The organism is Actinoplanes nipponensis (genome assembly GCF_016862275.1).
Classification (GTDB): domain Bacteria; phylum Actinomycetota; class Actinomycetes; order Mycobacteriales; family Micromonosporaceae; genus Actinoplanes; species Actinoplanes nipponensis.
The window spans coordinates 1-56,176 of sequence record NZ_BOMQ01000008.1 but is presented as its reverse complement, the minus strand read 5'-3'; the positions used below and the strand labels follow the sequence as shown (position 1 = coordinate 56,176).

The window sequence follows — 56,176 nt, the reverse complement described above, 5'->3', positions numbered from 1 at the left end:
CGAGTCCGAGGGCTACGACCGCGACCACATGGACCTGCCGGCCCACCAGATCGACCTGCTGCACGCCGTCGCGGACGCCAACCCGCAGGTGGTCGTCGTGCTCTCCAACGGCTCGGTGGTCACCGTCGCGCCCTGGCAGGACCGGGCGCGGGCCGTGCTGGAGGGCTGGCTGCTCGGCCAGGCCGGCGGCGCGGCGACGGCCGATCTGCTGCTCGGCGCGGCCGACCCGGCGGGCCGGCTGGCCGAGACCGTGCCGGTGCGCTTCGCGGACAACCCGGCGGTCGGCAACTTCCCCGGCGAGTTCGGCCACGTCCGGTACGGGGAGGGCCTGCTCATCGGCTACCGCTGGTACGACGCCCACCAGCTGGAGGTGGCGTACCCGTTCGGCCACGGCCTGTCCTACACCACCTTCGACTACACCGACCTGAGCACCGCCGTCCGCGCCGACGGCGACCAGCCGCTGGTCGACGTCACCGTCACCGTGGTGAACACCGGCGCCCGCGCCGGCCGGGAGACCGTCCAGGTCTACGTCACCGACCCGCAGGCCGCCGTCTACCGGCCCGAGCAGGAGCTGCGCGCGTTCACCCAGGTCAGCCTCGAGCCGGGCGAGAGCACCGCGGTCACCCTGACGCTGGCGGCCCGGGCGTTCGCCTACTGGCACCCGGCGATGCGGCGCTGGGTCGTCGAGGGCGGCGCGTTCGGGATCCGGGTCGGCGCCTCGTCCCGCGACATCCGGCTCACCGGCACCGTCGAGCTGGCCGGCCAGGACGTCACCGCCCCGCTGACCACCGACGCGACCGTCGACGCGTGGCTGGCCCACCCGGCCGCCGGCGACTGGCTGCGCGAGCAGCTCGGCGACGGCATGTTCACCGCCATGCTGTCCGACCCCAAGAACGGGCAGATGATGCGGGCCATCCCGCTGGTGCGGCTGTCCCGCTTCCCGGGCTTCCCGGTCACCGAGCCGGACGTCGAGGCGGCCGTGCAGCGCTTCGGCGCTCAGTGACGGCGGTCCTCGGCGCCGGGCCCACCCAGCGGGCCCGGCGCGCCCGGGTCGCCGTCGCGGTGCTGTTCCTGACCAACGGCGCGCTGTTCGCCAACGTGGTGCCCCGCTACCCGGAGATCAAGGAGTCGCTGGAGCTCAGCAACACGCTGCTGGGCACGGCGCTGGCCGCCGGCCCACTGGGCGCGCTGGCCGGCGGGCTGTTCGCCTCGGCCGCGATCAGCCGGTTCCGCTCCTCGCGCACCGGCGCGGCCGGCATCGTGCTCGTCGCCGCCGCGTTCCTGCTGGTCGCGGTGGCGCCGAGCTGGTGGGCGCTGGCCCTGGCGATGGGCGTCGCGGGCGCGGCGGACGCGATCGTCGACGTCGCCCAGAACGCGCACGGGCTGCGGGTGCAGCGGCTGTACGGCCGCTCGATCGTCAACTCGTTCCACGGCGTGTGGAGCGTCGGCGCGGTGCTCGGCGGGCTGATGGGCTCGGCGGCGGCCGGGCTGCGGATACCGCTGGGTGTGCATCTGGCCACGGCGGGCGTGCTGTTCAGCGTGGTCGCGCTGGTCGCGTACCGGTTCATGCTGCCCGGCCCGGAGGACGCCGAGCGGGCGGCGCCCACCGCCACCGCCGCCACGCCGGCCCGGCGCGCCTTCGCCTGGGCCACGGTACGGATGCTCGCCGCGCTCGGCGCCCTGGCGGCCTTCGGATCGCTCGTGGAGGACGCCGGCTCATCCTGGGGCGCGCTGTTCCTCACCGACTACCTGAGCGCCGGCGCGGCCACCGCCGGCCTGGCCTTCGTCGCCCTGCAGGTGGCGATGACGATCGGCCGGCTGCTCGGCGACCGGGCCGTCGACCGCTTCGGCCAGCGCACGGTGACCCGGGCCGGCGGGGCGCTGGCCGCGGCCGGCATGGGCTTCGCACTCACCTGGCCGTCCGTGGGCTCGGCGCTGGCCGGCTTCGCGCTGGCCGGGCTGGGCACGGCGACGCTGGTCCCGGCGGCGATGCACACCGCCGACGAGCTGCCGGGACTGCCGCACGGCGCCGGGCTGACCATCGTGAGCTGGCTGCTGCGGGTCGGCTTCCTGCTGTCGCCGCCGCTGGTCGGGCTGGTCGCCGACCTGACCAGCCTGCGGGTCGGGCTGCTCAGCGTGGTGGTGGCGGGGGTGGGGACGCTGGCGCTGGGCCGGGTGCTGCTCAACCGCGCCTGACCGGCGCAAGCCCTATTTTCCGCTCAGCCCCTCGAGCAATCGCACGATGTGCGCCAACCCGGCCTTGATCTCCGCCGCTTCGGCTTTGATCTCCGCCGCGTCCGCCTTGTGCTCGGCGTAGTGCGACACCTGGGTCTCCCGCAACGCGTTAAGCATCCGGGTGTGGGCCCGCAACTCGGATCGGTACTCGGCGACATCCCGGTCCGCGGCGAGACGCTGCTCCAGATCATCGGGACCGCTCATGGCCGCCACTTTACCGGGTTCCGCGCACGGTCCGGGCCCGTGCTGAGCGGGCTGTGGACAACGGAACGGGCGGCGCCTCTCCCCCGTGGAAAGGCGCCGCCCGGCACGTGGTGCGACGTTACTTGGTGGCGCCCGCGGTCAGACCCGACTGGATCTGCCGCTGGAAGAACGCGTACACGATGATCATGGGCAGGATCGAGAGGGTGAGCGCCGCGAACAGCGCCGCCCAGTTGGCCTGGTAGCCGGCCGACACCGAGATGTTGGCGATGCCCTGGGTGAGCACCCACTTCTGCTCCGCGCCCGCGCCCTGCATGATGGCCACCGGCAGCAGGTACTGGTTCCACTGGCCGACGATGTTGAAGATCGTGATGCTGACCAGCCCGGACCGGGCCATCGGCAGCATGACCTGGAAGAACAGCCTGGTGTGGGAGGCGCCGTCGACGATCGCGGCCTCGGCGATCTGGTTCGGCAGCGTCTTGAAGAACGCCGTCATGAAGAAGACCGTGAACGGCAGCGAGTAGGCGATGTAGACCAGGATCAGGCCGGTGTAGGTGTTGAGCAGGCCGAGGTTTTGCAGGATCAGGAACAGCGGCACCAGCGCCAGGAACACCGGGAAGGCCAGCCCGGAGACGAACAGGTAGTAGATGAAGCGGTTGCCGAAGAACCGGTAGCGGGCCAGCACGTAGGCCGCCATCGAGCCGAACAGCATGGTGCCGGCCGTGCTGATGGCCACCACGAAGACGCTGTTGAGGAAGTAGCGCCCGACGTGCGCCTCGGTCCAGGCCGTCCGGTAGGTCTCGAAGGAGATCTTGCTGGGCAGGCTGAACGGCGCGTGCGTGAAGATCTCGGTGTTGCTCTTGAACGAGGCGAGGATGACCCAGATCAGCGGCGCGATGACCAGCAGGCCCCAGACCGCCAGGGCGACGTGGGCGAAGCTGCTGAAGAGCTTGAGCTCCTTCTTGTCCCGCTGCGCGGTGGTCGTGGCGTGCCGCGACCCGGTGTACGAGGCCGCCGGCCCGTTCGTCTTGGTGTAAGTCACTGGATGCTCCCGGCTCACAGCTCGATCGCGTCGCGCCGGGTGACCCGCAGGGTCAGCGCCGCGAACGTGATGGTGAGGAAGAACAGCACGACACCCATCGCCGAGGCGTAGCCGAACTGTGCGTAGTCGAAGGCGTTGCGGTAGATCTCCAGGCCCAGCACCGTGGTGGCCCCGTCCGGCCCGCCGCGGTCCACGGACATGACGTTGACCAGGGCGAACGCGTCGAAGGCGGCGATGCCCAGATAGACCCAGGCGACCTGCAGCGTGTTCCACAGCAGCGGCAGGGTCACCTTGAAGAACAGGGTGCCGCGGGTGGCGCCGTCCAGCGCCGCGGCCTCGTAGATCTCCGTCGGGATGGAGCCCATCCCGGCGGAGAACAGCACCACGTAGAAGCCCACGGCCTGCCAGACGAGCACGGCCAGGATCGACCAGAGGGCCAGGTTCTTGTCGGCCAGGAACAGCACCGGCCCGGCTCCCACCTGGTTGAGCAGGCCGTTGATCAGGCCGCTGTCGTCGGAGGAGTAGACCCGGGAGAAGATGACCGCGACCAGGGCCAGGGCCAGCAGCTGGGGGAAGAAGAACACCACCCGGTAGAACTTCGAACCCCAGACCCCCCGGGTACGGCCGCCCTTCGAGCCGCCGCCCACGTTGAGCAGGAACGCGAAGAACAGCGCCAGCACGATGGTGAGCAGCGGCAGGAAGATCAGCAGCAGGATGTGGTGCTGGATCGCCTTCCAGAACGTGTTGTCGTGGAAGAGCTTGACGAAGTTGTCGAAGCCGATGTAGCTGACGTCCGGCGAGAAGCCGCGCCAGTTGGTGAACGACAACTGGAACGCCTGGACGTACGCCGCGATCACGAACGTGCCGTAGATGGCCACCGGCACGATCAGGAAGCCAATGATGAACGGGTACCTGCCGTGCTTCATGGTTCTCGAGCTCCGTTCGTGATCGCGGGTACGTCCTCAGCGGACCTTCCTGGGTTTTCCGCTGCGGGTTGGCTCAGATCTGGATCAGCGGGAGAACTTCTGGATCGAGGAGTCCTTCTTGACCGCGTCGGCGGCCTTCTGCATCCGCGTGACGAACTTGTCCGCGGTGCCGCCCTGGTACATCAGCTCGTTCGTGGCGGCGCGCAGCTCGTCGTCCAGCTTCTTGTACCAGGTGTCGAAGCGGAAGCTGAAGGTGTCCGCGCCCGCCGCGCCGAGGGCCTTGTTGCCGGAGGTCAGGCCCGCGCTGATCTCCATGCCGTCGGTCGCGCCGGCGACCACGGTCAGCGTCTTGGTGAGCTGGGTGAAGCCCACGGCGCCGGCCTTGCTCAGCATGTGCCGCAGGAACTCCATGCCGCCGCGCGGGTTCTTGCCCTTGCTGGCGACGAAGTACTGCTCGCCGGCCGCGGCGTACAGCGCGGTGACCGGCAGCTTGTCGGCCGACGTGACGCTCGGCACCGGCATGAGCTGGTAGTCGAAGCCCTCCGGGGTGTCCTTGGCCTGCTCGTTCTCCAGCCAGGAGCCGGACGGGTAGAGGCCCACCTTGTACTGGTCCTGCTGGAGCTGGACCTCGGTGTGCTTGAGCCCGAGGAACGCCTTGTTGGAGTACTTGGCGCCGATCTCGGCCCAGGCGGTGGCGGCCTGCTTGACGGCGTCGTTGGTCCAGGCGCCGTCCTCGAGGTTGTCGATGTTCTTCAGGATGTCGGCGCCACCGATCTTGGCGGCGCTGGTCAGCAGCAGCGTGTACATGTAGTACGGCGCGTTCGCCCCCGCGTAGCCGAACGGCGTGATGCCCTTGGCCTTCATCTTGTCCAGCAGCGCGGTGAAGTCCGCCCAGGTGGTCGGGGCGGTCCAGCCGTTGTCCTTGAACAGCTTGCCGGAGTACCAGAGGCCGAAGACGGTGAACGCGTAGTTCAGCACGTACGGCTTGCCGTTGAACGTGCCCTGCTCGATGGTGCCCGGGATCAGGGTGTCCTTGACGGTCTTGCCGGCGATGTCCACCGACGGGGCCGCGAACAGCTCGGTCAGGTCCTGCACCTGGCCGGCCTGGACGAGGGCGCCCTGGTCCATCAGCTTCGAGCCCGAGTTGTTGATCATGTCCGGCGGGTTGCCCGCGGTGAACCGCGGCTGCACCACGGTCGAGATCTCCTCGGCCTGGTTGAACGTGACCTTGGACTTCGGGAAGAGCTTGTTGTACGACGGGATGTCCACGTCGGTGGCGTACTTGGTGCCGAGGCCGCCGTTGAAGATGATGATCTCCAGCGGCTCGTCCTCCTTGATGCCCAGCGGGTTGGTCGCGGAGACCGTGCCGGCGGGCTTGTCCGCGCTGTCGTCCTTGTCGTCGCTGCCGCCGCCGACGCAGGCGCTCAGCATGGTGACGGCGGGGGTGGCCAGCAGGCCCACGGCGGCGGCGCGGCGCAGCAGCGTCCGGCGGTCGACCTCGGGCTTCAAGATGTCAGTCATGCGCTTTCTCCTCAGATGGTGATGCGGTGCCGGGTCAGCCCTTGACGGCGCCAGCCGTCAGGCCGGTTGCGATGTTGCGCTGCACGATCAGGAAGAAGATGACCACCGGGAGGGCGGTCAGGATCGACCCTGCCATCAGCGGACCCCAGAAGGTGCCGCGGCTCGTCTGGTTCTGCAGCAACCAGGCCATCAGGTTCTGGTGCGCCTGGTCGTTCAGCGTGTTGATGATGATGAATTCGTTCCAGGCCTGGATGAATCCGTAGACCGAGGTGGCGACCAGGCCGGGCCCGGTCAGCGGCAGGATGATCTTCCAGAAGACCTGGAACCGGCTGGCCCCGTCGATCAGCGCGGCCTCGTCGAGCTCGCGCGGGATCGCCTGGATGAAGCCGCGCAGGGTCCAGACCGTGTACGGCAGGATCAACACGATGTAGACCAGCGTGATACCCAGCAGGCTGTTGGTGAGATCCGCCTTCTGGAGCATGAGGAACAGCGGGATCAGGATCGCGACGAACGGCACCATCTGCACCGACAGGACGACGAGGATGATCGCCTTGCGGCCGTAGAACCGGAACCGGGCGATGGCCAGCGCGGCCAGGAAGCCCACCAGCAGCGCCCCGAGCACCGCGCCCGAGGTCACCAGCACGCCGTTGAGCAGGTCCTGCTGGAAGAACGGCGCGTTGAACGCCGACTTGAAGTTGTCCAGCGTGAACGTGTGCGGGAAGAACGTCGGCTCGAACTGCAGGATCTCCGGCGCCGGCTTGAAGGCCGTGTTGATGACCCAGTAGACCGGGAAGAACATCACGATCGCGAACAGCACGCCGACGGTGTTGGCCAGGACGGTTCCGCCCCGGCTGCGGCCCACGGTCGGGGTGTCGGACTCGCGGGCCGGGCGGCGCCGCCGCTTGCGTACGGCGGTCTGCGGTGCGGTGGCGACCATCAGTCCACGTCTCCGATCTTGAACATCTGGCGCATGTAGAAGGCCATCACGCCGAGCAGCAGCAGCACAGTGACGACCGCGATGGCCGAACCCAGCCCGTAGTTGTTGTTCTTGAACGCCGTGCTGTACGCCCACGTGGCCAGCACCTGGTACTCGTCCTCGGGCCGGCCGTTGCGCACCACGTAGACCTGGGTGAAGAGGCCGAAGTTCCAGATCACCGACAGCGTGGTGACGATGACCAGCAGCGGCTTGAGGATCGGCAGGGTGACCGAGCGCAGCACCTGCCAGGCCGACGCGCCGTCGACCACGGCCGCCTCGAGCAGCTCCTTGGGCACCTGGGTCAGGCCGGCGTTCAGGGTGATCGCGATGAACGGGATGCCGGCCCAGACCACGATGGTGGTGATCACCGCCCAGCCCTGGATCGGGTCGGCGAACCAGCTGTGGTTGGCGAAGTCGACGCCGGGCAGCCGGTCGATGAGGTAGTTCAGCACGCCGAAGTCGGAGTCGACCAGCCAGCGGAAGGTCTGGGTGGCGACCAGCTGGGGCACGGCCCAGACGAACATCATCGCGATGATCATGGCGATCCGCACGCTCGGCGCGACCCGGCGCATCAGCAGCGCGACCCCCAGCCCGAGGACCAGGGTGAGCAGGACCGACACCACGGTGAAGGCCACCGTGCGGGCCACGACCTCGTAGAAGGTGGAGTTCGTGAAAATCTTGGCGTAGTTGGCGAACCCGACGTTGTCCGGCGCCAGGTCGGCGAACAGCTGGCGCAGCCCGAGGCTCTGGAACGACAGCACGATCATCCGGATCAGCGGATAGCCGAGCAGACCGGCCAGCAGCAGCAGGGCGGGCAGGGTGAGCGCGAGGGGTGCGAAGCCGCCGCTCGTGGCCGAACGACGCTTGCTCCCGGTGCGGCCGGCCGGCGCCGGGGCCGGCGGCTGCGGGGCCGGCGGGGCGGACGGGGTGTCGACGACGGACATCGGACCACCTCTCTACAACAGGAGTGCGGAGCCGGGTGGTGCCGCCCGCCCGCGCGGGCGGGCGGGCGGCACCCGGCGATCAGCTGGCGTTGAGGATCTCGTTGATCTTCGCGTCGGCGGCCTTGGCCGCGTCCGGCACGGTGGCCTTGCCGGTGGCGATGCTGACCAGCATGTTCTGCAGCACGTTGGCCGACTCGACGTCCGACCACTTCGGCGCCATCGGCACGAACCAGGTCTCCTTGGCGGCCTGCGCGGTCGCCTCGTTGCCCTTGACCGCGGCGGCCTTGTCCAGCAGGGAGGTCGCGTTGGGCAGCACGCCCTTGGCGATCAGGCCCTCCTGCGACTTGGCGTCGGTGAAGATCTGCGCCCACTTGGCGGCCAGGTCGGCGTTCTTGCTCTTGGCCGTCACCGCGACGTCGGAACCGCCCAGGAAGGACGGGATGCCCGGCAGCGGCGCCGTGGCGACCTTGCCGTTCACCTTGGTCTTGACCTTGGCCGAGGCGGGGTCGTTGGGGTCCTTGGGCTGCTCCTGGACCGCGCCCAGCTCCCAGCCGTTGCCGTAGATCATGCCGGACTTGCCCTGCGCGTAGACCGCGTCCTGGTCGTTCTCGTCCTTGGTCGGGTCACCGCTGGAGTAGGTCTTGGCGATCTCGGCCCACTTGGTCAGGCCCTGCTGCGCGCCCGGCTCGGAGAGGGTGCCGACCCACTTGTCGCCGTCCTTCTTGGCGATGGTGCCGCCGTTGCCGTGCACCCACGCCATCGCGGCGTACCAGTACTTGCCCGGCATGTAGAAGGCGGAGAACTGCTTGTCGCTGCCGTTCTTCTCCTTGAGCGTCTTGGCCGCGGCGACCAGGTCGTCGTAGGTCTTCGGGGCCTTCAGGCCGGCCTTGTCGAACAGGTCGGTGCGGTAGATCAGCACCCGGGCGCCGGCGTAGTACGGCACGCAGTAGGTCTTGCCGTCCAGCTCGCACGGGGCCGAGAGGCCGGTCAGCCACTCCGCGGAGTTCTCGAACTGGCCCTTGTCGAGCGGGGCGAAGGCGCCGTTGAAGACGTACTTGGGCATCTCGGTGTTGCCCAGCTCGACCACGTCGGGCACGTCGCTGCCGGCCAGGGTGGTGTCCAGCTTGGCCAGGTGGTCGGTCCACTGCTGGTAGTCGACCTGCACCTGCGCGCCGGTCGCCTGGGTGAAGCGGTCGTTGGCCTGCTTGACGACCTCGGGCCAGCCCGACTGGGCGTCGACCATCAGCCAGACCTTGATCGTCTTGCCGGCGCCGTTGACGGATGCGGCGGCGTTGGGGGTGTCGCTGCTGTCGCTGTTCGAGCCGCACGCGGCGGCACCGATCAGCGTTGCGGCGAGGGTCGCCGCAACCGCGATTCTGCGCTTCACGCTGTTCCTCCGGAACGAGATGAGATATGGGGTGAGAGGGGATCTCTGATTCATGGGGCGGAGCTCCCGTCCTTGACGGCTTTGTGGCCATGGACGGCTTGGGCGGTGCGTTGGAAGGCCGCGTGCGAACGTTCGTGGGTCCGCTGGGCGACGGCGACGTAGAGCAGATCGAGGACGACCAGCTGCGGGTGCCGCGCGGAGAGCGCGTCCGGCCGGAAGGTCGTGGCCTGGGTGGCGGTGAGCAGCACGATGTCCGCCAGCTCGGCCAGAGGCGAGCGCGGGAAGCTGGTCAGCGCGATGGTGGTGGCGCCCCGGCTGCTGGCCTCGGCGAGCAGCTCTATGGTCTCGCCGGTCTCCCCGCTGTGCGAGATGCCGAGCGCGACGTCGCCGGCCCGGGAGAGCGCCGCGCTGGCCAGACCGTTGTGCACGTCGGTCCAGGCCCAGGCGGCCACGCCGATGCGGTGCAGGCTGAACTGCATCTCCTCGCCGACCAGCGCGCTGCCGCTGGCGCCGAAGATGTTGACCCGCGGCGCGGCGGCGATGGCCACCGCGGCCCGCTCGACCTCGGCCAGGTCCAGCAGCGAGGCGGTGTCGTGCATGGCCCGGGTGTCGGCGGCCATGATCTGGCCGAGCACCCGCTCCAGCGGGTCGCTGGGCTGGATCTCGCGGCCGATGTCGACGGTCCAGCCGGAGGCGCGGGCCCGGCCGGTCTCGGCCGCGATGCCCAGGCGCAAGTCGGCGTAGCCGTCGAAACCCAGCGCCCGGCAGAACCGGGTCACGGTGGCCGGCGAGGTGCCGCTGCGCTCGGCCAGCTCGACGATGGTGGCCCGGGAGGCCGCGGCCGGGTCGGTGAGCACCTGCTCGGCGACCCGCTGCAGGGCGCCGGTGAACTCCGGCAGCAGGGTGCGGACCCGCACCAGCACCCCGTCGGAGTTGTTCATGCTGTGCTGCGGCGAGGGGGCCTGATCGCGCACCAGCGAGTCGACGACCGCGGTCGCTGCGGTGCCGTCTGCGTCTGGCTCGACCATGGGCCGTCCCTTCAGAAAGGAGTGTTAACTGTCGCGGTAAAAGTTCTTACTTTCCGACCCCCTGTGTCAAGACCGTGGGTGAAGTTTTCAAACCGTTACCTTCGGCACGCTCCTGAATGAGGGGCAGCCGACCACCGGTCGACGGTCATCGATCCCATATGGCCGATACGACATGAGTGCCAGGAATACAGAGGTTTGGACGTTTTTGATGATCAGCCTTTCGCCCCACCGAGGGCCACCGGACGGCGGTGCCGACTCACCCGTTCGGGGGAGCCGATCGGCAAAGCAAAACGCCCTCGCAATCCGCGAGGGCGTTTCGAAACAGGGGGCGGTCCGGCAATAATTTCGCCCAGAACCGGTTAAGCGCTGTCGCGGACCGCCTGGGCGAAGACCTCGGAACGGTGCTCGAAATTGCGGAACCGGCCGTAACTGGGCGCCGCCGGCGACAGCAGCACGACTCCCCCGGGCGGCGTGAGCTTGCGGGCCAGGCGTACCGCCGCCGGCAGGTCCTCCGCCGCCTCGGCGCGCACGCCGGCCAGGCCGGCCAGCTCCGCGAGGATGCGCGGCCCGCTGTCCGGCAGGCCGATCACGGTGATCTCCTTGTCGCGCAGGTGCTCCCGCAGCGGGGCGTAGTCCAGGCCGCGGTCGGTGCCGCCGAGGAGCACGGTCAACGGCCGGCCCTCGTACGCGTCGATCGCGTGCATGGCCGAATACGGACTCGTGGACAGCGTGTCGTCCACGAACGTCAGCCCGGACGGGTCCTCGATCTCGGCCAGCCGGTGCGGCAGCCCCTCGAAGGACGCGACCGCCGCACGCAACGTGTCCCGCTCACCGACGACATCGATGCCCATGCCGTCCAGCACCGCCAGCGCGACGCACAGGTTGCGCCCGTTGTGCCGACCCCGCAGCCGGAGCGCGTCCCGCGGGAACAGGGCCTCGTCGCTGCAGTACACCTGGCCGTCGTCCTCGACCCGGAAGCGCGAGTCGCCGCCGGCGGCCGGGATGGCCGCGAAGCCGTTCGCGTCCTTGAGCGCCACCGTCTCGGCCACCAGCCGGTCGTCGGCGCCGTTGATCACGATCAGCTCGGGCCCGTGGGCCAGCAGGTTCAGCTTGTCGCGGTAGTACTCCCGCTCGCCGCCGTGCGCGTCCAGGTGCTCCGGGAACAGCGAGGTCACCACCGCGACCCGGGGCGAGTCGGTGAGGTCGCTGCACTGGTAGCTGGACAGCTCCAGCACGTACAGCTCGGCCGGGGGCAGGTCGAGCAGCGGCACCCCGATGTTGCCGCCGAAGACGTTGGGCCGGCCCACCGCGGCCAGCAGGTGGCTGATCAGGCTCGACGTGGTGCTCTTGCCCTTGCTGCCGGTCACCCCGACGGTGCGGTCCGCGTGCTCGGCCATCCAGAGCGCGCTGCCGCCGGTCACCGTGATCCCCCGCGCGCGCAGGTCGGCCATCCACGGGTGGGTCTGCGGCACCCCCGGCGAGCGCACCACCACGTCGGCGGCCACCAGCGCGGCCTGGGCATGATCACCACCGGCCAGCGGGGCCAGCGCGGCCAGCTCGCCCTCCCACGGCACGGAGAGGAAGTCGGCGCTGTCGTCCACCGCGATCAGGCGCGCGGGACCGTGCGCGGCGACGGCCGTGACGGCGGCGCGGCCCTCCCGGCCGGTCCCCCAGACGGCAACGGAACGGCCGCGCAGGTCTGCCAGACGCACAATCGTCTCCCTGAAGTCGAGTCGCACTAGTATGGCTGGCTGGTCCTACGACGGGAGTGCCGGGTGCGTGCGCAGTTCGAGGTGATGCGGTTCCCCGCATACCGGTTCGATCCGGCGACGGGGGTCGCCGAGTTCGACTACCTGCTCGACGGGCCGGAGCCGCTGGAGTTCACCGAGACCATCACCTTCCCGCTCGGCGCGGACGAACCGCCGGCGCACTTCTTCAAGGTGCTGGAGCTGCTGCACGTGGTGGCCGGCGTCAGCTACTACAAGGTCGGCGCGCCGCCGCGGATCGAGGCGCCGACGGCCGCCCCGGCCGAGGCGGCCGCGCTGTTCACGGCCGTCTACACCCACGGCCTGGGCGAGTACGCGTACGTCAACCAGCTGCCGCACGTGCTCGACCTGACGGTGCGGGTGCCCGCGGTCTCGCCCGCGGCGGCGCCGGTGGACAACGCCGACGGCCGCCCGCTGTCGGCGGTCGGCGGCGGCAAGGACTCCATCGTCACGCTGGAGATACTGCGGGCCGCCGGGCTCGACCCGGTGCCGTTCTCGGTCAACCCCAACCCGGTGATCGACAACGTCAACGCCGCCTCGGGGCTGCCCGCCCTGGCCGCCCGCCGCCGGCTCGACCCGCGCCTGTTCGCGCTCAACCAGGCCGGCGCGCTGAACGGCCACATCCCGGTCACCGCGATCAACTCGCTCATCGCGATCGCCACGGCGGCGCTGCACGGCCTGGGCCCGGTGGTGATGTCGAACGAGCGCTCGGCGTCCGACCCCAACCTGATCTGGAACGGTCACGAGATCAACCACCAGTGGTCCAAGGGAGTGCTCGCGGAGGGGCTGCTGCGGGCGGCCGTCACCGCGCACGCCGGGCTGACCGAGCCGTACTTCTCGCTGCTGCGCTCGCTGTCGGAGCTGCACATCGCCCAGCTGTTCGCCCGCCACACCGCGTACGACGACGTGGTGACCAGCTGCAACAAGGCGTTCAAGCTGCACGACCCGACGGCCCGCTGGTGCGGCGACTGCCCCAAGTGCCGCTTCGTGGCGCTGGCCATGGCGCCGTCGATGTCCCGGGAGCGACTGAGCCGGATCTTCGGGCGCGACCTGTTCGCCGACCCGGCCCAGGTGCCCGGCTACCTGGAGCTGCTGGGCATCGACGCGCACAAGCCGTTCGAGTGCGTGGGCGAGGTCGAGGAGTCCCTGGTGGCGCTGACGATGCTCGGCGACGACCCGCAATGGTCGGGAGCGCCGGTGATCCAGGCGCTGCGGGCGGCCGTGCCCGCCGAGGCGTGGGCGGCCGCGTCCCGCGACGAGGTGCTCACTCCCGGCGGCCCGACCTTCGTGCCGCCGGCGTACGCCAAGATCCTGGCCGACGCGCTCGCCTGAATCCGCCCGCGCCCCGCTCAGCCGGGCTTGTCGTGGTGGATGCGCTCCGCGGCCACGCCCAGCTCCTGCAGCGCGGTGCTGGTCGCGGCCAGCATCACCGGCGGCCCGGCCAGGTACACCTCGTGGCCGGACCACTCGCCGTAGGCGGCGACCGCGTCGGTGACCAGGCCGGACGCGTACGGGCCGGCCTCGCCGTCGGAGATCACCGGGATCACGGTGGCCCGGCGGCAGGCGTGCGCGATCCGCGTCAGGTCGTCGATGTCGTAGAGCTCGCCGAGGTTGCGCACGCCCCAGAACAGCACCGCCGAGCGCGGGTCCCCGGTCGCGGCCAGCTCGGTGAGCAGCGCCTTCAGCGGCGCGACCCCGGTGTCGCCGGCGATCATCAGCAGGTCCCGGCCGGACTCGGGCAGGCCCATCTCACCCTCGGCCCGGGCGATGCGCACGTGGCTGCCGACGACCGTGTGATAGACCAGCGTGCCGCTGACCCCCAGGTGGCTCTTGGCCCGGACGTGCAGCTCCACCACGTTGTCCCGGCGCGGCGCGCCGGCCAGCGAGTACGGCCGCCACAACCCCGGCTGCCCGGGCGCCTCGACCCGCGCGTACTGCCCGGGCCGGTAGGGCATGGGCAGATACGGTCGCAGCCTGATCACAGCCAGGTCGTCCCGCCGCCGCTCGTGCCCGACGACCACGGTGGTCCACACGGTCGGCTGGTAGGCGGCGGTGGCCATGCCGTGCGCGATCCACTCGTACGCATGCTGCCACGTCGACCGCCACGCCTGATCGAAGTCCTGCCGCCAGCCGCCGGCGGCCATGCCGGCCCGCATCGCCTCGGCCAGCGCCGCGCCGGCGAGCTGCAACTGCTGCGGCTGCACCCCGCACTCGGCGAGCGCGGCCCCGAGCCGACCGCACGCGGCCACCAGCACCGGCGGCTGATCCAGGTGGTGCACGAGCCAGTTCAGCGCCTCGGCGAGCTGCTCGACCTGGGCGGCCGGCCCGCCGGGCAGCTTGGCGAACAGGGCCGGCTGGGCCTGGGCGAGGGCGGCCCGCAGCCGCTCGGCCACGTCGTCCGGGCCGCCGGCCAGCGACAGGCTGTTGCCCAGCAGCCGAACCAGCTCCCGCAGGGCGGCGTCGTCGGCCGGATCCATCCCGTCGACGGGCAACGCGGGGCGGGCCTCGACCGGCGGCACGACGCCGGGCATCCGCACCGGGCCGAACGGGCTGACGGCCTGCACCGGATCGCCGGGCCACTGCGGCCCGGCCGGGCGCGGGCCGCCGAGGCCGGGGATGCCGCTGATGGGCTCGGTCGACGAACCGGCCACCGGGGGTACGGGCACCCCGCCGGCCCACGGTCCGGCGCCGGGCGGGTACGGGGTGGTGGCGCCGGGACGCAGTCCGCCGCGGGCGGGGGGCGCCGGGCGCGGGACGACGACGCCGGGCGGGGCGGCCGGGACGAGCGAGGTGCCGGGGGCCTGGGCCGGGTTGGGAGCGGTTTGGCCTGGAGGGAGGGCGGGGCCGGGGGCTTGGCCCGGCGGGAGGGCCGGGCGGGGGGCTTGGCCCGGCGGGAGGGCGGGGCCGGGGGCCTGGCCCGGTTGCACGCCCGGGCCGGGGCTCTGCACCGGCTGCATGCCCCAGCCGGGGCCCTGGCCCGGCTGCGGGCCGACGCCGGGTGCGGGGCCGGTGGGTCCTCCCGGACCGGAGCCGCCGGGGGTGCTGCCGCCCGGGGCGTTACCGCCGGGTACCACGAAGCCGGGCGCGGTGCCGCCGGGGACGGCGCCGCCGGGGCTCGGAGTCGGGGCGGTCGGGACCATGCTGCCCGGGGTCAGGGCTCCGGGGACCGGGCCGCCCGGGGTCGAGAATCCCGAGCCGGGACCGCCCGGCACGGCACTGCCGGGGACGGCACTGCCCGGCACGGCACTGCCCGGCACGGAACTGCCAGGGACGGGGCTGCCAGGCACGGCACTGCCCGGCACGGAACTGCCAGGGACGGGGCTGCCAGGCACGGAACTGCCAGGGACGGGGCTGCCAGGGACGGGGCTGCCAGGGACGGCACTGCCCGGCACGGGGCTGCCCGGGACGGCGGTTCCCGGTGGCTGAATGCCCGGTGCGGCCGGACTCGGCGTCGGCGCGCCAGGGGCCGGAGAGGCGCCCGGGACCGATTCCGAACCGGCCACCGAGCCGGGCATAGCGGTCGAAGCGGGCGCAGTAGTCGGACCGGGCGGGACCGAACCAGACGTCACCGCGGAACCGGACGCGGGCGAGCCAGATGTCACGGTCGAACCAGACCTCGCCGATCCTGATGCCGCGGCCGAACCGGAGGTCCCCGCCGAGCCGAGCGAGGAGCCACCGGGAGCCGGCGCGCCACCCGGCACCGCCGTCGTGCTGAACGACGACGGCGCGCCGGGCGCGCGGCTGGAGCCCCGCCCCGAGGGCCCGACGGCATAATCCGACTCCGGTCCCGGGACGCCACCGTCAGGCGCCGGAAGTTCGGAGCCCGACAGCGGCGCCGTGGTGCCGGACCGCCCGGGCGCCCACCGCGGCGACTCGAACCGGACCGGCGCCCGCGCCGGCACATCGGCATCGGCATCGGCCGGATCGGGCCCGGGAGGCTGGTACACCGGGTCGGACCCGCCGGCATCGGCATCCACGAAGCCGGGCGCCGACCCCGTGCCGATCACCACGGAACCGGAGACCGGCCCGGCGCCGGAAGGAACCGGCGCGTCCGACGGGCCGGGAACGACATAACCGGGAGCCGACCCGACGCCGGGCGCGGCACCGGCACCGGCACCATCGTCCGGCGAAGGCGAAGGCGAAGGCGCTTGCGAAGGCGCGGGCGAAGGCGATGACGAAGGCAGCGGCGCCGACGGCTGGTAGGGCGGCCGGCCCCCTCCCGGCAGCGGCCCGACGCTCGCGCGCAAGCCTCCGCCGTCGCTCGCCGCCTCGGCCTCGGCCGTCTCCCGCTCGGCCCGCGGCACGCCACCGCCCGAGACCTCACGGAACGGGTGCGCAGCGGGCAGGGCCGGCGGATCGGGCGGGGAGTCCACCGCCGGGGTCGCGGCCGGCCACTCCGGGTGCACCAGGCCGTCACCGCGGACCGGTTCGCTCCCCGCCTCGTCGACGTTTGCGCTGTTCAGGGCGGCTGTCGTGTCAGCGGCGCCGGCGGCGGCGGCCTCCGGTGCGGCGAGCCGGAGCCGGATGGCTCGCAGCAGCGCCAGCATATGCGGGTCGGACCCGGAACCGGACGACACCTGCACACCCCCGACGGCAGAACGACGCGACCAGTACAACCGTACTGCCGCGGCGTCCCGGCCGCCGCCGCTACCTCCCGGCGGCACTCGCCATCCGGGCCGTCGCCTCGTCGAGGATGGCCGCGCTCGTGCCGAAGTTCAGCCGGACGAACCCGGCGCCGCGGGCGCCGAAACGGGTGCCCGGCTCCAGTCCGACCCTGCTCCGGGCCAGGAACAGCTCCCGCGGCTCGTCGTCCTCGCCCAGCGCGCGGCAGTCGAGCCAGGCCAGGTACGTCGCCTCCGGCGGGATCCACTTGATCTTCGGTAGCCGGGTCCGCAGTTGCTCACCCAGCTCCGTGCGGCGGGCGTCCAGCTCGGTCAGCAACGCGTCCAGCCAGGCGTCGCCCTCGGTGTACGCCGCCACGGTCGCCAGCACGCCGAGGTGGCCCGTCCGCCACCGCACGTCCCGGGGCAGCCGGTCGACCACCGCCGCCAGCGCGGTGCCGCCGGTCACGATCGCCGCGCACTTGAGGCCGGCCAGGTTGAACGCCTTGCTCGCCGACACCACGCTCACCGCCACCTCGGCGGCGCCCGGCACGGACAGCAGCGGCGTGAACTGCGCCCCGGGCAGGACCAGCGGGGCGTGGATCTCGTCGCTGATGATCGTCACGCCGTACAGTCGCGCCAGCCGGACCAGGGCGGCCAGCTCGTCGTGGGTGTGCACGCGGCCGACCGGGTTGTGCGGGTTGCAGAGCAGGTAGACCGCCGGATGGGCGGCGAAGGCCGCCTCCAGGGCCGGCAGGTCCAGGCGGAACTCGGCGGTGAGCGGCACCTCGCGGATCCGGGCGCCGGCCTCCGGCGCCCAGTCGAAGAACGGCGGGTAGACCGGCGGGCTGAACGCCACGGTGTCGGCCGGGCGGACCAGCATCCGCAGCAGCTCGACCACGCCGACCCCGACGTCGGTCACCGCGGTGACCGCGGCCGGTTCCACCCGCCAGCCCCAGCGCCGGGCCGCGAACCCGGCGAACGCCTCGCCGAGGTCCGGCTGGGCCGCCGAATACCCGGTGTCGGCCGCGTCGACCGCGGCGCGCAGGGCCGCGGTGATCGGCGGGGCCAGCGTGCAGTCCATCTCGGCGACGCCCATCGGTACGACGTCAGCGGGGTACGTGCGCCACTTCGCGCTGCGGCGTCGGCGGAGGGTCTCCAGCGAATGAGTGAACATCCACCCATCCTCTACCGCATCGGCGAGGGTCGACTGCGGTAGAGCACCGAGTGGCGCAGCGGCCCGTCGACGGTCGCGTACCCGTGGCCCCAGGCCGCGCGGGCCAGCCGCCAGCCCACCTCGACGCCGCCGAACGGCAGCTCCTCGTCGACCGGGGTCGAGCCCGGCGAAGCCGATGAACTCGCCGGTCGCGGCCACCTCGAGGGCCCATCAGCCCCAGCCGCGCGCGGCCAGCTCGGCGCGGAACTCCGCCACCGAGATCGTCATGTCCACCTCAGCGTTTCACACCGGGCGGCGGTCGGCAGAATGCCCTTGTGCCAGCCCTGAGCATCACCGACGCCGACGACCCGCGGATCGCCGACTACCGCGCGCTGACCGACCTCGAGCTGCGGACCCGGTGGGAGCCGCCCAACGGGCTGTTCATCGCCGAGGGCGAGCTCGTCATCCATCGTGCCCTGCGGGCCGGCTACCGGCTGCGCTCCGCGCTGGTCGACGAGAAGCGCGCCGACCAGCTCAGCGGCCTGCCCGCCGACGCGCCGCTCTACACCGCGACCCCGCCCGTGCTGGAGTCGATCACCGGCTTCCACGTCCACCGGGGCATCCTCGCGTCGTTCCACCGGCGCCCGCTGACGCCGCTGGACGAGCTCCTGGCCGGCGCCCGGCGCCTGGCGGTCCTGGAGGGCCTGAACACGCACACGAACCTCGGCGCGCTCTTCCGCAGCGCGGCCGCGCTCGGCATCGACGCCGTCGTCCTGTCCCCCACCTGCGCCGACCCGCTCTACCGCCGGGCCGTGCGGGTCAGCATGGGCGAGGTCTTCGCCATCCCGTACGCCAAGACCGAGGACTGGCCTGGGACCCTGGCCGCGATCCGCGACGCCGGCTTCACCCTGCTGGCGATGACGCCGGCGCCGGACGCGGTCGCCCTGCAGAACCTCACCGCGGCCCAGCGCGCGCGGCCGGCCCTGCTGCTGGGCGCCGAGGGTCCCGGCCTGACCGGCGAGGCGCTGCGGGCCAGCGACGTCCGGGTGGCCATCCCGATGCACAACGACGTGGACTCGCTGAACGTCGCCACCGCGGCCGCCATCGCGTTCTGGGAGCTGGGCCGCACCGCGACGCAGCCGCCCCACGAGCTTTGACCCATCAGCAGCGGTGAGTGGGCGCGGTACGGCGCTGATCCGCCAAATGCCGCTGGATCGCGGAATGGCGGAACTGATAGCCGCCGCCGGACTGACGCAGCACTCCCCTCTCGTGGGCGTCCTCGAGGAAATCCAGGGCACGCCAGGGCAGGGCGCCGGTAAGGGTCATCCAGAATCTCGCGAAGATGGTCCATCTGCCCCAGGCCGTGGTGGCCATGACGAAGACCGCGGTGATGACGAATCCGACGAGGAAGCGCGAGGCCGCCGCGTTGAATTCGATCGACAGCACGCCGGCGAACACGCCGCCGGCGACCAGGAGGACGACCGAGCTGGTGCGGTCCTGCCGGAACAGGTATGCAGCGTTGGGCACCGCCGTGACGTCCATTGGGGCGGTGAACGCGCCGACCAGACTCAAGGCGATTCCTGCGCCCAGCGACACCGCGAATGCGAGAGGCAGGCCGAGATCGATTCCTCCGAGGACGGCCGACGACACCTGGTACAGATACTGAAGCGCCGTCGGCAGCTCAGCATAGGCCCTCTGTTCAGCCGTGAGCCCTCCGTCGAAGTCCGGGGCCGGCGCCACCACCTGCGCGTGCCTGGCGGCCACGCCGAGCAGTCCGAAAACGACGGCGACGACCAAGGAAACGAGCATCCCGTAGCCGAAGGACGCGAGCGCCCTTTCGACGAAGTAGTCCCGGCCTCGTGACGACTTCCACCTGCGGCTGACGGCCCGGGCAGCCACGAACGCGGCCAGCGCCGATGCGATCACCATGGCGAAGACTCCCGCACCGCTGCGCCACGCCGCGTGAGCTCCGCCCTCGTCGACCAGCAACACCAGGCCCACCACAATGGTGGATCCGGCCACGGCCGACGTCCCGGCCACGACGAAGAGGAGCGCTCGCAGCAATGGGCGGGTCCGGCTCACGTGACCAACCAGCCATCCGGCGAGCCCCACCGCCGTGCCGACAGTTCCGAGATAGGTGAAGTAGCGCGGTATTCCATCGATCACCTGATGCAACGCCTCGCTGACCCCCGTCCCCGATGCCCGGACCAGCTTGGCCACGGCCGCATGGATGATGCCGGCGTTGAAACCGCGGTCGGCCGGCGAGATCATCCAGATCGCTGTCCAGATCAGACCGGACACTCCCAGCAGAACCGTCAACGTCCGCCAGTCCGCCCGTGGAACCATTCTCACGGTGACCGGCCGCACCCGGAACGACCCGAAGCCGAAACAGGCGGAGGCGGTGACCGAAACGGCGCAGGCCACCGCGACACTGAAGGTCGTACCGAAATCGTCCCAGCCGACCAGCATGATGGCGGCGATCACGCCGATGCCTCCCAGGCCGCCAAGGATGAGTGCACGCATCGGACGACTGAGCATGTCCGGCATGGTCCACCAGGAGATCTCCCAGTCCCCGCGCCGGTCGAGGTCGACCGCGATGGTGCGCAGGTATTTCTCCGCCATCCCGGAATCGCCCCCATTCCAGGGCGCCCTCGGCCCACGGGCAGCAGTGGTGCGGTACACAGCGGGTAGAAAACCGTGCAGCAGGCTCGATTCTATTTGGATGTGGCTGGCGAAGCGCCGACGGTCAAGCAGTTCGGTCGGATCGGATGCCTCCGGATCCTCATAGACCGAGCGCGCCAGCGAGACGATCAGGGGAGTGCTGAACGCCTTTTTCAGGGTCACCACCCGACCGGCGTATGGCTTTGTCGCCAACGCGGCGAAGACCGCCGCCCAGCCGGTCTCGTCGTCCGCCCGGGCGGCTTGCCGCTGCCGACCCGAGCGCCGCAGATAGTCGGCGACCGTCGGGAACTCCAGTGGCGACAACTCGATCACTGCGGACTTGGCCAGGGGAATCCGCCGAGCATGAGCCGCGTATTCCGCCGAGCGACTCGTGAGCACCAGCGGACCGGAGGCCTCGCCGAGGAGACGGAGGACGTCGCGTCGTAGTCCCTCAGCGACCTCGTCGAAGCCGTCGAGGATCGGCAGGATCCGGCCTTCTTCGATCAAGGCAGTGGCCACGGTGGAACCGGTTGCGGTCGGCGCGAGCAGGCTCGGCTGCTCGCGGACCAGTTGCTGGGCCATCCAGACCTGGTACGACACCAGGCGAGGGTCCCAGGTACACAGGTGAAAGATGACCGGCACGCGCCCTTCGGCGCGCCGGGCGGAAACCATGTCGAGGCCCAGCCGCCGGGCCAGCACCGACTTCCCGGAGCCGCCCGCGCCCAGAATGACCAGCCGGCCGGAGGGAATGCTGTCGAACACGTCGAGAATGTGCGGCAGGGAATTCGCCAGCGGAATGGGCGCGACGCTTTCCCCGGGGCCGGCGAGGCGTATGTTCGCCCAGTTGTCCATGATCTCTTCCGGGGCGACCCGCCACGACAACGGAAGCGGATAAGGGTGCTCTATGTGCTGGAATTCTTCCTCTCTGCGCCATTGCGCCGCCACCATCCGGCTCAGGCCGGCGCCGGCGGCGGCGGTCGAAACACGCGAGCCCGGATAGTCAGAGGCGTTCAGCCGGTACGTGAGGTATCCGCTCGCCGCCGTAGTGAGGACCACCAGGAGCCAGACGGGGTCGTTCCAGGCCACCGCCTTGCTACTGGTGGCGATGTTCACCGCGATCGCGCCGGCGGTCGCGACCGCGGCGCTCAGGGCGGCCACAGCCACCTTCATGCGGAGCTTCATCCGACACGCCTCTGGGACGACATTGTGGGGCAGGCACTGGGGCTGCGGCCACGAGGTGGGCCGGCCGCGGAGAGCATCACCGATCGTACAGTGGGCCGGGCGGGCCGATATCCCATCCAGCCTATGGGAAATGTATGTGTGCTGGGTCACAAAGAGGCTGACGCCGCCGGTCCGGGGCATCTACGTTGCTCGCATGAACCGAAGCAAGCGTCTCACGCGGCGCCGCTTCGTCGACTTCCTCCGGGTGTGCTCCTGCACCTGTTGAGTCCGACGGCCGCGCACAGCTCTCCGGCTACCTGACCGACCGCCGCACCAGCAATCGACACCGCCGCCTGCGCCGACGCACGCGGCGCGATGACCCGTGCCCGTACACCGACCGGCGCTCCCGCCGGCCGTCGCTGACCCGCACCCACCGCAAGGAGCGTTCCATGAAGACACCCCGATCCGCCGTGGCGGCCGCGCTGGCCGGCGCGCTGCTCGCCGCCGCCGCGCTCAGCGCCTGCGGCAGCTCCGCCGAGGCCGGCGGCCCGCAGACCAGGGAGCTGCGCTACCAGGGCTGGGTCGGCCAGGTGACGCCGCCGGAGCTGGCCGAGGACCTCGGCTATCTGGGCGACGTGAAGCTCACCTGGATCGGCAACACCATCAGCGGGCCGCAGGACATCCAGGCCGCCACCACCGGCGACGTCGACTTCGGCGGCGCCTTCAACGGCGCGATCGTCAAGCTCAAGGCGTCCAAGGCGCCGATCACCGCGGTGATCGGCTACTACGGCGCCGACAAGGACAGCTACAACGGCTTCTTCGTGCCGGAGGACAGCCCGATCCGGACCGCCCGGGACCTGATCGGCAAGAGGATCGGCGTGAACACCCTCGGCGCGCACGCCGAGGCGATCACCAGGACCTACCTCCAGCGCAACGGGCTGACGCCCGCGGAGATCAAGCAGGTCGAGCTGGTCGTGGTGCCGCCGGTCAACACCGAGCAGTCGCTGCGGCAGGGGCAGATCGACGTCGCCTCGCTCAGCGGCGCGCTGCGGGACAAGGCGCTGGAGCGCGGCGGCCTCCGCGCCCTCTACACCGACTTCGAGCTGCTGGGCCCGTTCACCGGCGGCAGCTACGTGCTGCGCGACGACTTCCTGAGGAAGAACCCCGACACGGTACGCACCTTCGTGACCGGCACGGCCAGGGCGATCGAGTGGAGCCGCACCCAGCCGCGCGAGGCGGTGATCGCCCGGTTCCGGAGCATCCTGCAGAAGCGGGCCCGCAACGAGGACGACAGCCAGCTCAAGTTCTGGAAGAGCTACGGCGTGGCCGGCAAGGGCGGCACCATCACCGACGCCGACTTCAGCGTCTGGATCGCCTGGCTGGACAGCATCGGCGAGCTCAGCGGCGACGGCCTGAAGCCGGCCGGCCTGTACACCAACGAGTACAACGACGTCGCCGGCGGCGGTGCCCGGTGAGCACCCCGAAGATCCGCTTCGAGAACGCCGGCAAGGTCTTCCGGGCGCGCGGCGCCACCGTCACCGCCCTGCGGGACATCAACCTGGACGTCCGGGCCGGCGAGTTCCTGGTCCTGGTCGGGCCCAGCGGCTGCGGCAAGTCCACGCTGCTCGACCTGCTCGGCGGGCTGGCCACGCCGTCCAGCGGCCGGATCCTGGTCGACGGCCGGCCGGTCACCGGCCCCGGCCTGGACCGGGGCGTGGTCTTCCAGCAGTACGTCCTGCTGCCCTGGCGGACCGCGCTGGGCAACGTCCAGTTCGGCCTGGAAGCCAAGCACGTGCCCCGCCGCGAGCGGGCCGCCCGCGCCCGCGAGTACCTCGACCTGGTCGGGCTCTCCGGCTTCCACGACCGCTACCCGCACGAGCTGTCCGGCGGCATGAAGCAGCGGGTGGCGATCGCCCGCAGCCTCGCCTTCGACCCCGACGTGCTGCTGATGGACGAGCCGTTCGCGGCGCTCGACGCGCAGACCCGCGACGGCCTGCAGGACGAGCTGCTGCGGATCTGGGAGCAGACCGGCAAGACCGTCGTGTTCATCACCCACGGCATCGAGGAGGCCGTCTACCTGGGACAGCGGGTCGCGGTCATGACCTCGCGACCCGGACGGATCAAGCAGGTGGTGCCGGTGCCGATCACCGCCCGGTCGGCCACCGAGGACCTGCGCTCCGACCCGGAGTTCGCCCGCTACCGGCACGAGATCTGGACCCTGCTGCGCGACGAGGTGCGCCAGGCCCGCCGCGAGGAGCTGGGCCTGAACGAGAAGGAGAACGCACGTGTCTAGCCTCATCGAGTCCCGGCCGGCACCGGCAGCCGTCGCTCGCACTGCGCCCGTGGTCGCGTACCCGGTGATCCGTGGTTTTCTGCGCGGAGCCGGCGCCGTCGCCACCCGGGTGGTCGCCGTGGCGGCCCTGGCCGCCGTCTGGGAGATCTTCCCGCGGCTGGGACTGGTCGACGCCACCTTCCTGCCGCCGCTGTCGGACGTGCTGGCCGCCTGGTGGCAGCTGGTGCAGTCCGGCGAGCTGATCGAGCACGCCCGGGCCAGCCTGGGCCGCTCGCTGGCCGGCTTCGGACTGGCGGTCGCGGCGGCCATCCCGCTCGGCCTGCTGATCGGCTGGTACAAGCCGCTGGCCACCCTGCTCACCCCGCTGCTGGAGCTGTTCCGCAACACCGCCGCGCTGGCCCTGCTGCCGGTGTTCGTGCTCGTCCTCGGGCTGGGCGAGACGTCCAAGGTCGCGATCATCTGCTACGCCTGCTCCTGGCCGATCCTGCTGAACACCGTCAGCGGCGTCCGGACCGTCGACCCGCTGCTGATCAAGTCCGCGCGCTCGCTCGGGCTCGGCCCGCTGCGGCTGTTCCAGAAGGTCGTGCTGCCGGCCGCCGTGCCGACCATCTTCACCGGGATCCGGCTGGCCGGCGCGTACTCGATCCTCATCCTGATCGCCGCCGAGATGGTCGGGGCCAAGGCCGGCCTGGGCTACCTCATCAACTACGCCCAGTACAACTTCGCCGTGCCCGACATGTACGCCGGAATCATCACGATCTCCGCCATCGGCCTCGTCGTGAACCAGGTCCTGATCCTCACCGAGCGCCGCTTCTCCACGTGGCGCACCACCAGCTAGGAGGCACCACCATGACCATCGCACCCACCATCGACATCCGGCGCATCGGCGGCCGGATCGGCGCCGAGGTCATCGGCGTGGACCTCGCCCGGCCGATCGACACGGAGCTCGCCGCCCGGCTCACCGGCGCCCTGGTCGAGCACAAGGTGCTCGTCTTCCGCGGGCAGGACCTGGACGACGAGGCCCACCTGCGCTTCGCCGGCACGTTCGGCCCGCTGACCGCCGCCCACCCCACCGTGCCGGCGGTCGACGGGCACGCCAACATCCTCGCGGTGCAGGGCGGCGAGGGCGCCCGCGCCAACGCCTGGCACACCGACGTGACGTTCGTGGTCGCCCCGCCCAAGGCCACCACGCTGCGCAGCCTGGTCGTCCCGCCGTACGGCGGCGACACCCTGATCGCCGACACCGCCGCCGCGTACGCCGACCTGCCGGAGCACCTGCGACTGCTCGCCGACCGGCTGTGGGCCGTGCACACCAACGACCACGACTACGCCGAGCACCCGCAGTTCCGCACCGACGAGGTCGAGGCGTACCACCAGGTCTTCGTCTCCCAGCGCTACCGGACAGCGCACCCGGTGGTCCGCATCCACCCCGAGTCGGGCGCGCCCAACCTGTTCATCGGCGGCTTCGCCGACACCGTCATCGGGCTGTCCCGGACGGAGTCGAAGGACCTGCTGCGGCTGCTGCAGGCCTACGTGACCCGGCCGGAGAACACCCTGCGGCACCGCTGGGCGGTCGGCGACGTGGTGGTCTTCGACAACCGCACGACCCAGCACTACGCCGCCGACGACTACGGCGACCTGCCCCGCAAGCTGCATCGCGTGACGGTCGCCGGGGACGTGCCGGTCGGCGCCGACGGCGGGACGAGCTACGTCATCGAGGGCGACGACGCCGGCCACTACACGCCGCGGGCAGCGCGATGAGCCGGCCCGGTCAGCTGCACCTCAACGCGTTCCTGATGGGCGTCGGGCACCACGAGGCCGCCTGGCGCCTGCCGGAGAGCGACCCGCGCGCCGACGTCGACGTCGAGCACTACAAGAACCTGGCCCGCATCGCCGAACGCGGCAAGCTCGACTCGCTGTTCCTGGCCGACGGGCCGGTGCTGTGGGACCAGGTCGGGCGCCGCCCGTCCGGCTCGCTCGAGCCGACCGTGCTGCTGACCGCGCTGGCCGGGGCCACCGAGCGGATCGGGCTGATCGCCACGGCGTCGACCACCTACAACGAGCCGTACAACCTGGCCCGCCGGTTCGCCTCGCTGGACCTGGTCAGCGGCGGGCGGGCCGGCTGGAACATCGTCACCACGGCCGGGCTCGACGCCGCCCGCAACTTCAACCTCGACGCGCTGCCGGCCCACCACGAGCGCTACCAGCGGGCCGCCGAGTTCGTCGACGTCTCGCTCAAGCTCTGGGACTCCTGGGACGACGACGTGGTGCTGGCCGACAAGGCCGGCGGGGTGTGGGGCGACCAGGGGAAGATCTACCCGCCCGCCCACCGGGGCGCCCACTTCCGGGTGGCCGGCGCGCTCAACGTGCCCCGCACCCCGCAGGGCCACCCGCTGCTGGTCCAGGCCGGATCCTCGGCGAACGGCCGCAACTTCGCCGCCCGCTACGCCGAGGCGGTCTTCACCGCGCACCAGACCCTCGCCGACGCCCAGGAGTTCTACGACGACCTCAAGCGGCGCGCCGCCGAGCACGGCCGCGACCCCGACCACGTCAAGATCCTGCCGGGGATCGTGCCGCTGATCGGCGCCACCGAGGCCGCCGCCCGCGAGCTCGACGCCGAGCTCAACCGGCTGATCCGCGCCGAGTTCGCGCTGCCCGGCCTGGCCGAGCTGCTCGGCGTGGACGTCGCCGACCTGCGCCTGGACGCCGAACTGCCGGCCCACCTGCCGGCCGAGGAGCAGATCGAGGGCGCGAAGAGCCGCCGCACGCTGGTGGTCAACCTGGGCCGCCGGGAGCGGCTCACGGTCCGCGAGATCATCGCCCGGCTCGGCGGCGGGCGCGGGCACCTCACCTTCGCCGGTACGGCCGAGCAGGTCGCCGACGCGATCGTGGCCTGGTACGACAACGGGGCCGCGGACGGCTTCAACATCATGCCGCCGGTGCTGCCGTCGTCGCTGGAACGGTTCGTCGACGAGGTGGTGCCGATCCTGCAGGAGCGCGGCCGGTTCCGGACCGAGTACGCCGGGCGGACGCTGCGCGAGCACTACGGGCTGCCGCGGCCGGCCAACCGCAACACCGGCGCAGCGCAACCGGACGTGGCGCTGCGCCCATGACAGCAGGCCGGCGGCGGCCCGGCGGATGCCGGGCCGCCGGGGTCCGGCTCAGTCGATGCGGTAGGTCAGGTGGGTGGCGTGGGCGGAGACCCGGACGTGCACCTGCCGCAGGGTGCGCGGCCCGCCCCCGCCCACGAACAGCGGCGTGCCCGCGCCGAGCAGCACCGGCGACAGGTGCAGGCGCAGCTCGTCGACCAGGCCGGCGTCGAGCGCGCCGCGGATGACCTGGGCGCCGCCCATGACGACCACGTCGCGGTCGTCGGCCATCGACCGCGCCTTGTCGACGGCGCTGCGCACGCCGTCCACGATGAAGGTGAACCGGTCGGCCAGCCGTACCGTGGCGGGCGGGTTGCGGGTCACGACCAGCACCGGCGGCGCGGCGGCGAGCCCGGCGCCGTAGGCCACCTCGTCGTTCCAGCCGTGCGGGCCGTCCACGATGTCGAACAGGCGGCGGCCCATGACCACCGCGCCGGTCGCGTCGGTGGCCGCGGCCAGCACCTCCCGGTCGACCGGGTCCGTGCTGAACGCCCAGGTGTGCAGGCCCTCGCCGCCGTGGCCGAGGCCGTGCTCCGGATCGGGGGCGGGCCCGGTCACGAACCCGTCGAGGGACATCGAGATGTCCGCGACCACCTTGCCCATCGGGCACCTCCGGCTCGTCGTGCTGACCAGCCGAGCATGCCACGCGGGTACGGCCGGAGGTCAGGCCGGGGGAATCAGCCGGGAGCCGGTCCAGGCCAGGCCCATGCCGGCGGCCAGCAGCAGCAGCGCGCCGACGGTGGGCAGCGGGCGGACCGCGTGCGAGCCGGCGCCGATCGAGGCGGCCGCGAGCATCAGCAGCACGCCGTCGGCCGGGTTGACCAGCTTGGACCGGAACACCGCCCAGCCCAGCAGCAGCCAGCCGGTCCCGGCCACGGCCGCGGCGGCCTGCGCGGCGGTCGCCAGCTGGCCGGCGCTGAGGCCGGCGCCAACCGGTGCGGCCCCGGCCGGCAGCGCGGCCAGCGGCAGCATCATGACGAAGCCGGCCAGTCCGACCAGCAGCCCGGCGAGCGCGACCCGGCGGGTACGGGAACCGGCCAGCAGCCCGGCCAGGCCGATCATCGCGATCGCGCAGCACCAGCCGGCGGCGAGGGTGAGCAGCAGCGGGCCGGGCGGGGCGGCGATGCCGAGGGTGGACCAGCCGTAGAGGGCCGCGCCGACCGGCAGGGCCCAGAGCGAGACCCGGGCGTAGCGGCGGACCGACCAGATCCACACCGCCTCGCCGACCGGCAGGTGGTGATCGGCGGCGGCGGCCGGCCGCGCTCCGCCCACCCAGGCCGGGGCGACCCGCAGCGGCCGTCCACTGGCCGTCTGGTTGTGGCTCGTGCTCATGGCTCCGCCTCGTGTGTGGGCTCAAGCCGAGCGGCCGGGGGCACCGGTCGGAATCCTCGGTCAGCATGGCAAAACCCCGCGCGGTGCGCGGGGTTTTGCGGCATTCACTCCGATCTTGCACCTCCGGGGCGGAGGTCAGGCGCGCTCCTGCTCCCCCACGCCGTTGTAGTCGGCCCCGCCGAGCGCGGCGGACGGCGGCACCGGCTGCGACGCCGGCAGGCCCTTGGGGCCGCCGTCGCCGGAGACCTGCGCCTCGGCCGCGCGGACCTGGGCGTTGACCGCGGCGGCCTCCTGGGCGGCGGCCGCGGCGGCCTCGGCGGCCTCCCGCTCGACCGCCCCGGCGTCGACCGTGGAGGTCGGCAGGTCGCCGACCATGTTGGCCAGTCCGCCCAGCGCGCCGCCCATGCCCTCCAGCGCCCGGGTCAGCTCGGTCGGCACGATCCAGACCTTGTTGGCCGAGCCGTTGGCGATCTGCGGCAGGGCCTGCAGGTACTGGTAGGCCAGCACCTTCTGGCTCGGGTTGGCCTCGTGGATCGCGTTGAACACGGTGCGGATCGCCTTGGCCTGGCCCTCGGCGGTGAGGATCCGGGCCTGCCGGTCACCGTCGGCGCGCAGCACGGCGGACTGCTTGTCACCCTCGGCGGTGAGGATCTGCGACTGCTTGACGCCCTCGGCGGTCAGGATCGCGGCGCGGCGGTCCCGCTCGGCGCGCATCTGCTTCTCCATCGAGTCGCGGATGCTCGGCGGCGGCTCGATCGCCTTGATCTCGACCCGGGTGACCTTGACGCCCCAGCGGCCGGTGGTCTCGTCGAGCACCCCGGACAGGTGGCGGTTGATCTCCTCGCGGCTGGTCAGGGCCCGCTCCAGGTCCAGCGAGCCGATGACGTTACGCAGGGTGGTGACGGTCAGCTGCTCGATGGCCTGCAGGAAGTTCGCGATCTCGTACGTCGCCCGTACCGGGTCGACGACCTTGAAGTAGAGCACCGTGTCGATCGAGACCACGAGGTTGTCGGAGGTGATCACCGGCTGCGGCGGGAAGCTGACGACCTGCTCGCGCATGTCCACCTTGGTCCGCACCGCGTCGACGAACGGCACCAGCAGGTTGAGCCCCGGCGACAGGGTGCGCTTGTACTTGCCGAGCCGCTCCACGACGTCGTGCCGCTGCTGCGGGACGATGCGGACCGACCGGACCAGCGTGATCACCGCGAAGAGGGCAATGACGAAGATCAGTACACCGATAACAACTTCCATGGCGTCCGCTTTCTGATGGATATGTGATTGTTCAGAGATTGGGGTGATCGTCGCGCCAGACGATCGCGGTGGCGCCCTTGACCTTGATGACCCGCACCCGGTCGCCCGGCGCGTACGTCTCGGCGCCGTCGAAGGAGCGGGCCGTCCAGAGCTCGCCGTCGATCTTCACCAGGCCGTGATCGGCGGACACTTCTTCCAGGACCATCGCCTGCGACCCCTCGATGGCCTCGATGCCGAAGGGGGTCTCGCCCGACTCGCCGGCCGACTGGGCGTGCCGCATGACGATGGGCCGCAGCGCCGCGACGGACAGACCGGAGACGATGGCGAAGACGATGGCCTGCACCAGCAGCGGGGCGCCCAGCGCGGCGGCGCCACCCGCCGCCAGGGCGCCCACGGCGAAGAAGATGATGAGGAAAGTCGCGGTGAAGGCCTCGGCGATCGCGAGCGCGATGGCGAGGACGATCCAGAGGACGCTTTCCATAGTTAGATCGTGACACGTCCGCGCTCGTACGGCGACGTCGCGTCACGTCGGTTTCTTCCGTAGCCATATCGGCGCCGTTCAGTTAAACCTTGGACCGTCCCCGCCCGAGAGAGGCTCACCGTGTCCCTGCTGCCGGAAACCGGCCGACGCGTCACCGCACTCGTCGCCCGCGCGCAGTCCGCGGGCCGCGCGCCGTCCCTGGCGCTGGCGGTCGTGCGTGACCGCTCGCTGCTGCACTTCACCGGCGCCGGCGAGACCCCGCCGCCGGATCCCAAGACCCAGTACCGGCTCGGCTCGATCACCAAGACGCTGACCGCGACCATGGTGATGCAGCTGCGCGACGAGGGTTTCTTCGCCCTCGACGACCTGCTCTACCGGCACCTGCCGGGCACCCCGGTGGGCGGCGTCAGCCTGCGCCAGCTGCTCGCGCACGTCTCCGGCCTGCAACGCGAGCCCAACGGGCCGTGGTGGGAGCGCGCCCCCGGCGGCGACGTCGACCAGCTCCTGGCCGAGCTGGCCTTCGACAAGATCGCCGGGCCGCCGTTCCGCACGTACCACTACTCGAACCTGGCCTACGGGCTGCTCGGGGCGGTGCTCCAGCGGGCCACCGGGGAGACCTGGGCCGACCTGGTCGGCAAGCGCGTGCTGGACCCGCTGGGCATGAAGCGGACCACCTACGCGCCGGTGGAGCCGTACGCCCGCGGTTACGTCGTGCACGCGCTGGACGGCAGCCTGCACGAGGAGCCGCGGCTGGACGCCGGGGCGATGGCGCCGGCCGGCCAGCTCTGGTCCACGGTGACCGACATGGCCAAGTGGGCGGCGTTCCTGGCCGACCCGGCGCCGGCCGTGCTCAGCCGCGAGACCGTCGACGAGATGTGCACGCCGGTGGTGCTGCAGGACGACGCCTGGACCGCCGGGCACGGGCTGGGCCCGGAGCTGATGCGCGTCGGCGAGCGGGTGTACGTCGGCCACGGCGGCTCCATGCCCGGCTACGTGGCCCAGCTGGTCGTGCACCGGCCCAGCCGCACCGGCGTGGTCGCGTTCGCCAACTCGTACGGCCTGCGCGGCACCAGCATCCGGGCGCTGAGCCTGGAGGCGCTGACCACCGTGCTGGACGCCGAGCCGGTGCTGCCCGCGCCGTGGCGGCCCGCCCCGCCCCCGGCCGGCGAGGCCGCCGAGCTGTGCGGGCGCTGGTGGTGGATGGGCGGCGAGTTCGAGGTGACCGCCGACGGCCCGGAGCTGGTGATGCGCTCGATGAACCCGGGCGCCCGGGCGCCGTGGCGGTTCGTGCCCGAGGCCCCGGACCGCTGGCGGGGCACGGCCGGCATGAACACCGGCGAGGTGCTGACCGTGCTGCGCGGCCCGGACGGCACGGCCACCCGGCTGGACATCGCCACCTTCGTGTTCAGCCGCGACCCGGCACACCTGGCGTGAACAGGGCGTTCAGCGTCCCGTAGTCCGCCGCGCCGGCCAGCTCGGCGTAGCCGCCGTCGCCCAGCACCGCCGCCGCGGCCCGGGCCACCAGCCCGTACGCGGCCTGGGCGACGGACGAGCCGAGGCTGATCCGGGCCACGCCCAGCGCGGCCAGCTCGCCGACGGGCGGCGCGCCGGGCCCGGCCATGACGTTCACCGGCGCGTCGATCCGGGCGACCAGGGCGGCCACGGTCGCCGGATCGGTCACCCCGGGCACGAAGATGCCGTCGGCGCCCGCCGCCAGATAGGCCGTGGCCCGCTCGACGGTCTCGTCCAGGCCGCCGGCGCCGGCCAGGTAGGTGTCGATGCGGGCGTTCAGGAACAGCCCGGGCGCGGCGGCCCGGGCGGCGGCGATCCGGTCGGGCCGGGCGGTGGCGCCGTCCTCGATGTTGACGCCGGCGGCGCCCGCGGCGCTGATCCGCCGTACCGTCTCGGCCACGTCGCCGTACCCCCGCTCGACGTCGGCCGTCACCGGCACCGCGACGGCCGCGACGATCCGCTCGACCGCCGCGACCGCGGCGGCCGGCGGCAGCGCGTCGCCGTCCGGCGGCAGCGCGTCGCCGTCCGGCGCGCCCAGGCTCCAGGCCACCCCGGCGCTGGTGGTGCCGATCGCGGCCGCACCGGCCGCGGCGACCAGGCGGGCGCTCGCGGCGTCCCAGGCGTTGACGAGGATCAGCGGTCGGCCGGGCACGTGCAGGTCACGGAAGTCGGTCATGCGGCCAGTGTGGGCGCGGCCGGGCGACCGGGATAATGATTCAGTTCCAGCTGAATCGTCGGGGGTCCGCAGTGGTCGCGATCGGGCTGTCGGCCGGCGCCGTGGCGCGCATCCGCTTCGCCGTCTCCGCCCTGTGGGAGGTCGTGGCGGCCGTCCGGGTGCTGCGCGATCCGGGCCGCCACGCGGTCCACCGGCCGTGGGCACGCCGGGTCACCGCGCCACGCGACACGCTGCTGTGGGCGCTGGTGCCGCGCGAACCGGCGTACCTGCCCGACTTCCTGACGCCCCCGCCGCCGGGCCTGACCGCCGACCTCGGCGCGGAGCTCGCCCGGCTGCGGGCGACGCCCGCGGCGGTGGTCCGCGAGCACCTCGACCTGTACGGCCGCCGCGACCCCGCCCTGCGCCACCTGTACGCCGACCCCGCTGCCGGCCTCGACCGCCTGGCTGCCGAGATCGAGGCGTTCTGGCAGGCCGCCGTCGCGCCGCACTGGCACCGGATCCGGCTGCTGCTGGACGCCGAGATCTTCGCCCGGGCGCGCGCCCTGGCCCGGGACGGCGCCGCCGGCCCGCTCAACGACCTGCACGACGACGTCCGCTGGGCCGGCGGCACGCTGTCGGTCCGCAAGCACGCCTGCACCGCCGCCGACGTGTCCGACGGCGCCGGCCTGGTCCTGGTGCCGTCGGTGTTCGTGTGGCCGTCGGTGCTGAGCGTCTTCGCCGGCGACGTGCCGCAGCTGGCCTATCCGGCGCGGGCCGTGGCCACCCTGTGGGAGCCGCGCCCGGAGCACACCGGCGCCCTGGGCGCGGTGCTCGGCCGGGGCCGCACCCGGCTGCTGCTGGAGCTGGGCGCGCCCAGCTCCACCACCGAGCTGGCCCGGCGCACCGGCATGACCCCGGGCGGGGTGTCGCAGCACCTGACGGCCCTGCGGGCGGCCGGGCTGGTCGCCGCGCACCGGCACGGCCGCCGCGTGCTGAACGTACAGACGCCGCTGGCGGAGGCCCTGATCAGCTCGGCTCCGTGACGAAATCGATCAGCCGCTCCATCGCGTTGATCAGCGGCGTCTCGACGTCCTTGTAGCTGTTCACGCTGCCCAGGATCCGCCGCCACATCTCGTAGGGCTCGCCCAGGCCGACCGCGGCGCAGACCCCCTGCTTCCACGGCTGTCCGGGCGGGATCACCGGCCAGGCCCGCAGTCCGACCCGCTCCGGCTTCACCGCCTGCCACACGTCCACGTACGGGTGGCCGGTGATCAGCACGTTCGGGTCCGTGACGGCGGCCACGATCCGGCTCTCCTTGGACCCGGCGACCAGGTGGTCGACCAGCACCCCGACCCGGCGGTGGCGGGCCGGCCGGAACTCGCGGACCGCGCCGGCCAGGTCGTCGATGCCGTCCAGCGGCTCCACCACCACGCCCTCGATGCGCAGGTCGTCGCCCCAGATCCGCTCGACCAGGGCGGCGTCGTGCACCCCCTCGACCCAGATGCGGCTGGCCTTGGCGACCTGGGCGCGTACCCCGGCGACGGCGACCGACCCGGAGGCGGTCCGCTGCCGGGCCGCGGCGGCCGGCCGCGCGGCCGGCCGGCGCAGGGTCACGACCTGGCCGTCGAGCAGGAAAGCGGCCGGCTCCAGCGGGAAGTTGCGCCGCTTGCCGCGCCGGTCCTCCAGCACGACCGCGCCCAGCTCGAAGCCGACGACCGCGCCGCAGAACCCCGAGTCCACGTCCTCGACGACCAGGTCGCGCTCGGCGTCCACCTCGGGCACCACCTTGCGGCGCCGCCAGTCGCCGGCCAGCACATCGTCGGAATACATGTCGAGCACGTTAAACCCTCCGCACGGACACGCCGGTTCCGACGCTCCGGCCCTGACAAGGTCGGCGGACGGCACGTACCCTTGCCCACATGTCCCCCGCAGCAGATGCGGCGACACTCACGGCGCGCCGGTCGACCCGGTTCGTGGCGTGGGTACGCGCCTGGCGGGCCGGCCTCGTCCCGTTCGACGAGCTGGCCGACGAGATCGCCGGCGACGAGGAGCACCTCGTCGCCGATGCCCCCGGCACGTGGACCGACGTGCCCCTCGGGCAGGCGCTGCCCGCGTTCGCCAAGCTGCACCCCGACGAGATCCGGCTGGTGCTGCCCGCCCCCGGCGATCCGCGCGGCCTGCCCGGCCCCGGCGAGCTGACCGGCGCGGCCCTGCTGGCCGGCGAGGCGCTGGTGACCCCGTCGTTCGGGGTGGTGCCCGAGCTGCGCCGGCACACCTCCGGCTCGGGGGTGGAGTTCGAGACCGTGCTGTGGCGCTTCTACCCCGTCCCGGCGTACAAGCCCACCTTCCAGCTGGGCGCGGCCGAGGCGGAGGTCGAGCTGACCACCGCGCTGACCGAGGCCACCACCCGGCTGACCCGCCTGGACGTCGCGCAGTGGCGCCCCGAGCTGGCCGGCGCCCTGCAGGCGCTGCGCCGCCCGGAGAGCACCGCGACGTTGCCGCCGGGCTTCGACCCGCGCTCGCGCCGGCTGTTCGCCCGGGCCAGCATCCTCGACCAGGTCCTGGCGCTGGCCGAGCACAACGCCCCCGGCGGCGCGGTGAACGGCTACGAGGCCCAGCAGCGCGACGCGGCCCTGCGCCCGCTGACCAGCGCCTGCCGGCAGGCGCTGGTCGCGGCCTGCAACGCCCCGCTGCATGCCTGACCGATACGCGCACTGCACCTTCTGCGGCGCGCGCTTCGTGCCCGACCAGCCGTGGCCCCGCCGCTGCGGCGCCTGCGGCGAGACCAGCTACCTCAACCCGAAACCGGTCGCCGTCGCGGTCCAGCCGGTCGGCGGCGGCCTGCTGGTGGTGCGCCGCGGCATCCCGCCGGCGCGGGACACCCTGGCCCTGCCGGGCGGCTTCGTCGAGGCGGGCGAGACCTGGCAGCAGGCGGCGTCGCGCGAGCTGAGCGAGGAGGTCGGCCTGCGGACCGACCCCGAGGCGGTACGCCTGTACGACACGATCAGCGCCCCCGACGGCACGTTGCTGATCTTCGGCCTGTTTCCCGCCCTGGCCACACCGGACGAGCTGCCCCCGGCCGCCCCGGACGACGAGACGCTGGGCTTCGAGGTGCTGCACGAGCCCCGGGCGCTGGGCTTCGACCTGCACACCCGGGTGGCCAACCGGTACTTCGCGCAGGTGGCCGCGGGCCTGTAGCGGGCGTGCGCCGCCTCAGCCGACGTAGATCTCGACGCGCCGGTTGGCGGCCTTGTTGCGGTCGCCCACGTTGGGCCGGGCCGGATCGGTCTCGCCCCGGCCGCTGTGGTCGGCCCGCAGCGCCGGATAGACCCGGTGGAAGTGGGCGGCGACCTGGTCGGCGCGGCGCCGGGACAGCGCGGCGTTGGACGCGGCCGTGCCGTCGGCGTCGGTGTGGCCGACCATCAGCGCGGTGTCGAAGCCGTACGTGCGGGCCTGCGCGGCCACGGTGGCCAGCACGCGGCGGGCGGTGGCGTCGAGGGCGAACTCGCCGGTCGGGAAGTAGACCACCGCGAGCAGCCGGTTGGTGGCCGACGCCGGCGTGATGGACGCGCCGGTCGACGTCGACAGGGTGCCGCCGATGCCGACCGCGGTGACGCGCACGCTGTCGCCGGTGTCGATCGCGGCGCGGACCCGGCAGGACTGGGTGGTGGCCCCGGCGACCGGGCGGACGGTGCAGACGCGCGTGCCGTTGAGGGTCACCCGGTAGCCGAGCAGGGCCGTCGTGGGCGAGACCGGCCAGGCGATGAGCGAGTCCACGAAGGTGGACAGGGTCCGGGAGACCGGTCGTCCCCCGACGTAGGTGGGGTCGGCCAGTTCGGCCCGCGCCTGGGGGTTGGCGATGACCCGGCCGGTGGCGGAGGGCACGGGCGCGGGCAGCACGCTCACCGCCAGGTCGGTGCGGGCCGTGGCCTCGCCGTCGCTGACGATCACCGGGATGGTGAGGTCTCCGCTGAACCGGACGTCCACGCCCAGGGTGAGCCGGTTGCCGGCGACGCCGAGCTTGATCCTGGTGGCGGCGTCCGGCGCGCCGGTGGGCGTACCGGCCGTGAGGGTCAACGTGTCGCCGTTGCCGTCGGCGAGGGCGAAGGGCACCACCAGCTGCTCGCCGGCGGTGACGGTGCGCGGCAGCACGCCGGCAATCGTGGGGGCGGCGTTGGGCACGGTCGCCTGTACGGTGCCGGTGGCGCGGCGGCCGAGCCGGTCCTCCACGACATATCCGAAGCTGTCCGCGCCCCGGTACGCCGCCTGCGGGGTGTACCAGACCCCGTCGGTGCGCAGCTCCGCCGTGCCGTGCGCCGCGCCGCCCACCTGGCGCACGGTCAGCCCGGCGCCGGTGTCGTTGGCGAGCACGTCGACGCGTACGGCGGTGCCCGGGACGGCCGTGACCACGTCGTCGGCGACGGCCGGCGCGGGCGTGGCGACGGTGAGCCGGACGGTGGCCACGGACGGCGTGCCCACCAGCCGGTACGTGAGAGCGTCGGCTCCGCTGTAGCCGGCGGCCGGAGCGTAGACGATCCTGGTCCCGTCGACGGTTGCGACGCCGTGCCCGGGCGGCGTGACGATCCCGGCGAGCACCGCGCCGGCCGGGTCGTTGGTCAGCACGTCCAGGCGGGTCGGGGCGCCCTGATCGAGCACGGCGCTGTCGTCCGCCGGGGCCGGGCCGGGCGTCACGGTGACCGTGACGGTGCCGGTCGCGAGCGCCGCGTGCGCGTCGGTGACGGTGTAGGAGAACGTGTCGGTGCCCCAGAAGTCGGTCGCGGGCTTGTAGCTGACGGTGTTGCCGGCGACCCTGACGGCGCCGTGCGCGGCGGGCCCGGCGGACTGCAGACCGAGCGGGCCGTCGCCGGAGTCGTTGCCCAGCGGCGAGAGCGTGACGCCCGCGCCGGCGACGGTGGCGGCCTGGTCGGCCGCCGCGATGAGCGTGGCCGGCTGCGTCGCCGGCGGCGTAACGGAAGGGGCGGCCGACGGGGTCGATGACGGGGTGGCCGACGGGGTGGCCGACGGGGTCGGCGACGGGGTGGCCGACGGGGTCGGCGACGGCGTGGCCGAGGCAGTGACCGACGGACTCGGCGACGGGGTCACGGGGGCGGGCCCGCCTACGGTGACCGAGACCGTGGCGGTGGCGGTGCCGCCCCGGCCGTCGGCGACGGTGTAGGTGAAGGTGTCCGCCCCGGTGTAGCCGTTGGCCGGGGTGTACCCGACCACGCCGGCGGTGACCGTCGCCGTGCCGTGGCCGGCCGGGCCGACCGCGGCGACGGTCAGGGCGTCCCCGTCCGGATCGCTGTCGTTGCCGGTCACGGTCACGGTGGAGGCGAGGTTGTCGGGCACCGGGACGGCGTCGTCGGCCGCCACCGGGAACGTGTTGACGTTGACCGTCCGGGTCGCCGGAGCGTTGTCGGTCAGCGACAGGGTGGTGTCGACGGTGGCGGAGCCGACGGTCGCGACGACGCTGGTGACCCGGTCCCCGGAGGTGGCGGGCAACGCCAGGGCGAAGCTCAGGACGTCCCCCGAGCCGGTCACGGTGAACGGGCCCTGCAGCACGATCGTGCCGGCGCTGCTGACGCCGTCCGGGATCGCGCCGCCGCGCCACGTCACCGATCCGGGCACGAGCGTCACCCCCGCCGGGACGGTGGCGGTGAACGAGTCGAGCACAGCCCCGGCCGAACCGCTCACCGCGGCCTGGAAGACGACCGTACCGCCGGTGTCCGGCAGCTTCTGCGCGCCGGCGGACAGCGCGATCGTCAGATCGTTGGTGGACGGCGCGATCGCCGGCAACGAGGCGACGCTGCCCAGGTCGGTGTGCTTGATCTGGGTGCCCGACGCGATCTGCTGGACCGGCAGCACGGTGGTCGGCGAGCTGGTGAACCCGACGGCCCGGAACGTGTAGACGGCCGTGTACTCCTTCGACGCGGAGCTGAGCCCGCTGACCCGCAGGGTGTCGGTGTAGGTGGCGCCGCCGGTGAAGGACAGGCTGGTGCCCACCAGCCGGTACGCGCCGGCCGGCCAGGACCCGGAGGCCGCGGGGCTCATCCAGAACGAGGAGGGGTCGTTGGCCGAGCCGGCGCCGATCGTGCCGGTGTCCCCCTTGACCGTGACGGTGAACGTACCGCCGATCTTGGGGGTGCCCGCCGAGACCGCCACGCTGGTCAGCTTGTTCGCCGCCGCCTTGATCGTGCCCTCGACCGCGCTGAAGCCGCCGCTGTCGGCGCAGAGCTGCGCCGAGCCCGGCAGGTCCGGCCGCCCCCGCCACACGGCGACGCTGTGCCGCTGGGCCGTGGCGCTCTCGGCCTGCGCGGTCAGGTAGAAGAACCGCGCCGCCGAGGCACCGCCGGCCAGGGTGGCGACCTGCTGGGCGGACGGCTGACCGGCGCCCAGCGCCACCGAGCCCCCGGTGAAGTCGCTCAGCGCCACCCACAGGTCGCTCCGGGGGTTCCCGGTCGTGTCGGTGACCCGGTACCCGGCGTAGGCGCCCTGCAGCACCGGCGACGACGAGGTGTCGACGTAGAAGTTCGGCCCGTGCAGGGCGGCCACGGTCAGGCCCGCCGAGGGGCACGACGGGGCCACGGCCACCGCCGGCGCGGCGGTGACGACCAGGGGCGTCGCGGCGACCACGGCGACGACGGCGAGGCAGGCGGCACGGCGAAAGATCACATTTCGCTGATCGGCCGTCCCGGCGGGAAGTTGAGGGTCCGGCCTCCTCAATCAGGAATGGAAGACCGCCGCCAGGCTGTGCAGGCGGGCCGCCGTACCGGTGAGGTCGCCCACCGCCCGGTGGGTCTCCTCGGCCGCGCCGCGCACCTCGGACGCCGCCGAGCTGACCGCGCCGATGGCCTGGCTGATCTGCTCGGTGCCGGTGCTGACCGTGCCCGCGCCCTCGACCATCGTGCCGGTGGTGGCGCTCTGCTCCTCCACCGCCGCGGCGATGGTCACCTGGTGCTCGGCGATCGCGCCGATGATGGCGGAGAAGCCGCTCACCGCGTCGACCGCCTCGCCGGTGTCCTGCTGGATGCCCTCGATGCGGCGGGCGATCTCCTCGGTCGCCGCGGCGGTGGCCTGGGCCAGCTCCTTGACCTCGCCGGCCACGATCGCGAAGCCGCGGCCGGCCTCGCCGGCCCGGGCCGCCTCGATGGTCGCGTTCAGGGCGAGCAGGTTGGTCTGCGCGGCGATCGCGTTGATGCTGCGCAGCACGTCGTTGATCTCCTGGCTGGAGCCCTGGAGCCGGGTCACGTTGGTCGTGGCCCGGGTGACACCGGCCACCGCCTCGTCGGTCATCCGGGACACGTCGGAGGTGTTCACGCTGATCTCGGTGATCGCCTGGCGCATCTGGCGGGTGCCCTCGGCGATCGCGCCGACCTCGTCGCTGGTGCGGGCGGCCGAGCGGGCCACGGTCTCCAGCTCCATCGCGGTCGCGTCGGCGGCCGTGGTCATGGTGCTGCTGGCCTGCCGCAGGCTGCCGGCCGACGAGGTGACCTCGTCGACGGCGCGGCGGATGCCGGCCACCGTCTCGTGGAAGCGGTCCATCATCGTGTTGTACGCCACGGCCATCTGGCCCAGCTCGTCCTTGCCGACGACCGGCATCCTCCGGCTGAGGTCCCCGCCGGCGGCGGACTTGATCACGTCGGCGTCGATCCGCAGCACCCGCACGATGCTGCGCCACACCGACACCTGCATGAGCACGCCGAGCGGCACCACAACCAGCGCCCACAGCGCCACGGAGGCGAGCAGCTCGAGGTCCGCGCGGGCGTCCGAGCCGGTGGGCAACCCGTCGGCGGCGGCGCCGGCCACCGAGCGGACGTACAGGCCGAGGCCGACCATCCCGCCGACGAAGCAGAGCAGGGCGAGGCCGGTACGGGCCTTGAGCGGCAGCCGGTCGAGCAGCGCGAACATGTTTTCCTCCAGGGACGTCCCCAGGCTCATCGGCCGGGCCCGCCCGCACATGAGGGCTCAGTCCAGCGCGAAGACGCCTTTGGCCTCGAACAGCGCCAGGTCCCGCAGCGCCCGGAGGACCAGGCTGCCGGTGTGCTCGGGCAGCTCGCCGGGGTCGAACCAGCCGGCGTCGACGCTCTCGTCGGTGGTGCGGGCCAGCTCGCCGTCGTAGCGGTCGACCCGGCACATCAGCGAGATGTACTGGTAGGTGTGCCCGTACGGGTTGGGGAACCAGTCCCGCGCCCGGGTGTAGAGCCCGAACGGGGTGACCTCGTGCGCCCGCAGGCCGGCCTCCTCGCGGACCTCCCGGATCGCGCACTCGCGCAGCGTCTCGCCCAGCTCCATCGTCCCGCCGGGCAGCGCCCAGGTCCGGTCGTCGGAGCGCTGGATCAGCAGGATCCGGCCCCGCGGGTCGCGGACCAGGCCGTGCGCGCCCACGGAGATGAGCACCCGCTCGTCGCCGGCGAGCGTCCGCAGACCGCCGATGTACGACTCTTCCCAGGACAGTCCCACGCGCGTCACTCCAGGGTGAAGGTGCCCGCGGTCTCGAACGCCGCGAGGTCGGTCAGGGTACGGCGGACACCCTCGCGCAGCGGCTCGGGCAGGGCGCCGGGCGGGAACCAGCCGGCGTCGGTGGTCTCCTCCGTGGCGCGCAGCAGCTCCCCGGCGTACGCGTCGATCCGCGCGGTCAGGGTGACGTGCTGGTAGGTGTGGCCGTACATGTCGGGTCCGGCCGCCGGGGCCCGGGTGTAGATCGCGAACGGGGTCAGCTCGAGGACCAGCAGGCCGGTCTCCTCCCGTACCTCCCGCACCGCGCAGTCGCGCAGCGACTCGCCCAGCTCCATCATCCCGGCCGGCAGCGCCCACGTCCCGTTGTCGCTGCGGCGCACCAGCAGCACCCGGCCGTCGCCGGCGCGCAGCACGCAGCGGGCGCCGACGCTGATCAGGGTGCGGCCGTCGCCGGCCAGGGCGCGCAGCTGCCCGAAGTACGACTCGTCCCACGACACCGCCATGCCGCCACCCTGCCAGACCGGCGCGCCGCTCACCCGTCCAGGAAGTCCTCCAGCAGCGTGACGAGCCGCACCGGGGTCTCGTCCATGGCGTAGTGGCCGGCGTTGGCCAGCACCTCCAGGCGGGCGTTCGGGTAGTGCGCCAGCCAGGTGCCGCGCATCGCGGCCTCGCCCAGGGCCGGGTCGTGCTCCCCCACGACGACCAGCACCGGCACCGGGTTGCCGGCGATCTCGGCGCTCAGGTCGGTGCGGGCCCAGGCCGGCAGGTACGCGCCGAACGCCTTGGCGTCGGAGTTGTCCAGCGAGGCCCGCACCATCCGGTCGAGCCAGCTGCCGGCCAGCCGGTTGCCCGTGGTCAGGTCGATGATCGCCCGGCGGTTGGCCGGATCCTCCGCGGCCCCGCTGAACAGCGCCCAGCCCTGCTCGTCGAAGGGCACGCCGCCGGCCGGCACCGGGCTGATGCCGGCCAGCCGCTCGACGCGCTGCGGGGCGTCGGCCAGGACGCGCTGCGCCACGATGCCGCCCATCGAGTGCCCGACCAGGGAGAACCGGTCCCAGCCGAGCTCGTCGGCGACCGCGAGCACGTCGGCGGCGGCCTCCGCGATCGTGTGGTCGCCGGGCACGTCGCGGCGGTCGCCGTAGCCGCGGTAGTCGGGGAAGGCGTACGTGAAGCGGGCGCCGTCGATCAGCTCGGGCAGGCCGCCCCATCCTCGCGCGGAGCCGAACCAGCCGTGCAACGCCATAACGTGGATCGGTCCACTACCGACAGTCATAACCATGTCCCGCATTCTCGCCAGCCCGGCCGGGAAAGCCCAGTACCCCGAGGGGTCGGATTTCCGCGCCCGGCCCGCCCGCGCCGAGGCCGCCGAGCCGCGTAACCGGCCCGGCGGCGGGGTACAGCGGTGCGGGTGACGGCTCGACGGTTCGCGCGGGGCACGGCGGCGGCCTGGCGCCGGCTGCGCCGCCGTGTCGGCTGGCTCGACCACCTCATCCGGGCCGGCGTGCGATACGACGAGGCCGACGGCGGCCGGCTCGCCGCCGCGGTGACCTACTACGCGTTCTTCGCCACCTTCGCGCTGGGGCTGCTGGCCTTCGCGATCTTCGGCTTCGTCCTGGACGACCCCGCGGTGCTGCGAGCGGTGGAACGGTACGTCGCGGAGTACCTGCCCCACCTCGACGTGCAGACGTGGCGCAACGCCCGCGGAACCGTCGGCGTCATCGCGTTCATCGGCCTGCCGATCACCGGATGGTTCTGGGTGGACGTGCTGCGCTCGTCGATCCGCCGGATCTGGCAGCTGCCCGAATACCCCGGCAACCTGGCCGCCCGGGTGCTGATCGACCTGCTCGTGCTGGCCGGGCTGGGCACCCTGCTGGCCGTGTCGTTGTCGGTGGCCTACCTGACCACCCGCACCGCGAACTGGCTGGTCGACGCGGCCGGCACCGACGCCACCCCGGCCCGGTGGCTGCTGGCCACGGTCGGGCTCGTCCTGGGCCTGGCCGTGAACGCGGTCCTGGCCGCCGGGATGCTCACGGGCCTGCCCCGGCTGCGGATGCCGCTGCGCCGCCTCGTCGGACCGGCGCTGCTCGTGGCGGTCGGCCTGGAACTGCTCAAGACCCTGGGCCGGCTGTACGTGCACGTCACCGAGGCCAACCCGACGTACCAGCTGGTCGCGGGCTCGGTCGGGCTGCTGGTCTTCCTCAACGCGGTCAACCAGATGGTGCTCTTCGCCGCCGCGCTGACGGCGACGAGCGAGAACGGGCGGCCGGCCGACCTCGCCGCCGAGGACGACGAGCCGGCCGAAGTGCCCGCGCCGCGCGAGGAGTGACGGGCGGCGGACCGGTCGGATCCCGGCGTCCAGGTTGGCTGGTCCGTCGCCTTGCCGGCCGGACGACCGCGCGCATATGCGAACGTCTATGGATGACGCCATGGTGGCAGAGCCTGGTAAGCGGCGCGGCCGGCGGCGTGATCGCGCTGGTCGGGGTGGTCACGACCTTGATCGTGCAAGGGCGGCGGGAACGTCAGCGGTGGGAGCGGGAGCGAGCCGATCGTCGGGAAGAGCGGGAGCTGGCGAAGGCGGAACGACTGCGAGCACAACGCATCGAACTCTGGAGGAAGGCCGCGGTGGTCGCCGCGAGGACTCGCGACGCCATGAGGGACCTGCTCGAGGAGGAGGAACGATACGAGGCCCATCGGCGCCGCGAACCGCAAGTGCCAGCGCGCTGCGTTCAACGGCGCGACGGCGGCAATGCGGATGATCACCGAGTAGCCGGTGACCCGGTCAGATCTCGGCGATCAGGTCCGCCACGCTGTCCACGATCCGCGACGGCCGGTACGGATACCGCTCGCTCTCCGCCCGCGTGCTGATCCCGGTCAGCACCAGAATCGTCTCCAGCCCCGCCTCCAGCCCGCACAGCACGTCGGTGTCCATCCGGTCGCCGATCATCGCCGTGCTCTCGCTGTGCCCGCCGATGACGTTCAGCGCCGACCGCATCATCATCGGGTTCGGCTTGCCCACGAAGTACGGCTCGACGCCGGTGGCCTTGGAGATCATCGCCGCCACCGAGCCGGCCGCCGGCAGCGCGCCCTCGTTGGAGGGTCCCGTGGGGTCCGGGTTGGTGCAGATGAAACGGGCGCCGTCGTTGATCAGGCGGACCGCCTTGGTGATCGCCTCGAAGCTGTACGTGCGGGTCTCGCCGAGCACCACGTAGTCCGGCGCGTAGTCGGTCAGCACGTAGCCGACCGCGTGCATCGCCGTGGTCAGTCCGGCCTCTCCGATCACGTACGCCGTGCCGCCCGGGCGCTGGTCGGCCAGGAACTGCGCGGTCGCCAGCGCCGCCGTCCAGATCGACTGCTCGGGCACGTCGAAGCCCATCCGGGCCAGCCGGGCCTGCAGGTCGCGGGGCGTGTAGATGGAGTTGTTGGTGAGGATGAGGAACGGCTTGCCGGACTGCTTCATCCGGTTGACGAACTCGGGGGCGCCGGGGACCGGCTCGCCCTCGTGGACGAGCACGCCGTCCATGTCGGTGAGCCAGCTCTCGACGGCCTTGCGCTCGGTCATGCCGTGCTTCCCTTCGTCATGCCCTTCTGGCCCTCACCGTCACGGCCGCCGGCAACGAACGCTCGGCGCGGTTCGGTGCAGGCGGTCATGACACTCCTCGGCGTTGCGGGGGCGGGCAGCAGTTGGCCGGGCACTGGTCCCAGACCGGCAGCGTACCGAGGCGCTCGCGGGCCACGCCGTTCGTGCGCTCCTCGACCAGCTCCCGGATCATCGTGACGAACCGCGGGTCGGTGCCCGGGGTGGCCGCGCGGGCGTAGCCCAGACCGAGCTCGGCGGCGGTGTCGCGGGCCTCGTTGTCCAGGTCCCAGAGCACCTCCAGGTGGTCCGAGACGAAGCCGATCGGGCTGACCACCACGTCCGTGACGTCGCCGACCAGCGCCTTCAGGTGGTCGTTGATGTCCGGCTCCAGCCACGGCACCTGCGGCGGCCCGGACCGGCTCTGCCAGACCAGGTCCCAGGGCAGGTCCGGCGCGGCGGCGGCATGCACCAGCGCGGCGGTCTCGTGCAGCTGGGCCTCGTAGCGGCCGCCGTCGGGGCCGGCGGTCCTGGCCATCGACACCGGGATGGAGTGGGCGGTGAAGACGATCCGGGTGCTGGCCCGGCGGGCCGGGTCGAGCTGGGCCAGGGCCGCGGTGACCGCGTCGGTGTGCGGCGCCACGAAACCCGGGTGGTCGTGGAACTGGCGCAGCTTGGCCACGGCGGGGGCGCCCGGGCCGACCTTGGCGCGGGCCTGGGCGATGTCCTCCCAGTACTGCTTGCAGGAGGAGTAGCCGCCGTACGCGCTGGTGGCGAAGCCGAGCGCGGAGGTGATCCCGTCGTCGCGCATCTGCGCCATGGTGTCGGCCAGCATCGGCTGCCAGTTGCGGTTGCCCCAGTACGTCGGCAGCGTCACGCCGTGCGCCCGGAAGTCGGCCGTCACCGCCGCGAGCAGGTCACGGCACTGCTGGTTGATCGGGGACACCCCGCCGAAGTGGTAGTAGTGCTCGGCCACCTCGGCGAGCCGTTCCTCGGGGATGCCCCGCCCGCGCGTCACGTTGCGCAGGAACGGCATCACGTCGTCGGGGTGCTCGGGGCCGCCGAAGGACAGCAGAAGGAACGCGTCGTACGCCACCGCACCATCCTCCCTCGCCCGGCCCGGCAGCGCGCACGCACCCCCGCCCGGTACGGTCTCGTCCATGTCGCCGGCCCGCGTGCTGACCTGTGTGTCCGCCTTGATCGCCACGTTCGGGGTGGGCTTCGCCACCGCCTGGTTCACCCGGGATCCGCACGCGGCCACCGCCGAGCGGCTCACCGGCACCGTCACCTGGTCCAACGAGCAGACCCAGCTGTTCACCGTCGAGGCCGACGGCGCCCGGCGGGAGCCGGCGGACGACGCCACGGTCTACCGTCTCGCCGACGACGAGTGGACGGACCGCTCCGGGACGATCCGGGCCGACGGCAGCTACCCCGAGTGCCTGGCGGGGACGCCCGGCGAGCCGGTGACCGAGGACCGGCACCGGGTCGAGCTGGAGGTCGTGCACCGCGACTTCGGCGGCTCGCACCGGACGCACCTGGCCGTGGCCGTGCGCTGCCTCGACTGAGCGGGCCGCCGCCGGGCGGACCGGTCAGGCGCCCAGCGCGTGGTACCCGCCGTCGACGTGCACGATCTCGCCGGTGGTGGCCGGGAACCAGTCGGACAGCAGGGCGCACACCGCCCGGGCGGCCGGCTCCTGGTCGGCCAGGTCCCAGCCGAGCGGGGCGCGCTGGGCCCACGCCTCCTCGAACTGCTCGAAGCCCGGGATCGACTTGGCCGCCATGGTGCGCAGCGGGCCGGCGGACACCAGGTTGCTGCGGATGCCCCGCTCGCCCAGGTGCAGCGCGAGGTAGCGGGAGGCCGACTCCAGGCCCGCCTTGGCGACGCCCATCCAGTCGTAGACCGGCCACGCCTTGGTGGCGTCGAAGGTCAGCCCGACGATGCTGCCGCCGCGGCCCATCAGCGGCAGGCAGGCGGTGGCCAGCGACTTGTACGAGTACGTCGACACCTGCAGCGCCGTGGCCACGTCCTCCCACGGCGCGTCCAGGAAGCCGCCGCCGAGGCAGCTCTGCGGGGCGAACCCGATCGAGTGGACCACGCCGTCCAGGCCGTCGACGTGCTCGCGGACCTTGTCGGCGATCCCGGCCAGCTGCTCCGGGTTCGTCACGTCCAGCTCGATGACCGGCGCCGGCTCGGGCAGGCGCTTGGCGATCCGCTCCACCAGCGACATCCGGCCGAAGCCGGTCAGCACGACCGACGCGCCGTTCTCCTGGGCGAGCTTGGCCACCGAGAACGCGATCGACGCGTCGGTGATGATGCCGGTGATGAGCAGCCGCTTACCGGCGAGCAGTCCAGACACTTTCAGGTATCTCCGTTTCGCTGAGCGGGTCAGTGACCCATGCCGAGGCCGCCGTCGACCGGGATGACCGCACCGGAGATGTACGCCGCGCTGTCGCCGGCGAGAAACGTCACCGCCTGGGCGACCTCGTCGGGCGCGGCGAGCCGCCCGGCCGGGATCGCCTTGAGGATCTCCGCCTTGCGGGTCTCGGACAGCACGTCGGTCATCTCGGTGTCGATGAAGCCCGGCGCGACCACGTTCGCCGTGATGTTACGGCTGCCCAGCTCACGGGTGATCGAGCGGGCCATGCCGACCAGGCCGGCCTTGCTCGCCGCGTAGTTCACCTGGCCGGGGCCGCCGTACAGGCCGACGACCGAGGAGATGAAGATGATCCGGCCCCAGCGGGCCCGCAGCATCTTGGCGCTGGCCCGCTTGGCGACCCGGAACGAGCCGGTCAGGTTGGTGTCCAGCACCCGGGTGAACTGCTCCTCGGACATCCGCAGCAGCAGCGTGTCGTCGGTGATGCCGGCGTTGGCGACCAGCACCTCGACCGGGCCCAGCTCCTGTTCCACCGTGGTGAAGGCGGCGTCGACGGCCGCGGAGTCGGTGATGTCGCATTGCACGCCGAACAGGCCCTCCGGCGCGCCGGTGCCACGGTGCGTGACGGCGACCCGGTCGCCCTGCTCGGCGAAGGCCCGCGCGATGGCCAGGCCGATGCCGCGGTTGCCTCCGGTCACCAACACGGTGCGGGCCACACGTACTCCTTCGTTCGACGAACAGACCGCTCGCAGACTAGGCGTTACCTGTGGGTAGCACGAAGCCCGGCCCTTGTCATACCGCGGTAGGGGTTCCGGATCATCCCGCGGGGGCACGACGGGACGGGCCCGGCCGCCGTAACCTGCCGGCATGGAGTTTGCCGGACCGCTGCGCCGGGTGCTGCTCGGTCCGGACCGCCGGCCCGCGCCGGCCCGGTCGCCCCGCTGGGCCCGGTTCCAGGTGTACGGCGTACCGCTGGGCCTGCTCGCCCTGGTCGGCCTGACCATCGGCAACATGACCTACCTGCTGGACAACCGCCCGCTGCACCCGACCGTGGCGGCCCTGCTGGCGGGCTGGGCCGTGGCGCCGGTCGTGGTCGCCGTGCGCCGGCCCCTGCTGGCCTGGCGCCTGTCCTATCCCCTGCTGTTCCTCGGCGTGTACGCCGCGGACCCGGGCGAGGCCTGGCCCTGGTCCCCGGTGCAGATCCTGGGTTTCCTGCTCGTGCTGGGCGCCCTGGTGTGGCGCGAGACGCCCGCGGTCGTCGCCTGGGTGACCGTGCTGAGCGTGGTGCCGGTGCTGCTGTTCGCACCCCGCGCCAACGCGGTGGGCGCGGCGGTGCTGCTGGTGGCGATCGCGCTGGCCGGAGACCTGGTGTCGCGCCGCCGGCGCGCCCGCGAGGAGCTGGCCCGGCAGGCCGAGCTGACCGAGCTGGAGCAGGCCCGGCGGGCGGTGCTGGAGGAGCGGGCCCGCATCGCCCGCGAGATGCACGACGTGGTGGCCCACCACATGTCGATGATCGCCGTGCAGGCGGAGACGGCGCCGTACCGGATCACCGGTCTGCCGGCGCCGGCGATGGCCGAGTTCGGCACGATCGCCGACGGCGCCCGGGAGGCGCTGGGCGACATGCGGCGGTTGCTGGGGGTGCTGCGGGCCGAGACCGACGAGTCGCCGCGCGCGCCGCAGCCCGGGCTGCCGGACGTGGGCGCGCTGGTGGAGACGGCGCAGCGGGCCGGGGTGCCGGTGACGCTGTGCGCGGCCGAGGTGGTGGAGGTGCCGGAGGCGGTCGGGCTCGCGGCGTACCGGATCGTGCAGGAGGCCCTGGCCAACGCGGCCCGGCACGCGCCCGGCGGCCCGGTGTCGGTCTCGGTCCGCGGCACCCCGGAGGCGCTGGAGGTGGAGGTCGGCAACGAGCCGGGGGCTCCCGGCCCGGCCGTGGGCGGGCCCGGGCACGGGCTGGTCGGCATGCGCGAGCGGTCCACCCTGCTCGGCGGCACGCTGGAGGCCGGCCCCCGCCCGGACGGCGGCTACCGGGTCGCCGCACGGCTGCCCCTGGCGGCCCGATGATCCGGGTGCTGATCGCCGACGACCAGGCGATGGTGCGGCAGGGTTTCGGGGCGCTGCTGGCGGCGCAGCCCGACCTGCTCGTGGTGGGCGACGCCGCGGACGGCGCGGCGGCGGTCGCGGCGTCCCGCCGGCTCGACCCGGACGTGGTGCTGATGGACGTCCGCATGCCGGTCATGGACGGCCTGGAGGCGACCCGCCGGCTGCTCACCCCCGGCGCCGCGGTGCGGGTGCTCATCCTGACGACCTTCGACCTCGACGACTACGTCTACGAGGCGCTGCGCGCCGGGGCCAGCGGGTTCCTGCTCAAGGACGCGCCCGCGGCCGATCTCGTGCACGCCGTCCGGGTCGTCGCCGCCGGTGAGGCGCTGCTGGCCCCCTCGGTCACCCGCCGGCTCATCGCGGAGTTCGCGTCCCGGCCCCGCAGCCGGCAGCCCCGGCCGACCGCCCTGAACGGCCTGACGCCCCGCGAGACCGAGGTGCTGCGGCTGATCGCGCGCGGCCGGTCCAACCAGGAGATCGCGGCCGAGCTGGTGGTCGCCGAGCAGACGGTGAAGACCCACGTGGGCCGCATCCTGGCCAAGCTCGGCCTGCGGGACCGGGCCCAGGCGGTGGTGTTCGCGTACGAGTCGGGTCTGGTGGCCGCCGGCGAGTAGCCCCGCGGTAGGGGGCCGAGGTCCACTCCGCGGGGTGACGCCGGCGGCCGGGCCCACGCCGCACGGTGCAGGCCATGCGGATCTTGTTGACTCTCCTGCTGCTCACGCCCGCCCCGATCCTGGCCCTGCCGCCGCGGGCGCCCCAACCGGACGCCGCCGCACCGGCCCCGGTCGCGATGGCCGACGCCGGCGAGCCGTACGCGTCCTGGGCGCGGTCCGGGCGCCGGTTCCTCGCCTTCGACCCGCGCGGCGACGGCCGGGCCGCCGAGGTGCTGGGCGACCTGGCCACCGCCGACCGGATCGCGGTGCTGGTGCCCGGGGTGGACACCCGGCTGCGCGACTTCGACCGCGGGCTCGGCGGCGTCGCCCGGCGGGCGCCGGCCGTCCAGGCCCGCGCCCTGTACGCCGCCCTGCGCACCGCCGACCCCGGGGCCCGGATCGCCGTGGTCGCCTGGCTCGGCTACGACCCGCCGGAGGGCCTGTCCCTCGACGCCGCCCGGGATCTGCGCGCGCGGACCGGGGCCGCCGCGCTGATCGACTTCGTGCGGGCGCTGCCGGAGCGGGCCGCGGTGACGCTGATCGGCCACAGCTACGGGGCCCTGGTGGTGGGCCTGGCCGCCCCGCACCTGCCCCGCGTCACCGACGTCGTCGCGCTGGGCGCGCCGGGCCTGGGCGCGCGGACGGCGGCGGACCTGGGTGGCGCGCGGGTCTGGTCGGCGCTGGCGGCCGGCGACTGGATCCGCCGCATCCCGCAGCTGCGCCTGGGGCACCTCGGTCACGGCCGGCGGCCCTCCGCGCCGGCCTTCGGCGCCCACCCGCTGCCCACCGACGGCGTCGCCGGTCACGACGGCTACCTGTGCCCGGGCTCGGCGACCCTGCCGGCGGTGGCGGCAGTGGTGCTGGGCCGGGTCGAGGCGGTCGCGGCATGAGGCCGGCCGCGCGGGACCGGACCATCGACGCGGCCCGGGCCATCGCGATCTGCGGGGTGGTGGTCGGTCACTGGCTGGTCACCGGCCTGGTCCCCGGGCCCGAGGGGGTGACGGTGGCCAGCCCGCTCACCGCGATGCCCGCCGCGGCCCCGGTGAGCTGGCTGCTGCAGACCCTCGGCCTGCTGTTCTTCGCCGGGGGCTACGCGGCCCACGCCCGCGGATCGGCCGCGGGCCCGGCCGGCGGGCGACGCGCCGGCCCCCTCGGCCGGTTGCTGCGCCCGGCGGCGATCCTGCTGGGCGCCTGGGCACTGGTCCTCACCGCCGGGGCGGCGCTCGGCGCTCCCGCCACCACGCTGCGGACCATCGCCACGCTGGTGGTCAGCCCGCTGTGGTTCCTGGTGCCGTACCTGGCGCTGCACGCCGCGACCGCCCCGTTGCGCCGCCTGGTGCACCGGATCGGCCCGGCCGCGGTGCTGCCGCCGCTCGCGGTGGTCGCGGCCAGCGACCTGGGCCTGCTGCCGGGTCTCGCCGCGCTCCCGGCCGCCTGGGCGATCCCGTGGCTGCTGGGCATGCTCGTGGCCCGCCACGACCGGCTGGCCCGGGCGGTGACCGGCCGCCCCGGCGACGACGGCGCGCCGCACCGGGGCGCCGGGCCCTGGATCGGCGTCGCGCTCGCCTGCAACGGCGCCGCGGCGCTGGCCGTGCTCATCCTGGTCGCCGGCTATCCCGCCGGCGCGGTCGGCGTGCCGGGCGACGGCCGGTCCAACCTCGACCCGCCCTCGCTGGCCGCGGTCGCCCTGGCCGTCACCCAGATCGGTGTTCTGCTGACCGTGCGCGGACCCCTGGCCCGGTTGCTGCGCCACGATCGGGCGCTGCGCCCGGTGGCCGCGCTCAACCGCGTGGCCGTGCCGGTCTACCTCGGCCACCAGAGCGTGCTGCTCGCCGTGGCCGGCGTCGCCGCCCTGGTCGACCCCGCGATGCCCGGGCTGCTGACCGCTCCGGACGGCGCCGCGTGGGCCGGGCAGCGGCTGGCCTGGCTGCCCGTGCTCGGCCTGGTTCTCGCCGTCGTGACCCGTACGCGACACGACGGCGGGCCCGATTACCTTAGGAGGCTCTTAAGAGGTACGCTCTTCGACGGTTCCCGAGCCCGGACTACTCACGGAGGTGATCGCTGTGCGAGATAGCGATCCTCCCAGTCGTGGCCGGGCCGTTCGTCAGCCGCTCCGACCCGACCGCTCCGCGCCCGCACCGGCCGTGAGCCCGAGTCCGACCCGCTGACCCACACCCATCCCGCTCCAACCGCCCCGTGGTTCCGGCTGTCCGCCGGAGCCGGGCGGTGTCGTGCCGCGCCGCGACGGGAGCTGAATGCCGGCCGCGACGATTCCGTGTGCGCACTTTCCCCGTCGGTCACCCACCGGAAAGTCACAGCCATGGGCAAGTTCGTCGCTCCCCTCACCTTCACCATCGCCGCCGCCTGGGTGGTCGTCCTCTTCGTCCTAGTGCACAGCACGACACCGTGACGCGGCGTCCGCCGTTCAGGGCAGGCGCGACGTCCACAGCAGACTCATCGCCCCGGCGACCAGGCCGAGCAGCAGGGCCACCCCGGCGTACCACTGGGTGACCTCGCGCGGCTCGACCCGGTGGCCGATCGAGCTGCCCATGTCCTCGTAGACCTGCTTGAGCTCGGAGACCGAGGCCGCCTCGTAGAAGTAGCCCTTGGTCTTGTCCGCGAGCTGCTGCAGCGACAGCCGGTCCACCGGCACCCGCTGGAGCTGGCCGCGGATGTCGACCACGCCGGTGTCCGTGCCGAAGGCGATCGTCGACACCGGCACGTTGGCGGCCTCCGCCGCGGCGGCCGCGTCCTCGACCGAGCGGCCCGAGGTGCGGTAGCCGTCCGAGAGCAGCACGATGCGGGCCGGCGGCGCGCCGTCGGCGCCGTCGGCCGGGACCGTGCGGATGGCGTCCAGCGAGGTGAAGACCGCCTCGCCGGTCGCCGTGGCCTCGGCCAGGGTCAGCCCGTCGATGCCGGCGATCACCGCGGCGCGGTCCTTGGTCGGCGAGACCAGCACGTTGGCCGCCTTGGCGAACGAGACCAGGCCGAGGTTGTACGTCGGCGGCAGCTCCTGCACGAACGCCTTGGCCGCCTCCTGGGCCGCCTCGATCCGGTTCGGCTGGACGTCGTCGGCCTCCATCGACAGCGACACGTCGATGGCCAGCATGACGGTCGCCCGTTCCAGCGGCTCCTCGCGGTCGATCGACGGGCGGGCCATCGCGAAGGCCAGCGACAGCAGGCTCAGCAGGAACGCGCCGGCCGCGACGTGCCGGCGCCAGCCCAGGCCCTTGGGGGCCAGCGTGCGCAGCAGCTCCACGTTGGTGAACTTCATCGCGTACGTGCGGCGGCGGAACTGCCGCAGCACGTAGGCGCCCGCCACCAGCAGGACGGACAGGACGGCGAGCAGCCACCACGGCTGCAGGAAGCGGATCATCGCGTTGTCCCCCGGGTGCGAGCGTGTCGTTGGGCTGCCACGAAGCGGACCACGTCGAGCAGCCAGTCGGTGTCGGTGCGCAGCCTCAAGTGTGCGGCACCGGCGGCGCGCAGCGCCCGGGCGATGTCGCCCCGCTGGTTGCCGGCCGCCTCCGCGTAGCGGGCGCGCAGGGCCGGGTCGGCCGTCTGCACCTCGTGCAGCACGCCGGTCTCCGGGTCGGCCAGGGTCAGCACGCCGACGTCCGGCAGCTCCAGCTCGCGGGGGTCGACGACCTCGACCGCCAGCACGTCGTGCCGCACGCCGAGCTTGCGGATCGGCCGGGCCCAGCCCTCCACCGGCGCCAGGAAGTCGGAGATGACCACGGCGACACCCCGGCGCCGCGGCGGCCGGTTCAGCATGTCGATCAGCTCGCCCAGGTCGGTGCGCCCGGGCCGGATCCGGGTACGGGCGATCGCGCGCAACAGCCCCTGCGCCTCCTTGCGGCCGGGCCGCGCGGGCATCCGCACCATCGGCTGGGTCACCGGGGCCGGTGCGCTCGCCTCCCGCCGCCGGCGCCAGAAGCCGCCCTGTTCCGGGGCGGGCAGGCCGGAGCCGGTGCCCACGACCGCGCCGATCCGGTTGCCGCCGCGCACGGTCAGGTGGGCCATCGCCGTCGCGGCCGCGAGCACCAGGTCGCGCTTGAGCATCTTCGCCGTGCCGAAGTCCAGGCTGGCCGACAGGTCGACCGCCATCCACGTCTCCAGCTCGCGGTCGGCGACCGTGCGCCGTACGTGCGGCAGCGTGGTCCGGGCGGTCACCGGCCAGTCCATCCGGCGCACGTCGTCGCCGGGCCGGTACTCGCGGCTCTCCCCGGCCTCGCTGCCCGGTCCCGGCAGCAGCCCGGCGTAGTCGCCCTGCAGCAGGCCGTCCAGTTTGCGGGTGACCAGCAGTTGCAGGCGCGACAGCACCGCCTCGGCGCGGGCCGTGGCGGCGTCGGTCACCGCGGGCGGGGGGTCAGCGGTCGGCACGGCGCCCCGTCACTGCTGTCCCGGCCAGGCCGGCTGGTGGGGCAGCGTGTCGAAGGCCGGGCCGCCGCTGGCCGGGACGGCGGAGACCGGGTGGCCGTTGGCGTGGCCGTTCGGCGAGGCGCCCTGGCGGGAGGCGACCGACGGCATCGGCACGCTGGCCATGATGCGCGCCACGATGTGGTCGGCCGGGATGTCGTCGGCCAGCGCGTCGTAGCTGAGCACCAGCCGGTGCCGCAGGATGTCCGGGGCGATGTCCTGCACGTCCTGGGGCAACGCGTAGTCGCGGCCGCGGAGCAGGGCGATGGCCCGGGTGGCGCGGACGATGCCCAGCGAGGCGCGCGGGCTGGCGCCGTACTGGATGAGCTGAGCGACGTCCGGCATGCCGTGCTGGGCCGGGGCGCGGGTGGCCAGCACCAGCCGGACCGTGTAGTCGACCAGGGCGTTGTGCACGAAAACCTGGTCCGCGCGGCGCTGCAGGGCCAGCAGGTCCTCCGACGAGAAGATCTGCTTGGGCTCCGGCGGGCTCACGCCCATCCGGTAGACGATCTCGCGTTCCTCGGCGTCGGTCGGGTAGCCGACCAGGATCTTCATGAGGAAACGGTCGCGCTGGGCCTCGGGCAGCGGATAGACGCCCTCCTGCTCGATCGGGTTCTGGGTGGCCATGACCAGGAACGGGTCCGGCACCGAGTGCGACTCGCCGCCGATCGACACCTGGTGCTCGGCCATCACCTCGAGCAGGGCCGACTGCACCTTGGCCGGGGCCCGGTTGATCTCGTCGGCGAGCAGGAAGTTGACGAACACCGGGCCCAGCTCGACGTCGAACTTCTCGCTCGACTGCCGGTAGATGCGGGTGCCGACGATGTCGGCGGGCACCAGGTCGGGGGTGAACTGGATGCGCGAGAAGGAACCGCCGACGACCCGGGCCAGTGTCTCGACGGCCAGCGTCTTGGCCACGCCGGGCACGCCCTCGAGCAGGCAGTGGCCGCGGGCGAGCAGCGCGACGAACATCCGCTCGACCATCCGGTCCTGGCCCACGATGACCCGCTTGACCTCGAACATGGCCCGTTCGAGCTGGGTGGCGTCCTGGGCGGGCGGCACCGGGCGGCCCGGATCGGCGCTGCTCGTGCCCTCGGGCATGGTCGGCTCGGCCACCGGTCCTCCATCGAGATTCTGCGTATCCGGGTCGCGCCGGCACGGGTGCCGACGCTCAAGACTTACACGACCACGCTGAGAGCTGTCGGGCAGAGGCGGATTACGCGCCGTCGGCAACGGCCGAGTAGTCGATCTTTCTGCGCGATGCGCTCGAACGGGCACCTCCGGCGGGTAGACGGGAGACCCGCGTGAGCGTGTAACATTCGGTCCGTCGCCGGGCGACTTCCCCCGTGGTCGCCCGGCGCTCTAACTCCCCATCCCATCGGCCGTGGTTCACCCCGGCTACTGTTCGGATGTGGTCGAGGAGCTTTCCCCGCAATGCTCGCGTAAGGGCTGTCGTGCGCCCGGCGCCTGGTCGCTGCTCTGGAACAACCCCAAGCTGCACGACCCGGCGTACCGCAAGACCTGGCTGGCCTGCGACGACCACCGTGAATACCTCACCGGCTTCCTGACCGCGCGGGGTTTCCTGCGCGAGGTGACCATGTTCCGGGCGCCGCAGAACGACGGCTCCGCTTAGGCTTTCAGCGTGACCGAGCCCAGCGCCCCGGCGCCCGCCCCGACCGACCCGCTCGAGCCGTGGCCGGACACGGTCGACTGGCGACCGGTCTCGCGCAGCCTGATCACTGTGGAGTTGATCAACAGGACGATCTGGGTGGTCGTCGTGCTGGGCGCGCTGACCGTCGGCTGGGTGATGACCGGGCACTGGAGCTGGCCCACGGCCATGGCGGCGGTCCTGGCCGCCGCGGTCTGGCGCTCCCTGGTGACGGTCCGGGCGGTCAAGGCCTGGGGGTACGCCGAGCGGGACAACGACCTGCTGGTCCGGCACGGCCTGGTGATCCGCCGGCTGTCCATCGTCCCGTACGCCCGGATGCAGTTCGTCGACGTGACCGCGGGTCCCCTGGAGCGGGCGTTCCACCTGGCCACGGTCCAGTTGCACACCGCCGCGGCGGCCACCGACGCCAAGATCCCGGGGCTGCCGCCGGCGGAGGCGTCGCGGCTGCGCGACAGGCTGACCGCGCTGGGCGAGGACCGGGCCGAAGGCCTGTGACGACCGCCCAGCCCCACCCGCAGCCGGAACCCGCCCCCGGCGCGCCCGCCGCCCCGGCCGACCCGGCCGACATCCCGCAGCCGGCCGACATCCCGCAGCCGGCCGACATCCCGCAGCCGGCCGACATCCCGCAGCCGGCCGACATCCCGCAGCCGG

At 73.0% G+C, this 56,176-nt stretch carries 52 protein-coding genes (1 of these 52 cut by a window edge); 22 read left to right on the top strand and 30 right to left on the bottom strand.

Translation table 11 applies throughout. The features are described 5' to 3' along the window. Together Ani05nite_RS01600 and Ani05nite_RS01595 are read left to right on the top strand one after the other, a co-directional pair. A protein-coding gene (locus Ani05nite_RS01600; protein WP_203763405.1) for a glycoside hydrolase family 3 C-terminal domain-containing protein crosses the window boundary here: on the top strand, positions 1-1,003 show its end. It extends 1,256 nt beyond the left edge of the window; the window shows 1,003 of its 2,259 coding nt (coding positions 1,257-2,259); its start codon lies off the left edge, out of view; its stop codon occupies positions 1,001-1,003. Next, positions 1,000-2,196: an MFS transporter gene (locus Ani05nite_RS01595; protein ID WP_203763402.1), complete on the top strand. Its 1,197-nt coding sequence runs from the start codon at positions 1,000-1,002 to the stop codon at positions 2,194-2,196. Before Ani05nite_RS01600 ends, Ani05nite_RS01595 begins: the two co-directional genes overlap by 4 nt. Before the next feature lie 12 nt (positions 2,197-2,208). Here Ani05nite_RS01595 and Ani05nite_RS01590 read toward each other — a convergent pair whose 3' ends face one another. The 9 genes from Ani05nite_RS01590 to murD all read right to left on the bottom strand — a co-directional run bounded on the left by Ani05nite_RS01590 (position 2,209) and on the right by murD (position 11,972). Further along, on the bottom strand, positions 2,209-2,439 hold the full coding sequence (locus tag Ani05nite_RS01590; protein ID WP_203763399.1) for a hypothetical protein: 231 nt from the start codon (positions 2,437-2,439) through the stop codon (positions 2,209-2,211). A gap of 118 nt (positions 2,440-2,557) precedes the next feature. Beyond that, a complete protein-coding gene (locus tag Ani05nite_RS01585; protein ID WP_377880042.1) occupies positions 2,558-3,478 on the bottom strand; it encodes a carbohydrate ABC transporter permease in 921 nt (306 codons plus the stop codon). 14 nt (positions 3,479-3,492) lie between these two features. Beyond that, positions 3,493-4,404 carry a carbohydrate ABC transporter permease gene (locus tag Ani05nite_RS01580; protein WP_203763396.1) on the bottom strand — a complete coding sequence of 304 codons (912 nt, stop codon included), beginning with the start codon at positions 4,402-4,404 and terminating at the stop codon, positions 3,493-3,495. Positions 4,405-4,488: 84 nt separating this feature from the next. Further along, positions 4,489-5,925: an N-acetylglucosamine/diacetylchitobiose ABC transporter substrate-binding protein gene (gene ngcE, locus Ani05nite_RS01575; protein ID WP_203763393.1), complete on the bottom strand. Its 1,437-nt coding sequence runs from the start codon at positions 5,923-5,925 to the stop codon at positions 4,489-4,491. Positions 5,926-5,959: 34 nt separating this feature from the next. Further along, a complete protein-coding gene (locus tag Ani05nite_RS01570; protein ID WP_203763390.1) occupies positions 5,960-6,862 on the bottom strand; it encodes a carbohydrate ABC transporter permease in 903 nt (300 codons plus the stop codon). After that, the gene (locus Ani05nite_RS01565; protein WP_203763387.1) at positions 6,862-7,845 is read right to left on the bottom strand and encodes a carbohydrate ABC transporter permease; all 984 of its coding nucleotides are present in this window, start codon (positions 7,843-7,845) and stop codon (positions 6,862-6,864) included. Before Ani05nite_RS01565 ends, Ani05nite_RS01570 begins: the two co-directional genes overlap by 1 nt. A 79-nt stretch (positions 7,846-7,924) precedes the next feature. Then, positions 7,925-9,232: an extracellular solute-binding protein gene (locus tag Ani05nite_RS01560; RefSeq protein ID WP_203763384.1), complete on the bottom strand. Its 1,308-nt coding sequence runs from the start codon at positions 9,230-9,232 to the stop codon at positions 7,925-7,927. A gap of 50 nt (positions 9,233-9,282) precedes the next feature. Beyond that, on the bottom strand, positions 9,283-10,260 hold the full coding sequence (locus Ani05nite_RS01555) for a MurR/RpiR family transcriptional regulator (RefSeq protein ID WP_203763381.1): 978 nt from the start codon (positions 10,258-10,260) through the stop codon (positions 9,283-9,285). 359 nt (positions 10,261-10,619) lie between these two features. Beyond that, positions 10,620-11,972 (bottom strand): UDP-N-acetylmuramoyl-L-alanine--D-glutamate ligase, encoded by a 1,353-nt coding sequence (gene murD, locus Ani05nite_RS01550; protein WP_203763378.1) that lies wholly within the window; start codon positions 11,970-11,972, stop codon positions 10,620-10,622. Between the two features lie 63 nt (positions 11,973-12,035). Between murD and Ani05nite_RS01545 the strand changes: the two genes are divergently transcribed. Beyond that, positions 12,036-13,358 (top strand): MurL-like N-terminal domain-containing, encoded by a 1,323-nt coding sequence (locus tag Ani05nite_RS01545; RefSeq protein WP_498366833.1) that lies wholly within the window; start codon positions 12,036-12,038, stop codon positions 13,356-13,358. Positions 13,359-13,375: 17 nt separating this feature from the next. On the opposite strand, the gene Ani05nite_RS01540 is transcribed toward Ani05nite_RS01545, so the two are convergent. After that, positions 13,376-14,677 (bottom strand): globin, encoded by a 1,302-nt coding sequence (locus Ani05nite_RS01540; RefSeq protein WP_239129089.1) that lies wholly within the window; start codon positions 14,675-14,677, stop codon positions 13,376-13,378. Between the two features lie 775 nt (positions 14,678-15,452). Between Ani05nite_RS01540 and Ani05nite_RS01535 the strand changes: the two genes are divergently transcribed. Continuing rightward, positions 15,453-15,800, top strand: coding sequence for a hypothetical protein (locus Ani05nite_RS01535; protein WP_203763375.1), 348 nt, complete (start codon positions 15,453-15,455; stop codon positions 15,798-15,800). Between the two features lie 873 nt (positions 15,801-16,673). Here Ani05nite_RS01535 and Ani05nite_RS01530 read toward each other — a convergent pair. Next, a complete protein-coding gene (locus tag Ani05nite_RS01530; RefSeq protein WP_203763372.1) occupies positions 16,674-17,804 on the bottom strand; it encodes a MalY/PatB family protein in 1,131 nt (376 codons plus the stop codon). A 314-nt stretch (positions 17,805-18,118) separates the two neighbouring features. On the opposite strand from Ani05nite_RS01530, the gene Ani05nite_RS01525 reads away from it, so the two are divergent. Further along, on the top strand, positions 18,119-18,940 hold the full coding sequence (locus tag Ani05nite_RS01525; RefSeq protein WP_203763369.1) for a TrmH family RNA methyltransferase: 822 nt from the start codon (positions 18,119-18,121) through the stop codon (positions 18,938-18,940). A gap of 4 nt (positions 18,941-18,944) precedes the next feature. Here Ani05nite_RS01525 and Ani05nite_RS01520 read toward each other — a convergent pair whose 3' ends face one another. After that, a complete protein-coding gene (locus tag Ani05nite_RS01520; protein WP_203763366.1) occupies positions 18,945-21,626 on the bottom strand; it encodes an NACHT domain-containing protein in 2,682 nt (893 codons plus the stop codon). A gap of 428 nt (positions 21,627-22,054) precedes the next feature. On the opposite strand from Ani05nite_RS01520, the gene Ani05nite_RS01515 reads away from it, so the two are divergent. Genes Ani05nite_RS01515 through Ani05nite_RS01495 form a run of 5 tightly spaced genes read left to right on the top strand, consistent with a single transcriptional unit; the run spans position 22,055 to position 27,011 of the window. Continuing rightward, positions 22,055-23,080, top strand: a complete 1,026-nt coding sequence (locus tag Ani05nite_RS01515) for an ABC transporter substrate-binding protein (RefSeq protein ID WP_203763364.1) — start codon at positions 22,055-22,057, stop codon at positions 23,078-23,080. Next, complete coding sequence (locus Ani05nite_RS01510) at positions 23,077-23,898, top strand: ABC transporter ATP-binding protein (protein ID WP_203763361.1); 822 nt, start codon at positions 23,077-23,079, stop codon at positions 23,896-23,898. Before Ani05nite_RS01515 ends, Ani05nite_RS01510 begins: the two co-directional genes overlap by 4 nt. Then, a complete protein-coding gene (locus Ani05nite_RS01505; RefSeq protein WP_239129088.1) occupies positions 23,891-24,736 on the top strand; it encodes an ABC transporter permease in 846 nt (281 codons plus the stop codon). Before Ani05nite_RS01510 ends, Ani05nite_RS01505 begins: the two co-directional genes overlap by 8 nt. Before the next feature lie 11 nt (positions 24,737-24,747). Beyond that, positions 24,748-25,659, top strand: coding sequence for a TauD/TfdA dioxygenase family protein (locus tag Ani05nite_RS01500; RefSeq protein ID WP_203763358.1), 912 nt, complete (start codon positions 24,748-24,750; stop codon positions 25,657-25,659). Next, positions 25,656-27,011: an LLM class flavin-dependent oxidoreductase gene (locus Ani05nite_RS01495; RefSeq protein WP_203763355.1), complete on the top strand. Its 1,356-nt coding sequence runs from the start codon at positions 25,656-25,658 to the stop codon at positions 27,009-27,011. The genes Ani05nite_RS01500 and Ani05nite_RS01495 overlap by 4 nt, the downstream gene beginning before the upstream one ends. A 48-nt stretch (positions 27,012-27,059) precedes the next feature. Here the strand turns inward: Ani05nite_RS01495 and Ani05nite_RS01490 are convergent, their stop codons facing one another. The 4 genes from Ani05nite_RS01490 to Ani05nite_RS01475 all read right to left on the bottom strand — a co-directional run bounded on the left by Ani05nite_RS01490 (position 27,060) and on the right by Ani05nite_RS01475 (position 30,111). Next, complete coding sequence (locus Ani05nite_RS01490; protein WP_203763353.1) at positions 27,060-27,650, bottom strand: dihydrofolate reductase family protein; 591 nt, start codon at positions 27,648-27,650, stop codon at positions 27,060-27,062. 60 nt (positions 27,651-27,710) lie between these two features. Then, on the bottom strand, positions 27,711-28,379 hold the full coding sequence (locus tag Ani05nite_RS01485) for a hypothetical protein (RefSeq protein ID WP_203763350.1): 669 nt from the start codon (positions 28,377-28,379) through the stop codon (positions 27,711-27,713). 135 nt (positions 28,380-28,514) lie between these two features. Then, on the bottom strand, positions 28,515-29,630 hold the full coding sequence (locus Ani05nite_RS01480; protein ID WP_203763347.1) for an SPFH domain-containing protein: 1,116 nt from the start codon (positions 29,628-29,630) through the stop codon (positions 28,515-28,517). Positions 29,631-29,661: 31 nt separating this feature from the next. Then, positions 29,662-30,111, bottom strand: coding sequence for an NfeD family protein (locus Ani05nite_RS01475; RefSeq protein WP_203763344.1), 450 nt, complete (start codon positions 30,109-30,111; stop codon positions 29,662-29,664). A 120-nt stretch (positions 30,112-30,231) separates the two neighbouring features. Between Ani05nite_RS01475 and Ani05nite_RS01470 the strand changes: the two genes are divergently transcribed. Further along, positions 30,232-31,545 (top strand): serine hydrolase domain-containing protein, encoded by a 1,314-nt coding sequence (locus Ani05nite_RS01470; protein ID WP_203763341.1) that lies wholly within the window; start codon positions 30,232-30,234, stop codon positions 31,543-31,545. Here the strand turns inward: Ani05nite_RS01470 and Ani05nite_RS01465 are convergent. After that, positions 31,517-32,299, bottom strand: coding sequence for an isocitrate lyase/PEP mutase family protein (locus Ani05nite_RS01465; protein ID WP_203763338.1), 783 nt, complete (start codon positions 32,297-32,299; stop codon positions 31,517-31,519). The genes Ani05nite_RS01470 and Ani05nite_RS01465 overlap by 29 nt on opposite strands. Positions 32,300-32,370: 71 nt before the next feature. On the opposite strand from Ani05nite_RS01465, the gene Ani05nite_RS01460 reads away from it, so the two are divergent. Then, positions 32,371-33,321: an ArsR/SmtB family transcription factor gene (locus Ani05nite_RS01460; protein WP_203763336.1), complete on the top strand. Its 951-nt coding sequence runs from the start codon at positions 32,371-32,373 to the stop codon at positions 33,319-33,321. Here Ani05nite_RS01460 and Ani05nite_RS01455 read toward each other — a convergent pair. Further along, positions 33,305-34,108, bottom strand: a complete 804-nt coding sequence (locus Ani05nite_RS01455; RefSeq protein ID WP_203763333.1) for a DUF3097 domain-containing protein — start codon at positions 34,106-34,108, stop codon at positions 33,305-33,307. The genes Ani05nite_RS01460 and Ani05nite_RS01455 overlap by 17 nt on opposite strands. Before the next feature lie 89 nt (positions 34,109-34,197). Here Ani05nite_RS01455 and Ani05nite_RS01450 point away from each other — a divergent pair, with 89 nt between their 5' ends. Together Ani05nite_RS01450 and Ani05nite_RS01445 are read left to right on the top strand one after the other, a co-directional pair. Further along, on the top strand, positions 34,198-34,980 hold the full coding sequence (locus Ani05nite_RS01450; protein ID WP_203763330.1) for an Rv1486c family protein: 783 nt from the start codon (positions 34,198-34,200) through the stop codon (positions 34,978-34,980). Further along, positions 34,973-35,476 carry an NUDIX domain-containing protein gene (locus Ani05nite_RS01445; protein WP_203763327.1) on the top strand — a complete coding sequence of 168 codons (504 nt, stop codon included), beginning with the start codon at positions 34,973-34,975 and terminating at the stop codon, positions 35,474-35,476. The genes Ani05nite_RS01450 and Ani05nite_RS01445 overlap by 8 nt, the downstream gene beginning before the upstream one ends. Positions 35,477-35,491: 15 nt before the next feature. On the opposite strand, the gene Ani05nite_RS01440 is transcribed toward Ani05nite_RS01445, so the two are convergent. Genes Ani05nite_RS01440 through Ani05nite_RS01420 form a run of 5 tightly spaced genes read right to left on the bottom strand, consistent with a single transcriptional unit; the run spans position 35,492 to position 42,014 of the window. Then, entirely contained in the window at positions 35,492-38,950 is a 3,459-nt protein-coding gene (locus Ani05nite_RS01440) for an Ig-like domain-containing protein (RefSeq protein ID WP_203763324.1), read from the bottom strand. 51 nt (positions 38,951-39,001) lie between these two features. Further along, entirely contained in the window at positions 39,002-40,186 is a 1,185-nt protein-coding gene (locus Ani05nite_RS01435) for a methyl-accepting chemotaxis protein (protein WP_203763321.1), read from the bottom strand. A gap of 57 nt (positions 40,187-40,243) precedes the next feature. Then, complete coding sequence (locus tag Ani05nite_RS01430) at positions 40,244-40,738, bottom strand: NUDIX domain-containing protein (protein WP_239129087.1); 495 nt, start codon at positions 40,736-40,738, stop codon at positions 40,244-40,246. A 5-nt stretch (positions 40,739-40,743) separates the two neighbouring features. Then, positions 40,744-41,238 carry an NUDIX domain-containing protein gene (locus Ani05nite_RS01425; RefSeq protein ID WP_203763315.1) on the bottom strand — a complete coding sequence of 165 codons (495 nt, stop codon included), beginning with the start codon at positions 41,236-41,238 and terminating at the stop codon, positions 40,744-40,746. 29 nt (positions 41,239-41,267) lie between these two features. After that, complete coding sequence (locus Ani05nite_RS01420) at positions 41,268-42,014, bottom strand: alpha/beta fold hydrolase (RefSeq protein ID WP_239129086.1); 747 nt, start codon at positions 42,012-42,014, stop codon at positions 41,268-41,270. A gap of 129 nt (positions 42,015-42,143) precedes the next feature. Between Ani05nite_RS01420 and Ani05nite_RS01415 the strand changes: the two genes are divergently transcribed. Further along, positions 42,144-43,061, top strand: coding sequence for a YihY/virulence factor BrkB family protein (locus Ani05nite_RS01415; RefSeq protein WP_203763312.1), 918 nt, complete (start codon positions 42,144-42,146; stop codon positions 43,059-43,061). Positions 43,062-43,514: 453 nt separating this feature from the next. Here the strand turns inward: Ani05nite_RS01415 and Ani05nite_RS01410 are convergent, their stop codons facing one another. Both Ani05nite_RS01410 and Ani05nite_RS01405 read right to left on the bottom strand, forming a co-directional pair. Then, positions 43,515-44,294: an HAD-IIA family hydrolase gene (locus tag Ani05nite_RS01410; protein ID WP_203763309.1), complete on the bottom strand. Its 780-nt coding sequence runs from the start codon at positions 44,292-44,294 to the stop codon at positions 43,515-43,517. Between the two features lie 85 nt (positions 44,295-44,379). Further along, positions 44,380-45,405, bottom strand: coding sequence for a ferrochelatase (locus Ani05nite_RS01405; RefSeq protein ID WP_203763306.1), 1,026 nt, complete (start codon positions 45,403-45,405; stop codon positions 44,380-44,382). Positions 45,406-45,469: 64 nt separating this feature from the next. Between Ani05nite_RS01405 and Ani05nite_RS01400 the strand changes: the two genes are divergently transcribed. Further along, on the top strand, positions 45,470-45,874 hold the full coding sequence (locus tag Ani05nite_RS01400) for a hypothetical protein (RefSeq protein ID WP_203763303.1): 405 nt from the start codon (positions 45,470-45,472) through the stop codon (positions 45,872-45,874). A 24-nt stretch (positions 45,875-45,898) separates the two neighbouring features. Here the strand turns inward: Ani05nite_RS01400 and fabI are convergent, their stop codons facing one another. Continuing rightward, positions 45,899-46,666: an enoyl-ACP reductase FabI gene (gene fabI, locus Ani05nite_RS01395; protein WP_203763300.1), complete on the bottom strand. Its 768-nt coding sequence runs from the start codon at positions 46,664-46,666 to the stop codon at positions 45,899-45,901. 29 nt (positions 46,667-46,695) lie between these two features. Further along, positions 46,696-47,400 carry a beta-ketoacyl-ACP reductase gene (locus Ani05nite_RS01390; RefSeq protein ID WP_203763297.1) on the bottom strand — a complete coding sequence of 235 codons (705 nt, stop codon included), beginning with the start codon at positions 47,398-47,400 and terminating at the stop codon, positions 46,696-46,698. Between the two features lie 151 nt (positions 47,401-47,551). On the opposite strand from Ani05nite_RS01390, the gene Ani05nite_RS01385 reads away from it, so the two are divergent. The 4 genes from Ani05nite_RS01385 (at position 47,552) to Ani05nite_RS01370 (ending at position 51,511) form a co-directional block, all read left to right on the top strand. Further along, on the top strand, positions 47,552-48,745 hold the full coding sequence (locus Ani05nite_RS01385; RefSeq protein ID WP_203763294.1) for a sensor histidine kinase: 1,194 nt from the start codon (positions 47,552-47,554) through the stop codon (positions 48,743-48,745). After that, positions 48,742-49,398, top strand: coding sequence for a response regulator (locus tag Ani05nite_RS01380; protein ID WP_203763292.1), 657 nt, complete (start codon positions 48,742-48,744; stop codon positions 49,396-49,398). Before Ani05nite_RS01385 ends, Ani05nite_RS01380 begins: the two co-directional genes overlap by 4 nt. Before the next feature lie 74 nt (positions 49,399-49,472). Next, positions 49,473-50,327, top strand: coding sequence for an alpha/beta hydrolase (locus tag Ani05nite_RS01375; protein ID WP_203763289.1), 855 nt, complete (start codon positions 49,473-49,475; stop codon positions 50,325-50,327). After that, positions 50,324-51,511: an acyltransferase family protein gene (locus Ani05nite_RS01370; protein WP_203763286.1), complete on the top strand. Its 1,188-nt coding sequence runs from the start codon at positions 50,324-50,326 to the stop codon at positions 51,509-51,511. The genes Ani05nite_RS01375 and Ani05nite_RS01370 overlap by 4 nt, the downstream gene beginning before the upstream one ends. 351 nt (positions 51,512-51,862) lie before the next feature. Here the strand turns inward: Ani05nite_RS01370 and Ani05nite_RS01365 are convergent, their stop codons facing one another. From Ani05nite_RS01365 to Ani05nite_RS01355, 3 genes are read right to left on the bottom strand one after another with little or no spacing between them, the layout of a single operon-like run. Further along, positions 51,863-52,813 carry a VWA domain-containing protein gene (locus Ani05nite_RS01365; RefSeq protein ID WP_203763283.1) on the bottom strand — a complete coding sequence of 317 codons (951 nt, stop codon included), beginning with the start codon at positions 52,811-52,813 and terminating at the stop codon, positions 51,863-51,865. Next, positions 52,810-53,820: a DUF58 domain-containing protein gene (locus Ani05nite_RS01360; protein ID WP_203763280.1), complete on the bottom strand. Its 1,011-nt coding sequence runs from the start codon at positions 53,818-53,820 to the stop codon at positions 52,810-52,812. The genes Ani05nite_RS01365 and Ani05nite_RS01360 overlap by 4 nt, the downstream gene beginning before the upstream one ends. A gap of 9 nt (positions 53,821-53,829) precedes the next feature. After that, a complete protein-coding gene (locus Ani05nite_RS01355; protein WP_203764904.1) occupies positions 53,830-54,957 on the bottom strand; it encodes an AAA family ATPase in 1,128 nt (375 codons plus the stop codon). Between the two features lie 310 nt (positions 54,958-55,267). On the opposite strand from Ani05nite_RS01355, the gene Ani05nite_RS01350 reads away from it, so the two are divergent. Beyond that, positions 55,268-55,489 carry a hypothetical protein gene (locus Ani05nite_RS01350; RefSeq protein WP_203763277.1) on the top strand — a complete coding sequence of 74 codons (222 nt, stop codon included), beginning with the start codon at positions 55,268-55,270 and terminating at the stop codon, positions 55,487-55,489. Positions 55,490-55,498: 9 nt separating this feature from the next. Further along, entirely contained in the window at positions 55,499-56,020 is a 522-nt protein-coding gene (locus Ani05nite_RS01345) for a PH domain-containing protein (RefSeq protein WP_203763274.1), read from the top strand. Positions 56,021-56,176: the final 156 nt, after the last annotated feature.

Excerpts from the sequence above, each read along its gene's own strand:
- Ani05nite_RS01590 (WP_203763399.1), bottom strand. The coding sequence starts at position 2,439 with ATGAGCGGTCCCGATGATCTGGAGCAGCGTCTCGCCGCGGACCGGGAT.
- Ani05nite_RS01580 (WP_203763396.1), bottom strand. The coding sequence starts at position 4,404 with ATGAAGCACGGCAGGTACCCGTTCATCATTGGCTTCCTGATCGTGCCG.
- ngcE (WP_203763393.1), bottom strand. The coding sequence starts at position 5,925 with ATGACTGACATCTTGAAGCCCGAGGTCGACCGCCGGACGCTGCTGCGC.
- Ani05nite_RS01570 (WP_203763390.1), bottom strand. The coding sequence starts at position 6,862 with ATGGTCGCCACCGCACCGCAGACCGCCGTACGCAAGCGGCGGCGCCGC.
- Ani05nite_RS01565 (WP_203763387.1), bottom strand. The coding sequence starts at position 7,845 with ATGTCCGTCGTCGACACCCCGTCCGCCCCGCCGGCCCCGCAGCCGCCG.
- Ani05nite_RS01555 (WP_203763381.1), bottom strand. The coding sequence starts at position 10,260 with ATGGTCGAGCCAGACGCAGACGGCACCGCAGCGACCGCGGTCGTCGAC.
- Ani05nite_RS01535 (WP_203763375.1), top strand. The coding sequence starts at position 15,453 with ATGCCCGGTGCGGCCGGACTCGGCGTCGGCGCGCCAGGGGCCGGAGAG.
- Ani05nite_RS01530 (WP_203763372.1), bottom strand. The coding sequence starts at position 17,804 with ATGTTCACTCATTCGCTGGAGACCCTCCGCCGACGCCGCAGCGCGAAG.
- Ani05nite_RS01520 (WP_203763366.1), bottom strand. The coding sequence starts at position 21,626 with ATGAAGCTCCGCATGAAGGTGGCTGTGGCCGCCCTGAGCGCCGCGGTC.
- Ani05nite_RS01515 (WP_203763364.1), top strand. The coding sequence starts at position 22,055 with ATGAAGACACCCCGATCCGCCGTGGCGGCCGCGCTGGCCGGCGCGCTG.
- Ani05nite_RS01500 (WP_203763358.1), top strand. The coding sequence starts at position 24,748 with ATGACCATCGCACCCACCATCGACATCCGGCGCATCGGCGGCCGGATC.
- Ani05nite_RS01495 (WP_203763355.1), top strand. The coding sequence starts at position 25,656 with ATGAGCCGGCCCGGTCAGCTGCACCTCAACGCGTTCCTGATGGGCGTC.
- Ani05nite_RS01490 (WP_203763353.1), bottom strand. The coding sequence starts at position 27,650 with ATGGGCAAGGTGGTCGCGGACATCTCGATGTCCCTCGACGGGTTCGTG.
- Ani05nite_RS01485 (WP_203763350.1), bottom strand. The coding sequence starts at position 28,379 with ATGAGCACGAGCCACAACCAGACGGCCAGTGGACGGCCGCTGCGGGTC.
- Ani05nite_RS01480 (WP_203763347.1), bottom strand. The coding sequence starts at position 29,630 with ATGGAAGTTGTTATCGGTGTACTGATCTTCGTCATTGCCCTCTTCGCG.
- Ani05nite_RS01475 (WP_203763344.1), bottom strand. The coding sequence starts at position 30,111 with ATGGAAAGCGTCCTCTGGATCGTCCTCGCCATCGCGCTCGCGATCGCC.
- Ani05nite_RS01465 (WP_203763338.1), bottom strand. The coding sequence starts at position 32,299 with ATGACCGACTTCCGTGACCTGCACGTGCCCGGCCGACCGCTGATCCTC.
- Ani05nite_RS01455 (WP_203763333.1), bottom strand. The coding sequence starts at position 34,108 with ATGTATTCCGACGATGTGCTGGCCGGCGACTGGCGGCGCCGCAAGGTG.
- Ani05nite_RS01450 (WP_203763330.1), top strand. The coding sequence starts at position 34,198 with ATGTCCCCCGCAGCAGATGCGGCGACACTCACGGCGCGCCGGTCGACC.
- Ani05nite_RS01445 (WP_203763327.1), top strand. The coding sequence starts at position 34,973 with ATGCCTGACCGATACGCGCACTGCACCTTCTGCGGCGCGCGCTTCGTG.
- Ani05nite_RS01435 (WP_203763321.1), bottom strand. The coding sequence starts at position 40,186 with ATGTTCGCGCTGCTCGACCGGCTGCCGCTCAAGGCCCGTACCGGCCTC.
- Ani05nite_RS01425 (WP_203763315.1), bottom strand. The coding sequence starts at position 41,238 with ATGGCGGTGTCGTGGGACGAGTCGTACTTCGGGCAGCTGCGCGCCCTG.
- Ani05nite_RS01420 (WP_239129086.1), bottom strand. The coding sequence starts at position 42,014 with ATGGTTATGACTGTCGGTAGTGGACCGATCCACGTTATGGCGTTGCAC.
- Ani05nite_RS01410 (WP_203763309.1), bottom strand. The coding sequence starts at position 44,294 with ATGACCGAGCGCAAGGCCGTCGAGAGCTGGCTCACCGACATGGACGGC.
- Ani05nite_RS01400 (WP_203763303.1), top strand. The coding sequence starts at position 45,470 with ATGTCGCCGGCCCGCGTGCTGACCTGTGTGTCCGCCTTGATCGCCACG.
- Ani05nite_RS01385 (WP_203763294.1), top strand. The coding sequence starts at position 47,552 with ATGGAGTTTGCCGGACCGCTGCGCCGGGTGCTGCTCGGTCCGGACCGC.
- Ani05nite_RS01380 (WP_203763292.1), top strand. The coding sequence starts at position 48,742 with ATGATCCGGGTGCTGATCGCCGACGACCAGGCGATGGTGCGGCAGGGT.
- Ani05nite_RS01375 (WP_203763289.1), top strand. The coding sequence starts at position 49,473 with ATGCGGATCTTGTTGACTCTCCTGCTGCTCACGCCCGCCCCGATCCTG.
- Ani05nite_RS01370 (WP_203763286.1), top strand. The coding sequence starts at position 50,324 with ATGAGGCCGGCCGCGCGGGACCGGACCATCGACGCGGCCCGGGCCATC.
- Ani05nite_RS01365 (WP_203763283.1), bottom strand. The coding sequence starts at position 52,813 with ATGATCCGCTTCCTGCAGCCGTGGTGGCTGCTCGCCGTCCTGTCCGTC.
- Ani05nite_RS01355 (WP_203764904.1), bottom strand. The coding sequence starts at position 54,957 with ATGCCCGAGGGCACGAGCAGCGCCGATCCGGGCCGCCCGGTGCCGCCC.